The organism is Heyndrickxia coagulans 36D1 (assembly GCF_000169195.2).
Classification (GTDB): Bacteria; Bacillota; Bacilli; order Bacillales; family Bacillaceae_C; genus Weizmannia; species Weizmannia faecalis.
In genome coordinates this window covers 2,076,171-2,133,841 of the sequence record NC_016023.1, presented here as the reverse complement: position 1 = coordinate 2,133,841, position 57,671 = coordinate 2,076,171, and the positions used below count along the sequence as shown (strand labels likewise).

Here is a 57,671-nt window from a genome sequence, read left to right as displayed (position 1 = left end):
AAAAACAGAAGGTACGACACAACAAGAAAGGTGTTTGAAGATGGGCACACAATTGCAGTCATTCCCGTGTCTTCATAGAATTCAAACGATGTACAGCGAATTTAGCGCAAAAGAACGGAAAATTGCAGACTACATCCTTGAGAACCCGCAGCGTTTGGTCCACAGCACGATCAACCAGGTGGCGGATCAGTTGCTTGTTGCCGATGCGACGGTATTCCGGTTTTGCAAGCGCATCGGTTTCAGCGGATTTCAGGCGTTGAAGATTGCGCTCGCTGCGGAAGCCGCCCGCCCCGGGAAAAATATGGACGAAGCAGTGAAAGATACCGACAATGAAAAAGCAGTTGCCATAAAAGTGTTTGAATCCAATATCGAGACCTTGCAGGATACGATCCATACATTGAACCAAAAACATTTGCATGAGGCCGTTGAATGGATTTGCCGTGCGAAGCATATTGTGTTTTACGGCTGCGGAAGTGCGTCCGTTATTGCCCTTGACGCCCTCGAAAAATTTTTGCAGACGGATTTGGCTGTCACGGCTTATACGGACCCCCATCTGCAGCTGTTGAGCGCGGCAAGATGCACCAAAGAAGATGTGGCGGTTTTCATTTCTCACGCGGGCGCGGACAAAGAGATGCTGAAGTTGCTCCAGGCCGTTCAGAAAACCGGGGCGAAAACGATCGCGATCACGCAATTTGCAAAATCGCCGCTAAGCCAGAAAGCCGATGTCCCTTTATTTACAGTTTCACAAGAAGCAGATTTCCGCTTTTCTTCCTTTTCCGCGCGGATCGTACAGCTTAGCCTCATCGACACCCTGTATGTCAATGTCATGCTGAGATATAAAGATACGAACGAAGAAATTTTACAAAAAGGAAAAGAAACGTACACCGTATGACAGCGCCCCGTTTCCCGGCAAACGGAGCCTGCACGCCCGTTATAATTTTCGCCGCAAATTGTAGAACGCCACGGCTGGAACCCGGTGATGTTAAAATTTGCCCCCTTTTTCCTTCACTTAAATACCCATGCCGCAACAATGGCGGCATGGGCAAATTAGTTTCGGCTATATAAAGTAAACTTGGATCCCAGTACGTTTTTTTGCAGTTCGGCGGTCATCCGGACAATATCCGGATCCGGCCTGACAATGGATTTTGCCTGCTGATTGTGGGTGGCATATACCGGTTTCGCCTCGGATTGCGCCTCCGTCATTTCCCACTTCTCTCCCTTTTTTTCCAAAGTGAGACTGATCACACCGAGATGGCTCCCCCACTTGCCGGGCATCACCGCAGGCACGCCATTGATCGTCCCTTTCCGGATATCGACACCGGGAACGCCTGCAAAAAATTCGCTTGGGAACACCCTGTGCTGATGCCCGAACAGAATGGCATCAATCCCTTTTACCTCGCTTAATAAATATACGGCATCCCCTGTATAAAACGGTTGTTTTGCAGCCGGATCCACACCGCAATGGGCGAGCGCGATGATCAGGTCGGCTCCTTCCGCCTTCATTCTCGGGACAAACCAGGCAGCCGTATGCAGGATGTCCTTTGCTTTGACTTTGCCGCCAAGGCTCGGTTTTTCCCATTCAATGACAGAAGGCGTGACAAACCCGATGACCCCGATTTTCAAATGATGAGAATGCCCGTGCCGGTCTTCCACTTTTTTATTCAAAATCACATAGGGTTTAAAAAAATTTTGGTCATCTGTATCATTTTTTTCGAAATTATAGTATATATTGGCATTCACAAACGGAAACTTTGCTCCGCTGATCGTCTGTTTCAAAAAATCAAGTCCGTAATGAAAATCATGGTTGCCCACGGTCGCCGCATCGTAATTTAAATGGTTCATCACACGAATAAACGGGTGAATTTCCCCCTTTTTTAACGGGCGCCGGGCAGCATAAGCAGCCATTTCACTCCCTTCGAGCAAGTCCCCGTCATCAAACAGCATCGTATTTTTTGCCGCTTTCCTCTCCGCCGCAATGAGTGAAGCCGTGAGGGCAAGCCCGTAAGTCTCCGCCTCAGTGCGCGCGGCATAATCGTAATTCAGCATATAGCCGTGCAAATCCGATGTCTCCAGCAAACGCAAATCGACAGTGGCCCGTTTCGGCTGAAACCAAAAAGCCGCATCCGCATGTTCCGTCCGGGGAAAAAGAGCGAGGGACAGTACCGCTGCCCACAGCAGCATTTTTTTGCCCATCTTTATCCCTCCAAAAATCAATACATGCTGTGAATAGTTTGTGCCCCGGGGTGCTCATTATTGCAGCCCGGCCGGTAACAATCCTTGGAAACAGAGGCACAATTTTTTCCGGGCACATGTAAAAAGGGCACACTGCCGGTGTTCTTTCAACGGGCAGAACGTTCGAAAACAAAAAAGGCGCGCTGCCTTGTTCCGGCAACGCACCTTCTTTAACTTTATGCTCATCTTAAGATTCCGTTACATATTTGTGATCTTTGGAATCGTGCCCGCCGCCGCTGATTTCGGCAAGGTACGCTTCTCCTTTTTCTTTATCATATTTTCCTTCCCATTTTGACACAATAATGGTTGCAAGCGTATTGCCAACGACATTGCAGACTGTTCTTGCCATATCTAGAATACGGTCAATCCCCGCAATAAATGCCAGGCCTTCAATCGGAATGCCGACCGTTCCCAGCGTCGCCAAAAGCACGACGAATGAAACTCCCGGAACACCGGCGATGCCTTTTGACGTGACCATCAGCACGAGCACCAGGGAAATTTGCGCACCGATGGACATATGAATCCCGTACATTTGCGCGATAAACAGCGCCGCCAGCGACTGGTACAAGGTCGAGCCGTCCAGGTTGAAGGAGTACCCGGTCGGAATAACCAGTGTGGTGATCGATTTCGGGCAACCGAATTTTTCCATTTTTTCCATGAGCCTTGGCAGCACCGCTTCTGAGCTTGCAGTGGAATAGGCAAGGATCAATTCGTCTTTCAGGATCTTGAAGAGTTTGAAAATATTTACACGGAAAAGCCAGCCAATCAGGCCAAGCACGACAACCACAAAGAAAATAATCGTGCCGTAAACCGTGAAAACAAGCTTGCTCAGCGGGATCAATGACTTGAGGCCGAATTGCGCAACCGTTACGCCAATAAGGCCGAATACACCGATCGGGGCCACTTTCATGACCAAATTGGTGACATAAAACATCGCTTCACTGACACCCTGGAAAAAGCGGAGCACCGGTTTTCCTTTTTCCCCGATGGCTGCCACCCCGATCCCGAACATGACAGAGAAGAAAATGATTGGAAGCATGTTCCCTTGTGAAAGGGATTCAAACAAGTTCGTCGGCACAATATTTAAGATCGTATCGACTATGCCATTGTGCTGCGTCTCTTTCGTTGTTTCCACATAACTGCTGATCGATGTTTTTGCCAGCGAACCCATATCCACCCCTGTACCCGGATGGAACAAGTTTCCGGCCAGCAACCCGACTACAATTGCAATGGTCGTGACAATTTCAAAATAGATTAATGCTTTCAGGCCGAGCTTTCCAACCTGCTTCATATCTCCTGCACCGGCAACACCGACAATCAGGCTTGAAACGACAATCGGGATCACAATCATTTTAATCAAGCGCAAAAAGAAATCGCCAAACGGCTGGAGAATATGGGCCACGGTGTCATTTCCGTGAAAAATGCCGCCGATCGCAATACCGAGAATCAGGCCGATAAAAATCTGCCAGGCTAAACTCACTCTTTTCATGTAGGTCCCTCCCAGATGCCAATATTTTTTCAAAAAGCGCAGTACGCAAGCTGCATACCGGATTGTTTGTAAAACTCAAATTGCAGATACCACCGGTTTCCGGATTTCCATGTGGAAACCGAATTTGCGGATGAAAAAAAAACCACGAAAGAGAGAAATTCCTTCGCAGCATTTTTGCTTAAAAGGCGTGTCCAAAAAACACACGCAGTTCTCTCCAGACGCTTACGAGGTTAGCTGACGGATTAGGGAATAAAGAGTTTCCCTACCTTTCAATGAAAGGTTTCACCCCTGGTGCCCAAAGCACCCGTTGGTTCCCCCGTTTACATAAACATGTAATTGAGCGATGATATGAAGTTTTTAAAAAATAAAAAACAACTCATCCTTCTCCAATGTTTTAGCGTCCTTTGCCATTATATAATATTTTAATATAATATAGCAAATAAATTTTTTATAGCGAAGGGCGGGACGCATTCGCGTTGCATAGCCGGCATCAATTTGCTGGTCATCCGCGGGAGATAGCATTCCACGCTTCAATTTGCTAAAATAAAACCAGTTGATACTTTGTGAAAAGAGGTACATTATGACACTTTTTTATTTTGTGCGCCATGGCCAGACAGAATGGAACGCCGACCGGAACAGATATTGCGGGAGAAGCGATATCGGTTTGTCTGAGACCGGCGTGCGGCAGGCGAAACTGGCGGCAGGATTTTTAAAGGACATTCCGTTTGATGCGGTTTACGCATCAACATTGGGCCGTGCTGTCCGTACGGCAGAAATTCTCGTGAAGGGGCGGAATTTGGAAATACACCAGGATCCGCGTCTTGTCGAAACGGACTTCGGTGCCTGGGAAGGAGAACGGCAGGAAGACTTTTCCGTAAACTATGCGGATAATTGGGAGGCATGGCTACAAGATCCGGGCGCGACACATGCGGGTTATACGGGGGAAACGGCCGTCCAGGTCTATAACCGTGTCCGTGCCTGTATCAATGAGCTGGTGGAAAAACATCCGGAGGAAACCGTCCTTGTTGTGGCCCACAGCATGGCAATCCGCTTTTTCGTCGCCGGAACACTGGAAGTCCCGTTTAAAAATTACCGGATGATCCCGCAAGACAACACGGGCATTACAATTTACAAAGAGGCACCGGAAAACGCCGGATTTCTGGCCATTAATCTAAATACGCATTTATATGCAATAAAATGAGGGTTAGACATTTTCAGAATAACGATTGCCCATTGCTACAGGAACCCAGCCCATGCCGATTGAATAACGGAACCGGCATGGGCTGGGTTATTTGAAAATGAACGTAAGCCATGATGCGTTTTTATAATTTGTTTCATCAAAAATCCCTGACAAAGTTGGTGCATGAACCCGTAGGAAATGGAAATTTTACAAAGGCATGCAGCTGCCCTGCCTGCTTGAGGGGTTGCGATCTCTGGTCTCGGCAAGAAGACTGTCCCCTTTGCCCGGACTCCTCTTTGCACGCAAAAGCTGGTTCATTGGCAAGCCAGAAGCGGATTTGTTCATCAACAATGTGGATTTGAATGGCGGGGATTCTACAAAGGCATGCAGCTGCCCTGCCTGCTTGAGGGGTTGCTGTGCCTGGATTTGGCAAGGAAACTGGCCGCTTTGCCCGGACTCCTCTTTGCACGCGAAAGCTGGTTCATGGCAAGCCAGAAACGGATTTGTTCATCAACAATGTGGATTAATGAAGATGGAATGGCAGGGATCATTGGCCCGCCATTTTTATATGAAATCGTTTATAATTTGAAAAAGGGTTAAAACCGCACCGTTTTCATGCTAAACTGGAAGGGAGACTGTAAAAATAGAGCCTGGAGACCGTATTACTCTTACTTTGAATTTGGGAACTGCAAGTAAGAATCATGAGAAAATAGGGGGGTATTTTTTGCTGAAGCTCTATTTTCTTCGTGTCTCCGGCTCTTTGTCAACTTTGTACAGACACTCATCAACAAAATAATTTCTATACACTTATATTATACACAATTATTTTGGAAGTCAACCATTTTTTTTGATTTTTTTTTAAGGAGCAGTAGCGATGGCCGATCACGGGAATGAAAACATGGATAACGTTAAAGCAATATTCGCAGCCCGTTTGAAAAAAGTGCGGGCAGCTCAAGGCTACAGCCAGCCTGAACTTGCGAAAAGGGTCGGGGTAAGCGACCGGAACATTTCGAACTACGAAACTGGATACAGTTTTCCTTCTATTAAGGTGTTATACCGGATTTCGCAAGTGTTAAAAGTATCCATTGATTATCTTTTAGGCCTTACCAACCATGTGGGCCTGAAGACAAATGAAGCGGTCAGTAATCCGGAAAAGAAACTGCTTGAGACGTTGAGCCATGAACCGGATTTATATCAAATGATGCTGAAAGATCCTGAGAAAATGGCAAACCGGATTTATCAGACTTGGAATTTGATCAGGGAACTGGACGATGAGGATGACAAAAATACATAATCGGGGGCTGCTGAATAAGCAAAAGCCCTGGACCCGGTTCTGGGGACTATAAAAAGCAAGGGCAATTTCACAAAGAGGGTTTGTCACTGGTGCCTGCACGATCTGCGCCTCTTTTTGGATTTAAAGAAAAAAGAAGGCGGCATCAACCAGTTTTGCGGCTGAGCGAACCAGAGATAAAGCTTTGTCTGGTTCGCTCAGCAAGCCTTCAATGGGAAAAACTTTAAAATCTTTTTTGGGCAGGGCTGCTTGCTTCTGTTTTATTATTCCTGCAGGCGGGACTTGGGCTCTTTTCTTTCTGGCCAGGCAGCTGCATGCAAGGCTGCATGGAACAGTAGGAACCGGAATTATTACCGGCAGCACTTCTGGCAGCAAAAAGAGTACGATGCGGTACACCAAACGATGTTTCCCAAAAAAGTGGAAAACGCGGGTCCTCTCCGATTCGCATGCATCAGATACACCCGGTTTAATCATTTATCTTGTGTTTTTGCTCGCTTCCCTTTCCGATTTTTTCTTAACATGGAGAGAGCACAGCAGCCGATTGAAAACAGAACAATAACCAACATCCCCGCCAGTCGTAGCTGTTACCGGCGGAGATGTCGGCTTAGGTGTTGCCGGCAATATAAACCCGCGGGATTACAGGTTTTAATTCCTCATAGGTAAAGTACAAACAAGGCAGACCGGTATTTCTCCGAACTTTGCCCGGAATGGTTTCAATTCCTTATAGGTAAAGTACAAACAATGAAAATCTGCCTAAATTATTTCAGTCATGCCGACTGTTTCAATTCCTTATAGGTAAAATACAAACAAGAAAACGCTGAAAGTAATAGCTGAAGAATACGGCGGTTTCAATTCCTCATAGGTAAAATACAAACCGGAGCTGGACGGAAGCAGCGCGGCTGAGAAATATCTGTTTCAATTCCTCATAGGTAAAATACAAACGAAGGCAGAGGATTATTTGGAGCTGCCGGATGTAACGTAGTTTCAATTCCTCATAGGTAAAATACAAACTAATATGCAAACGGGCGGTGGATGGGATATGAAACGTTTCAATTCCTCATAGGTAAAATACAAACTTTGGACCGCTTATGCGCCGACGATACGGACGACACGCGGTTTCAATTCCTCATAGGTAAAATACAAACATATAGTGACCGAATCAGTAAAATTTCAACTTTATTGTTTCAATTCCTCATAGGTAAAATACAAACGCGAAATGGATTTTTCACGCCACATCTCCGGCATACTTGTTTCAATTCCTCATTGGTAAAATACAAACTTTTGCAATTCTTCTATACCAGCCTTGACATTATCGAGTTTCAATTCCTCATAGGTAAAATACAAACGGATACATGCCTGAATAGATTAACCGGGTTGGAATAGTTTCAATTCCTCATAGGTAAAATACAAACAATTGCAGCCAGGATAACAAAAACGGATGCAGATGCGTTTCAATTCCTCATAGGTAAAATACAAACCCGATGTCTAAGGTGGACCCCATCGTCAAGACACAAATTTAAAATTTTTAAGGTGGGTCAGAATCTGAAAAACAGATACTGACTAATAGAGCGTGAGGATGCTCATTGGAGGCAGTTAGTGGACAGTTCACATTTTTTGGAGTGATTCATCCTGCTTTATTTTTCCTTCTCCGGGGGTGTTGTGTCAAGGGCGAGTGTAGCGAGGGCTTTGCCGAACCCTTGACACAACACCCCCGGAGAAGTATCCTCTACCCGAAGGATGAATCACTCAAAGGCCATAAACGGAGGCAGGAGTCTTATAGCCCAGGGCCTGATGGAGTCTTTCGTGATTATAGAATTGTATAAAGTTACCAATCTCTTTCCTTGCTTCTCTAGGGGAATTGTATTCTTTTAAATATACTTCCTCATACTTGATGGTTCGCCAAAGCCTTTCGGTAATGATATTGTCAAGGGCTCTTTTTTTGCCGTCCATGCTGATTTTAATCGTGTTCTCAAGCACCAGATCCGTGTATTTGGGACTGGTAAAATGGCTGCCCTGATCACTGTTTAAGATCTCTGGCCTGGCGACTAAGAATGCCCGTTTCACTGCTTCCAGCACAAAGTCGATCTCAAGGGTTTGGTCTATCTCCCAGCTAACGACATAGCGGGAATACCAGTCAATGAGCGCCACCAGGTACATCCAACTTTTTTGAAGCCGGATATAAGTAATGTCAATACCCCACACGTGATTAGGGTGTGTAATCTTCAAGTTTCTAAGAAGGTACGGGTATATTCGGTGTTCAAGACTGCGCTTACTCAGGTTTGGACCAGGTGTGATCCCGGCGATTCCCATTTCCCTCATGTGGCGCTGTACAGCCTTTCGGTTGATGACCAAACCTTCGGCATTCAGTAAAGCAGCAATGCGCCTGGAGCCGTAATAGGGATGTTTGGTGTAGATTTCATCAATCCGATGTTTGATAAACAATTCTTCAGGAGACGGCCCGACTGGCTTGTAGTACAGGCTTGAACGGTTCAGGCTCAAAAGATCGGCCTGGATGGAAATTGGCAGTTTTGCTTCGTCATCCCAGTCGACCATTTCAACTCGTTCTGCTCTACTCCTTAATTCCAGATTTTTTTTTAAGCCACGACAACTGCGTGGTTAGGCGGCCGACTTCCGCATAGAGACTTTCAATGGTCTGTTCATACTCGGCTTTCATTTTTTCAACTTTTTTGTTGCCTTTTTCAAAGACTTTTGGCATCTGTTCAAGAAAAGCATTTCTCCATTGGCGAATTTGATTCACATGGATTCCATGAGCAGAAGCAATTTCGTTCATCGTTTTTTCTTCTTTTAAGACCTCTAGCACGACTTGAGTTTTAAATTCAGGCGTATAACTTTTTCTCATAAACCTACTTTAACAGCTCCTCATTTTGTGTCTAGTTTTATGGGTCCATTATAGTCGGCGTCGTTGATCAGCTCCACACTCAACAGGTTTCAATTCCTCATAGGTAAAATACAAACGGGCGTACCAAAGGGGGATACCAGGGTGATGGCCTTTGTTTCAATTCCTCATAGGTAAAATACAAACTTAGATGAGTTTTTGACCGAGGGGCGCTCCCGCCTGTTTCAATTCCTCATAGGTAAAATACAAACGTCGCTACCCCTTTATTTTATATGGGGTGGTATAATGGTTTCAATTCCTCATAGGTAAAATACAAACAAAGCACCAATGACCACATCGAGGCTGGAGTATTCCTGTTTCAATTCCTCATAGGTAAAATACAAACGGTACATTTGACATGCCAGACATCCCAAAAACCAAGACGTTTCAATTCCTCATAGGTAAAATACAAACATCCAGCACCAAAACGACGGCCGAACTTCGCGAACTCGGTTTCAATTCCTCATAGGTAAAATACAAACTGGGATTATGTATGTGATCCTAGGAATATACAGGCTGGTTTCAATTCCTCATAGGTAAAATACAAACACATACTAATCAATATGGCACACATTATACATTTATGTTTCAATTCCTCATAGGTAAAATACAAACGCTTGACGGCGTGACAATGCCCGTCGTCACTTATTATGAGTTTCAATTCCTCATAGGTAAAATACAAACTCGCTTTATGTTCAGCGTGTGTTCCAGCAGCTTATTGTTTCAATTCCTCATAGGTAAAATACAAACACGCTTCTCAATTTTCTTTACTGTTTTTGTTTTATGTTTCAATTCCTCATAGGTAAAATACAAACGCAGCTGCCCCGTTTCGACCGCCTGCATTTTGTTGGTGTTTCAATTCCTCATAGGTAAGAGCCCTTGCCAAAATGCTATATCCCCTGAAACTGTAAGCAGTCAGACAATTAAAGGTCGTTGATTTATTCCACTAAAGAAAAAAGACGTTTGTAGGAACATTATGACAAATGTAAAAAGAAATTGTGAGTTTTTGATTTTAATGGGGTAAATTTATTTATTATAAGTGTCTAAATTTTTCCACTTTGGTCGGTTTTAGGCGGGTTTCAATAGATTAAGCTACTCATTCCTGTGGTAAATATTGTAAAACGGAAAAGGATGATTTTTTTTGAAAAAAAAGAGCCATGAAAGTCACTCCTTTGTTAAGATATAAGTACGACCAAATATCCAGGGAGTGATTTCATGACTATTTCTATTCTAACACAAACCAGAGACTTTTCAATACAACAAAATTTGATTCCCCACAATTGGCAAGACTATGCCGATATACCATTTGTCATTCCAGCCATGTGTTTCCCATGGGAGATTTTTAAGCCGATTGAACGAGAATACTACACCCTTTTATATTTGCACCTAAAAAATGAAAGAGCACATGATCCTTCTAATGAAATACAACCGGCACTATTTTCAATAACGGAGGAAGAAGACAAGTCTGCGTCTTCATTATTTCATCTCCCTTCCACTGGGAGAAAACCGCATCCTTTCATGCCCTTTTTTCGTGCTTTTGAACTGGCCTCTTTACAGTATATTGAAGTGATGGTGGAGAGTGTCTATTTGCAAGTGAAATCAAACCCGCTATTTGCCACCATGTGTGGATTTACGGAGAAAATTCCGAGCTACCGTTCCTTTGCTCGTTTTGATCAAATCATGACAACAAATGGTCTTTGGGAAAAAGCCCGGCTATTGGTTGTTGAATATAATAAAGGGGAAGGCGTGGTTGAAACGAATGAGGAAGCAGCCGCCGTGGATACATCGCATATAGAGGCAGAAGCAACCTTGAATAAAACAAGGAAGACGTGTTCTTGTGAGGGTGATTGCGATTGCCCCAAAGTCCTTACGGACGACAATGTAGGGGTAATGCGTAAAAGTAATGCAGTCTCCTATATTGCGCATAAATTATCAATGGTATGCGGGGTGAGATCCGGTTTGCCTTTGACGCGGGAAGTATTTAAAGGAAATACACCCGATGGGAAAACATTAGAACCGACATTGGAAACGTTTAAGGCAGAGCACCCCGAAATGGCTGAGCAGTTGAGCTTTATCCTGGCAGATGGAATCTACCAAACGCCGGAAAATCAAAAAGTGACAAAGGATGTATTACAGGCGAAATTGGTGGCACCGATCAATCCACGGAACCGTAAAGATAAACCAACTACCGCCCGAGGGATTGAAAAAATCAACCGGTACGGCACTCCCATCTGTATCAGTGGACATAAAATGGAACTTAGAGGATCTGATCGGGAAAAGGGGCAATATATTTACACTTGTCCTGTATTTCATCCAAATGCCAAGCAAGAAGGTCTCACTTGCCCGCTAGCGAATCACGCGGAATGTTGTAATGGGGCAGCACAAGGAAGAGTATTTAGGATGGACTTTGATCAAACGCCTCAAGTAGATGTCGAGTTGCCGCAACATGGGCGCACATTTGAAGTGTTATATAGTGCCAGAACGATCATCGAACGAATCTTTGGCATTCTAAAAGACGGATACAGTCTCCGTCGTGTTCACAAGCGTGGGAAACAGGCAGTTGAAGCTCATGTAGATCGATGCATGATATCTATGCATATCATGGCAAATATGGCGTACCATCAGACAGGAAAGGCCAATTGTGGATGGACACGCAATCGGCTGCAAAGAGCAAATTAAGTTATTCACAGGTGGATATGTGAATAAGTAAAATGAGCGTTTCCTTTCCACAAAGGGTAGTGAAAAAAACCCATTTTGTGAAGGCGGGATACGTATGCCCTTTTTTTGAAGGAAAATGACCGTTTTACTTCTATATGAATTGAAAATCTGGATGAAAAGGCAAAAAAATCGGGATAATTAATTTTCCAGAGCCTCGCTCAAGGGTATATTTTTATTTTGGCAGAGGCTCTAAAATACAAACGCCAAAGATTACAGCCAGTTATTCCATGATTCCACCGAGTTTCAATTCCTCATAGGTAAAATACAAACGGAAACCCCAATAGGTTTGGATGCGTACCGGGCGTACGTTTCAATTCCTCATAGGTAAAATACAAACCTTGACACCCGGATTTCTTGTAGGCCCATACCCCTTTGTTTCAATTCCTCATAGGTAAAATACAAACATAATTGTGGTTATATGCTCCAATGGACCAGTCCCGGTTTCAATTCCTCATAGGTAAAATACAAACGACTGGGAACTTCCCTTTAGGCATGCCCATGTATTGGTTTCAATTCCTCATAGGTAAAATACAAACCCTGCGTCACTTGGCGGAGTACGTATATTTAAGCGGTTTCAATTCCTCATAGGTAAAATACAAACGCGATGGAAAACGCAGTACATGCGAAGTCGTATTCGTTTCAATTCCTCATAGGTAAAATACAAACGGACTGGTCGGCATTAACGCTTGGCACAATGCCCGGTTTCAATTCCTCATAGGTAAAATACAAACTACAAGCGATCTAAGGAATTATGTCCCTGTCAAAGCCGTTTCAATTCCTCATAGGTAAAATACAAACACGGAGGAGGAAGCGGAAAGAGAAGCCATAGCTAACGTTTCAATTCCTCATAGGTAAAATACAAACTCCTTATGCTTCTATTATACCATAGATAGCATAGATGGTTTCAATTCCTCATAGGTAAAATACAAACTTATCTTGATTTCATTATAGCATGAATGTATTTACGTGGTTTCAATTCCTCATAGGTAAAATACAAACGCGCATGCCACACGTAGAGGGCGTACACATTACCGGTTTCAATTCCTCATAGGTAAAATACAAACATAGCCGCGGGAGCTACAAAAGCATGGGGCGTTGCAGTTTCAATTCCTCATAGGTAAAATACAAACTGGACTGGTCGGCATTAACGCTTGGCACAATGCCCGGTTTCAATTCCTCATAGGTAAAATACAAACGCTACAGCTGCAGATGCAGCACAAGCAGCACAGACAGGTTTCAATTCCTCATAGGTAAAATACAAACGCAATCTCATGTGGGTTACTAGAAAGCAGAATGTAAGGTTTCAATTCCTCATAGGTAAAATACAAACTCGCCAGCTTTTCCTGCTTCGTACGCCATACGCATGTTTCAATTCCTCATAGGTAAAATACAAACTTCTGACTGCTCCCCTTCGCCGCCGTCGCGCCCCTTGTGTTTCAATTCCTCATAGGTAAAATACAAACGTACACGATCATTAAATAATATTTTGATTTACGCTGTTTCAATTCCTCATAGGTAAAATACAAACATGACATCATGCACGCCCTGCGCTTGCTTTTTCGAGTTTCAATTCCTCATAGGTAAAATACAAACAGTGTACGAAGAAATGGAAAGCCGGTTTACAGAAATAAGTTTCAATTCCTCATAGGTAAAATACAAACCTTTTCAGCTCCTTCTTTTTTTTTGTTTACACTGCTGTTTCAATTCCTCATAGGTAAAATACAAAATAGGTAAAATACAAACGGACGACAGCTATGAATTATATGCGGACATCAGCTATAGTTTCAATTCCTCATAGGTAAAATACAAACTCGGCCATCTCGCCATGTACTGCGATGCTTATTTTTTTTCAATTCCTCATAGGTAAAATACAAACCAAAGCCAGCGCGGTTTAATGTCGAGGTGAAATACGAGTTTCAATTCCTCATAGGTAAAATACAAACCGTCTCTGACAGCGTGATAACTTTTACCACTACCGAGTTTCAATTCCTCATAGGTAAAATACAAACGCGCCTTGTTGAGCGCCAGCTGCGCGATATTTACGTTGTTTCAATTCCTCATAGGTAAAATACAAACTAGTTCGAGATCAATACCAAACGGCTCAATTGTTAGTTTCAATTCCTCATAGGTAAAATACAAACCACTGGCAAGGGAGTATCAATTTTATCACGGCTCGGATGTTTCAATTCCTCATAGGTAAAATACAAACTGTATACTTGCCATATTCATTTACCTCCATTTTGTAGTTTCAATTCCTCATAGGTAAAATACAAACAGAAGTGGTCAAAATGAAGATTGCTTTCGGGCCAGAGTTTCAATTCCTCATAGGTAAAATACAAACGTTGCATATCCGGTGCGATCAAACGAAATACCGGCGTTTCAATTCCTCATAGGTAAAATACAAACAAAGCATGGCCAATATATACAGAGTCCAAAAGAACAGGTTTCAATTCCTCATAGGTAAAATACAAACGTGGCGGCACAGTTTGCAGAATTTTAACGGCTTTCCGGTTTCAATTCCTCATAGGTAAAATACAAACACCTTTACCAACGGTACATCCGGTACACCATAATCTATGTTTCAATTCCTCATAGGTAAAATACAAACAATACACGGCGCCGAAGCTGAAAGTCGGGGATTACGGTTTCAATTCCTCATAGGTAAAATACAAACATTGCGGTCGCCTTTTTTGTTACCCTATCCGTATTTGTTTCAATTCCTCATAGGTAAAATACAAACTCAAAGGAAACGTTCACCATATCAGCCCCCTCCTCAGTTTCAATTCCTCATAGGTAAAATACAAACGTTATGATATGTGTGTTCATCCTTTACAATATCCGGTTTCAATTCCTCATAGGTAAAATACAAACTGGGATGGACCAGCTAAGGGAGGACATCGAAGAATGTTTCAATTCCTCATAGGTAAAATACAACCCGTTCTGTATTCAGTTGTGGATTTTTAAATACTTGGTTTCAATTCCTCATAGGTAAAATACAAACGGGGACACATTCAAATCAAAAGCAAGCTGTTCCTGGTGTTTCAATTCCTCATAGGTAAAATACAAACACGAAAAAAGGCGGATCCATTGCGACGAGTCCGTCAAAGTTTCAATTCCTCATAGGTAAAATACAAACAGCTCCGAGGGTCGGCTTGCTCCATCCATCATACCGCGTTTCAATTCCTCATAGGTAAAATACAAACGCCCCCACACCCCCAGCCAGCCTCACACCCCAAAAGTTTCAATTCCTCATAGGTAAAATACAAACCGCGAATATGGTGGAATGGAAACGAAAGCAAGACGCGTTTCAATTCCTCATAGGTAAAATACAAACTTATACATTGGTACATATGTAGATACTGAAGCAGAAGTTTCAATTCCTCATAGGTAAAATACAAACAAGCAGGTCACGGGGATAGCAGATCTGTTTAAAAATGTTTCAATTCCTCATAGGTAAAATACAAACGGATATGATACAGACTTATTGTGTTCGTTGTCGCTGTTTCAATTCCTCATAGGTAAAATACAAACGCTCTTTGATCGCTTGCGAATTGATAGCTGTCATGCTGTGTTTCAATTCCTCATAGGTAAAATACAAACGGTTCATCCGCAAAACTTTTGGTCATGAAAGCATGGTGGTTTCAATTCCTCATAGGTAAAATACAAACACTGTACTGGTGGTAGACGTGCTAACCGGTTTAGTGTGTTTCAATTCCTCATAGGTAAAATACAAACCCCGTTACATCATCGCCGTCACGCATACCAACAACTTGTTTCAATTCCTCATAGGTAAAATACAAACGACATCCAATTCATTTATTTTATCATATTCAATGAGTTTCAATTCCTCATAGGTAAAATACAAACAGGCGAAACTATTTGGTATACAGCGCCAGTATCAGGGTTTCAATTCCTCATAGGTAAAATACAAACGGGCTACATTGAGGGAAAACGCGGTTCTGGAAGACAATCGTTTCAATTCCTCATAGGTAAAATACAAACGGGGAAATATGCAAAAGCGGTTTCGTGAAATTTTTGCCCGTTTCAATTCCTCATAGGTAAAATACAAACACTTTGTGCCGTTGGGCAGCCCTCGGACCGTCAGAGTTTCAATTCCTCATAGGTAAAATACAAACAGCAGACGGAAGTACTGTCTACACTGTTTACACTCGGTTTCAATTCCTCATAGGTAAAATACAAACCAGCGATCGAGAAAAAGGGATTTGAATCCGGGAGGTAGTTTCAATTCCTCATAGGTAAAATACAAACGCAAAATTTTTAGCGCTGGACGTGGAAGGCGACACCGGTTTCAATTCCTCATAGGTAAAATACAAACCCGTTTAGCATTGCAAGTACTTCCCATCTTCTCATTGTTTCAATTCCTCATAGGTAAAATACAAACTATGATCGGCATCTGGATGTGTCGCGATCATCACTTGTTTCAATTCCTCATAGGTAAAATACAAACGAACCCGGCATACTGGGGCAAACTCACGGACGCGATGTTTCAATTCCTCATAGGTAAAATACAAACGCTTGTCTCCGGATCCGGTTTGTGACAGCGGGTAACCTAGTTTCAATTCCTCATAGGTAAAATACAAACCCCATAAAATGATTGATATTATAACATTTCTCCATGACTGTGGGATTTTCCTGCTTTCTCAAAAAAATCTCTTTAACATCCAATGGAATACAGCCGTACCAATAGTGTCAAAGGCTTATCCGTTTTTAACAATTTGTCGTCGATCCCCCGGGTTTTCTACGCTAATGAGGGTCGACGACATTTTTGACGAGTATCTTATTAGGGCTTACTGAACGAATCGGATTTTGGGTTGTATCCGATTTGCCAGTAAACGCTACCTCAATATTATAGAAGGAGGCTTCGTCCTGTTGCAATTGTAACGCTGCCTCCATATTATAGAAAAATGCATCTGCGAAAATGCCAGATTCCGCCGTCTTTTACGATGAATCAGCTTTCAGGTGTAATACTTTTCCTGCATTTTTCAAAAAACCCTTGCATTTAAAGCTTAGCAAAAGCTGACAGAACCCTTACAACTCTAGGATTTTTGCTTATTCAGCAAGCCCTATTTAATAACGGCCAAAATTCAGAAACAATCCTTAAAAGTAAAACCTCTAATGCATTACGGCAAAGGCCCTATCCTGAAAATTTGCGATGGCTGGCTTTCATTCCTCTGTTGGTGCCGCTGATCTTGTGCCGAGGCCCGGCAGTCCACACAATAGACTAAAGAAATGTTCCACACTCCTTCAAGACTTCAAACATCCTCAGCTTTCGCCACCCATAGAACTATATTTATATAATATTTTCATCCCCGCCTTTTTTCAGTCCAAATTCTTCACGTTTGCTATATCGTTTTGTCCGGAAAGTATAGAATATTACAGAGTCTTCCTCCGGATTCATCAATGCTTGTAACTCTTTTTTTAATTTTACATAATTCGCATTTGAAATTTCACCCTCAAATACGGAATTTTGCACCCAATTTAAGTATTTCCTTGTCGTTTTCAATGCTTTCGCCACCCGTTTCACGCCAAAATCATACACCACAATGATAAACATCTCGCTCACCTACCATAAAGAATGATATGGCACATAATTTCCTTCCTCCATTACATGCTTTTGAATTTTGTATAGTTCCAGTCTTATCAGTCTTCTGTATGATACTGTCCTGCCAAGATGACGATGATTAACAGTCGTTTTCATCCGCTTGTCAAGTTCAGCAACAAACTTTCTTCGCCCTGCTTCTGATAGCGTAATCCCTTCTGTATGCTTATCAAAATCCTTCTTTGTCAGCATTTTTTTATTAATCATGGTAAAAATTAGCCTGTCCACCATGATAGGCTTAAAAATTTCAGCCACATCCAAATTTAAAGAGAATCTTCTGAAATTCGTTGTATGCAAATAGCCAATCCGGGGATCTAAATACGTTTTGTAAATTTCACTTAATACGGTTGTATAGCAAATTGAATTTCCAAAACTGATCAAAGCGTTCAGCCGGTTCAGCGGCGGGCGCCTGCTCCGTTTCTCGAAAACAAAGTCGGGATTACTGGTGATAAAATCAAACATTTTATAGTATTCTTCCCTGCTGTGCCCTTCCACCGCCATCAATTCTTCAACCGTATTCCCTTTTTCCAGCTCTTTTATATTGCCATTAAATTGTTCAAGCAAGTTCTCAATCTCTTCTTTTCCTTTTGCGACCCGTGTCCGATAGTATTTTAAAACTTGCCCCATTTGCGCAATAGAGCCGGAAATAAATGTTTTCGCAAGCAACAGCCGCTTTCCATTGTCCAAATAATGCTCTGCCTGCTTTAAGATGATATGTCCGGCATTTTGATGCTCACGCGGATAAAAAGTCCCGACATAATAGCCATAATGATTAAAATAGTGAATCAATTTCATAATTGCTCTTTTTAAAAAGACAGAGACCTGCAGAATTCTCAACTTGTAAAAATTTTTAATGCTTATGCAGCTTGTTGTGTTTGTTTTATCATGGCATTTATGCGGTCTGCGGCTAACTTTGATGCGTTATAAATTAGAGTTACAAGATCGAAATGTACTTTTGCCCGTTTGCCGGTCCTGTATCGAACATTGTTAAGCTGAAAGAATTCCTTCAAATAGGCGTTTACTCGTTCTACTGCAGTCCGGCGTTTGAAAATGTTCTTCCATGCCTTAGATCCCCGGGCAGGAGCTGTATATTTACGAAGATCTGTCGTAATCTTTACTTTATACACTTTTTGACAGATGCCTTCATTGGCCAGTGGGCAGTCTGCACATTCTTTTGGCCGGGTGTACTTCAATGTTTCATACTTGGCGTCGTAGCTGTCATAACGATAAGAATACTCTCTGAAACAGGTGAGAGCGAAATGTTTGTCAAAGCCCTCTAGTTCCGGTTCATTCCGTTTATTGTACGCAATCACGGATTGGCATCCCATACGGTAAACCTGTTGATAGATCGGTTCATAATCGTAACCGGCATCCATTGTTGTATAATGCAAAGCCGGCAAGTTTAATCGTTGCTGAATCCCTTTAAGCAATGGGATTGCCGCCTTTCCGTCATTCAAGTTCCCCGAGGAGAACAAAGTCTGTAAGATATATTGGCTGGAGGCTCCAACTGCCAAATGGCCCTTATAGCCAAACCAAAACACATTCTTGCCTTCACTGTTCTTTTTAATGCCCCATTTCGGATCTATCGGAACTTGAGATCGCAGTTCATCCAAAGGGGCATCCAGTTGGGCTTCAATTTTCTTTTCATAAATGGGCAGATTTGCTTCTTTTTCAGCTTGTTCAGCCAGCCATTTTTCCCGTTCTTCTTTGGGCTTTCTGCCACGTTTTTTTGGCTCTTTGTCCGGTTTTTCTTTTTTGGGTGGTGCCTGGTCCCGGGCTTCAAAATGCGTGGCATCGATGGCGACTGTATCATCCATGATAAATCCTTCGGAAATGGCCTGTGTAATCACTTCTTTCAGTGATACTTCCAAAATATTGGTCTCTTCTAGTTTGGTAATGAGCCGGGAATAAGAAGCCTCAGAAGGTATATGGTCTGATACAAGAAAGCCACAGTTTAGTTTAAAAGCAATATCTTCATTAAGCCGTTTTACAAGGTCTTTGATCGTTGGGATTCGTTCAACAATCCGAATGAAAACAGAGATCACCATGGCTGCATAGTTTAATGCTTCAGGTGCGCCAAGATTGGATTTCTTAGAGATGGCATGGCAGATTTTATCCAAATTTATAGCTGAAATAATGGCATCATAACGGTGGGTAGGCTCCATTTCATATAATTCTTGGATGCCAAAAAAACTTATTTGTCGTATAATGGTCAAAGGGAAGTCCCTCCTGTCTTTTTGGTTTTCTTGGCAATTACCATTATACAAGACTTGGGGAGGTACTTCCTTTTTTGTGCTCTGAAACCCTTGGGGCGCAGGGACTATGAAATATGAAATTCATTCTAGTGTATAGCAATTTCTTTTTGGGAAGCAAACTCCAAAAATTTTTTTGTTACATCTACTTCTCCAAACAGATAAATGTCATTTGTATCTTCAACCGGAATATACTTCTTCCCTTCTTCGCTTTCAAAATACAGGCTGTTGTCCTTCCGCCGCAATTCTCCGCTTTTAAAAATATATAGCGTCTTTTTCACGTTATTCACCCGCCCAGCAAAATTCTTTATAAGCACATTTACCGCAAAACTTAATCTTGTTAGGCTTCGGCGGTACCGGCATCTTCGCAATTTTCCGGATCTCCTCCACAGCTTGATCCAAAACTGATTTTTCTTCCGGCGTCCATTCAACCATTTCTTTTTTTCTTTCTTCCGGAAAAAGCAGTTCGCCCGTAGCTTCAATTCCCATTTGTTTTAAAGTGTCCAGGTAATAAAGAAGCTGGTAACGGGCACTCGTTTCAAAGCGGGACGATTTTTTTATTTCTTGCACTACAAGCTTGCCGTTTACCTTTTTTATACGATCCAATTTAATCGTATCAATGGCAGTCTCCTGCTTTTCACGCTTGTAGCGGTATTCGTGAATAAAGCGCCCGATTTCAATATTCTCATCTTCCTCATCCGGCGTAATTTTATGTGACATTAACCACGACTCCCGTTTGCAGATGAAATAGTACCAGATGTCAGTTCCTGTGACCGGCATTTCATAGCCCATTTTGGCTTCCCCCTAAATAAAATTATCCAGCTCATCAAAATGGCCAACCAAACCGAGATTCTGATCATAGGCACCCTCGCTGTATAAAAGAGGGACTCTGTTGGATTGCAAATATTCTTCCTGGCTGACAAATCTGAGTGCCGTTTTCACCGGTACATTGAGAACAAAATGATGGAATAATATCATAAATTGTTTGCGTTCTTCGAAAGATAAACCATTCATGAAATTTACGTTTGAATACCGTTCATAAATAGAAGCTGCATCCGTTACCCCAAATTTCTTGCGCAACCATAAAAACTGCTCTGGTAGCCATTTCTCATCTTCCTCTGGTACTTCCCACGGTACAAACAGCGGCAGCTTTAAGTAGTCCTGCCCGAACGGTTCATACTTTGAAAGCTGGGGCCAGTCCCCCTCGTAGGCTTCCCGGATTGCCTGCTTAGCCGTCTCATACGTGTTTTCCCGGAACATTTCTTCATAATATCTACGCACAAGCGGTTCCATTTCTGATTCCAGCCATATGTCTTTTTCAAAAAGAAGCCTGTCCGTAATACGCTGCAATGGCCTGGCATATATGCTGTTGCGCGTATTTTTTTCTCCATTCCGGAAAAACGGAGCAATTGTCAAAATACCATTATCCGTCTCAAAATGGCGGTTCACCCTCCCTGCAGCCTGTACAATAGAGGGCAATATTGGCAAGGCCCGGATGACGTGGTGGAAGCTGACATCTACGCCAGCTTCGATAATTTGTGTGGCGATTACTATAAGCCGTTTTTCTTTTTCTTTCTCTAGATGATCCTGTATTTTTGCAATCTCCAATTTTTTATGGACGGGCACCATCAATCCGTGCAACAAACGAACATCCTCTTCGCCATTTATCTGTTTATACACACGGTAAGCATCTTCGATCGTGTTTAAAATGGCGGCCTGCTTGATATCCTCCCGGTCGTTTAAAAAAGCAGCCATTTTTTCTTCGTCCATTTTTTCTTCCAATCGCACCTGGTAACGCTCCACCTGGCTGCCGGAAGCCGCTAACCGAATGGGCTTTCTTGATAGCCCGTATTCAAATGGCGGCATCGTGGCAGATAAAAACAAAACACACAAATGTTGCTGCTTCGCAATCGCCTCCAGCCCTGTCAGAAACAAATTCCAGCCGTCCGGATTAAATATTTGCGGCTCGTCAATTATTATGATGCTGTCTTTTAAAAATGAACGTCTTAGCACGTCCTGGGCGCGGCCTGGAAAAATGGCTTTTGACCATTGCTGAAAACTTGTACAAATGACGGAGTGCGCCCACGATTCCATTGCGAGTTCATCATTTGGAGCCCTTTGTTCTCCTTGCGTGCCGGACTTGTTGCTTTGATCCAAGATTGCAAGAGAGTGGTGCTCCAGCGCGCCGATATCCATTGCTTCCCCGATGACGCGGCTGGTTTGTTCCAAAATAGACAAATACGGCGCAACATACACGATTTTTCTGTAATGCCGCTGTTTCCCAAGCCATAGGGACAATTTGAGTGCGGTAATGGTTTTTCCGTAACCGGTCGGCAATTCCAGTGTATAAAACCAGCTTGCCGGCTGTTCGGCCATTTGCTTTATAATATTTTTCTGCGCCTGGCTTCTTGCTTGTGCCAGCGGGCTCCCAGCCTTCGCTGTGCAATAGCGGCCAAGAGCTGCTTCGCATTTCTCTATCGTTTTCTCATCAAACCAGCTTGTGCCCGTATCTTTTACATCAAAACGGTCACCGGCGATCAATGCTGTCGTAAGCGCCCGCCATGCCTGAAGATGCACCATCAAGTCAAAATCTTTCTTTTGCCCGAATCCGGTATCAAGATCATCCATTGCCTCTTCGATCTGCTCATCTGCCACATCCAGCCAGTCATCCATGCTGTCTATTGTTAGCTCAAGACCGGAGAATTCCGGATAATGATCTTTTAAAAAACTGGAAATCCCCTCAAAATCCATCTTTTCCCAATCATACCGTTGCAGCCAGTTATCATCCTGAAGTTTTTTCAACTTGCCATGATGATCTGCAATATCCCGGACCAGCCACAGCCAAACCACACGATACGCTTCCCACTGTCTTGTTATTTCGAGCCAATGATAGCCGAGAAAAGAAAACAGAAAGGCCCCCTGAGGAGCATGTGTGGGGCCTTTCTTTATTTCCGGGTCGAGAATATAGCGCTGCCAGTCTGCATGTGATTTAGCAATATCATGGCATATGGCAGCCAAACCGATTAGTTCTTTAACGGGTTCACCGGTATCCGAAATCCAGTTTTCTGCAAATTCTTTCACACGAAGCAAATGGTTTTTCAATAAATGCTTCTTTCCTTCTTCATCCGGTCGTGCAATGCATTTATCAAAAGGAACTAAAACAGGCATACGGTTTCATCCCCTATTTGAACAATCTGCAATTCATCAGAAATCTGGCGCTTATCCGGCAAAAAGGTAATGGCATCTCCATTTCTTTCATATACAAAATCAATTGATTTTTCGAATTCACGGCTGCCTTTATATACCAGCATAAACCCGCCTGCCCTGCTATAATAACGTTCCGGTTCAAACTTCATCTCTTTGACCAGCCGTGTTGGGACAACACACCGTGTCCGTAAAGGCTCACTCCATTCACGCAAGGGTTCCACCTGTTCGTAATATGCCTGCAATACGGGTTTTGTTAAGGCATAGGCAGACCCTAAATAAGTCGGATAAACCGCCCTTCCTTTAGAAAGGAACCGGTACAGATCCCGTACATATTCATCACCGGCATAATAGATACGATAAAAAGGTTTTACAACCAGTTCAACCGTTGTCGGGCGGTTAAACGTGCTGCCGGAATCCTTGCCAAGCATGGACATTTGCTGCGAGACTGTTTTGACAGGGTGCAAGAGTTGAATACCGATTTTGTCGCGCGTTGTAAAGTCTTCAATACCAAGAATGGCTCCGGCAATCCCCTTCACAGCAGTCGGTGAAATAAAGGGATATGTGAGCTGGGTCGATGTCGTATCCGGACGCCGGAAATGGGCTAGATCTGACTTCAAATCAAAAACGACAGCTTCCATAATATCCCTTCCTTACCATAATGGGCTCTGATATTTCGAAATTTCTCCTTCTATTTGGGCGGAAGGGTGCAGCCATATCCGGCAGCGGGCAATTTTATCCTGCTGTTCTTCGATTGTTTTTAGAAGTTCAGTTAAATCAAGCGTAATATCTTTTAGTGAAGACGGACGGCGGCCTTCATTCCGCCATGTTTCTTCACCAGGTTTTAAGGACACCAGGTCTTCCAGATAACCGATCCGGTAGAATGGATCCTTATACTCGATGTGGGCCAGCAGTAAAGGCTGCTGCTGCCCCCTGCCGCGTGCTTGGCGGTGTTGTGTGCCCTGCCAGAGTGCGCGGAGCAATAATTCCTGGTCTTCTTCTGTCATTTGTGAATGCTCGGCATTTTTTGCATTGATGATCCCGGGCATCGCAAAAACAGCAAACGGGACAGTATAGCTTGTCCAAATCGTCCCTTGTGTTTTTCCTTCCTCATCGCCTTTGGAGTCAGTACTCGGCATGACAACCGTTCCCTGTACATACTGGCTGTCCACAGGATGCATGGAATGTGCCCATCCGAACTGCACCGGCCCGGTTAAGTTGAATTTTGGCTTAACCGAATAAACGACGCCAAATGTACGGACATCAAAACTATGTTCCAACAGCACACTTTTCATATCCGTTTTGCTCTCTTTTTCTTTTCCGACTGCTTTGGCAATTCCTTCTGCGAGGCTTCCTCTGCCCAGAAGCTTGCCTTTTTCATTAAATTTCTCCTGGACGAATATGTAATTCTTCTGCTGTGACCCTCCGTCAGCCTGGTAGTCTATCACAAAATCGCGAACGTCCCGTTTAATGCTCACATCACTTAATGAAATCCGCCCGTCTTCTTCCGGGAAAATCCGCCTTGCATCACTGTCGTTTAACGGATCCCGGTTTGGTATTCCGTCCTTTACTGACTTAATAAACAATAATTCTCCATTACGCACCGGCATTGATTTCTTCCCCCTCTTGTTTTTTATTGGATTTATAGCTTAAATAGCCCGACCAAAACGCTGTCATAAAAGCATCTTTTTGTGAGATTAATAGATTCTCTTTATCTGCTTCAATAAATCCAAGCAGGACTTGGGCCAATACTGCATGAAAATTTTTGGAAATATTAAGATCCCATTGTTGCGCCAGTTCTTCACAACGGAGTGTGCCGTATTTCCAAATCATTTCCGGTGTAAGTTTGCTGCCGAATTTCATGACACGGTGTTTTACGTAATCCTTGCCGGTTTTCTTATAATAAGAATTTGAAAATTGTTTCAAAAGCAGTCCCGATACAAAACCGAGCGTCTCGGCATTGTGCAAATCTTCAAGTTCGACCGAACCGGCATGGTACTTTTCAATCATAGCTTTCCAGTCCGCCAATTCTTTCACATCCTTTCCTTTCGCTAAAATTTTCTCATTGTAACGGTTTAAAAAGAAGACAAAACTGTAGAAGAAAACAAGTTCCTGCTTCATTTCCCAATAAGATTCTTTATTTGCCAGTTCATTCAGCCGCTTTGCTGTTGCAGAAACAGCCCGCTCCAGCGTCAGCGGTTCCCGGTGCAATACAGCCTGCATCGTGCTCCACACATAACCCGGGCCGTAAGCGTTGGCAAGAATTGACGGCAATGATTCCACCCGGAAAAACGGCCGTTGTTCCAATTCAAATACTGCTTGTATTTGCCCGAGATGTCTGCGCCGCAGTTGTTTAATAATATTTTGGACTTCGTAAGCCACACTCGGGATGACATCTTCAATGACTGCGCGGATATGCATGCTCCCGCGTGACAAATCGCCCGAGTAATATAAAATCGTCAGCCGGTACTGATCACTGCTGCGTGGAACAATACTCTGCTTCATGCCAGCGAGAAGTTCCAGATGCAAATCTTCTTCTTTTAAATCCTGATTCGTCCGCAATATGCGCAAAAACTTTTGGTAGTACTGTTCCGAGTCTTCATCCAGCAGCGGCAGCACCATTGGTATGCCAAAAATCTGTTCAAAGCTTCCCGCGCGCATATGCTTTTTCGCTTCAACGCTCGAAATGGGTGAAAACATTTCTTTTAAAACTGTATTTGATAAAGGAACCTGGATCTTTTTTAAGAACTGGGTACCATACAGGTAAGATTCATAGCTTTTTTTATCAACCTTAATTCCCTTTGTCCATTCATCTTTGCCCCAGTAAATCGACTTTGGCATCTCCCATGTCGGTGATAACCAGAGCCACGATTTGTTATAAACCGATACCACTTCTTCTGTTTTTTGGTTTGTGAAGGTGGAAACCGCGTTATGTTCTTTTCCAAGCGTGCTTGCTTCATCGAACTTTGCATCAATAATCCCTTGTAACGCTTCCCGGCCGTTCAAATATAATTGTTTTCCCGGTTCCAGCCTGCTCTCACGGATCCATAATTCATCCGGATTGTCCGATTTTCCAGATAATTTCAGATAAACCGGCAGTCTCTCGTCATAAATCATCAGAATTCCAAGCTGCTTTTCTTCTGTTAAAAAATCCGTATGATGGGCTTCTAAAATTTCTGAAACCCTGCCAGCAACAGCTTCAATTTCTTCGATTCCTAATTTCATATAGCCGACTGTTTTTTTTAATCTGGGAAGAAGTGCCTGATAGAACTGCTCTTTCTCTGCCATCGCCTTCATATGTGGTTCGTACATAAGATAACACGGTACCGGATAAACGCCTTGGGCTTTAAGCGGGTTTCCTCCATTCGGGTAGAGAATTGGGAAAGAAGTGCTTTGGTTTGCGTCAACAATAAAAGATTTCTTCCCTTCTCCCGCTTTCCCTACTGTCACATAACTGAGCGCGTCCCCGACATTGCCTAATTCCACAATCAATACATTTTGAAAAAAATTCTTGCAGTTTTCACTTTCAACATCCGTCAGCCATCGAATCCGTTCTTTTACCGGAAGATCTGGACTGTTCGCAATGGGCCGCCCGATCCGGATAATTGATTCTGCTAGCATTTTTTCACCTCCGGAAAAATAAGATGCCGTAATGCTGATGAACCACCCCCTTTAAAGTTGTTGATGAATCACTTCGAACATCCCAAAGCCTTGAGAATTTTTGCTCCCCAAACCGGTTGATTCAGCAAACGACAGTAGATTGGGTGACCCTTCAATAACGTATATGCCGCCCCAACCATTGATAATAAAGCCTTTATAACGAGTAATACGTTTATCTTTTTCTGTTACACGGACAGGCTGAATTTTAAAAAATAAATCCTGCGTATCTTTTTGGTAAAATGCCGCATATTTCTTTTTTATATTTTCTTCGACCAGATATGTGAAAGCAGGATCTTTCGGATCAAAATATTGAGTGATTTTTTTCCCATTTTGATTCTGGTATGTACTGTAAACCGTAATTGGCGAGAGCATTCGTATCCTGCATTTTTCACTTTCCGGGGTATCTTGCCGGTACGTTACTTCCTCCACTTTCATTTCTTGCCCGTTAAGTTCAAGGTGTCCGGATGTAAGCAAACTCCGGCCAAAACCCTTTATAAATTCTGGAACAACAGATCCTACATGCCAGGTAACCGGGCCTTTAAACACAATTTCTTTTGTTTCCTTCAATAAAGAATACTTGCCAAACAGCTGGCTGAATACAAAAAGCTTAAAAATTCGTTTCCCATTTAAAAAACCGTGGTTATGGAGAAACCTGGAAAAATCCGGATCCAATAAGTTTCGATAGATAAATCCTTGCAGCATTTGCTGGTAATTTAATGGTAATTTTAAAGCGTTATCATTTGCAGAAAAAGTAACGATTAGTTTCATATGGCCTTCTCCTCTTTTAAACCTGAACCTATCACGATCTTAAGTGTTTTGGTGGGTAAAGTAACATCTCCATTTTAATAAATTTTGAAGGTTGAATATTAAAAGAACACTATAGGTAAAGTAAGTATACTTCCTTTATTTTCTAATTTCAATAGACTTCAATTTAAAAAGTTTTAATTTTTTTTGACACCCTTTCTTTTTCCCAACTTCCCAAAAACGATACAGTACCTAGGTATAAAACCCCCGCAGCCAACTAGCTGCGGGGGCTTTCCTTACATATCTCTTTCACACCCCCGGCCATCCCTTGTTTCAAAACAGGAAAAGCTGCGCAATCGGGAGGGCCGTGAAACATCCTTGCAGAAAGTGCCGGAGCTTCAATCCCGGGCCAGCTGCTTGGATTTTTAGAAACGCCGATCCTTGAACGTTCAAAGCCTCCTTATGCCAATCGCCACCCGGCCGTAAATGCAAATGCCTCCACATTCCCTTTACATGCCCAGCAATTCTTTAATTTCCTCTTCATTCAGGCTGTTCAGCATGGTTTCGCCCGGCTGGATGACTTTTTCGATCAGTTCTTTCTTTTTCTGCTGGAGTTCGTATATTTTTTCCTCGATGGTGCCGCGGGCGATCAGGCGGATGACCTGGACGACGTTTTTCTGGCCGATGCGGTGGGCGCGGCCGGCTGCCTGTTCTTCAACAGCCGGATTCCACCACAAATCATACAGCACAACGGTATCGGCGCCGGTCAGGTTCAAGCCGGTGCCGCCCGCCTTGAGCGAAATCAGAAAGACATTTTTCTCGCCGCTGTTAAACCGGTCTGCCATTTCGACCCGTTCGCGTGACGGTGTCTGGCCGTCAAGATAAAAGGAATCGATGCCCTCGTCGGAAAGCCGTGTCCGGATCAGCTGGAGCATGCTCGAAAACTGCGAGAAAATGAGCAGCCGCTTCCCGTTTTCAATCGCTGTATGCGCCAGTTCAACGAGCTGCTCGAGTTTTCCGGACTCGCCCCGGTAATTCTCCACAAACAGGGCCGGATGGCAGCACAATTGCCGCAGACGGGTAAGACCCGCGAGAATCTTAATCCGGTTCCGGTTAAAATCCCCTTCAGCCAATGTTTGGGCGGTTTCATGCCGGATTCTGTCCAAATACGCCAAATAAAGTTCTTTTTGCGGTTTCGTCAGCTCGGACAATTGATTCGTTTCGATTTTATCCGGCAGCTCTTTCAACACATCTTTTTTGACGCGCCGCAGAATGAACGGCCGCACCATCCGCGAAATTTTTTCCTGCTCCATTTTCCGGAATTCGGATAGCGGCGGGAAAAAGCCCGGGAGAACCGCCTGAAAAATCGACCATAATTCATCAATGGAATTTTCAATCGGCGTGCCGCTTAACGCAAATCTTCTCCCCGCCTGCACATTCCGGACGGCGGCGGCTGTTTTTGTCGCATAGTTTTTAATCGCCTGGGCCTCATCCAAAATGAGGGTATCGAATTCAATTTTTTCATACTCCCCGATATCCTGGCGCAGCGTCGGGTACGAGGTGATCAGCACATCCGGCAGCTCGCCCGCTTCAAAAAAGGCTTTCCGCTCGGAAGGGGTGCCGGCAATAACCATTGACGACAGCCCCGGTGCAAATTTTTCAATCTCGCTTTTCCAGTTGTAGATCAAGGATGCCGGCGCTACAACCAAGAACGGCTTAATATCCGAATTTGCTTCTTTTTCCGATAACATGTAAGAGATGCTCTGCAATGTTTTCCCAAGCCCCATGTCATCAGCCAGAATCCCGCCAAGACGGTAAAAGGCGAGCGACTTGAACCATTGGAACCCGGTCACCTGATAATCACGCATCTTCGCCTGAAGCCCTTTTGGCAGTTCAAAATCCGTATCTTCCGGATTTTTCAGCTGCTGGACGAGCTTCCGGAACGCTTTGCCGAATTTAACGGCGTATTTATCACGCGTTTTCATCAGCTCTTCCACCTGGAGCCCGCGGTAAACCGGGACTTTCAGGCGGTTGTCTTCAAGCTCTTTCTTCGGGACATGCAGTTCTTCGAGAAGCTGCCCGATATGTTCGAATGCATCGCTTTCAAGGGAGACAAAAGCCCCGTCCGGCAGCCGGTAATACCGTTTTTTCTCGATCACGGACCGGAGCACATTGCGGATTTCTTCTTCATCAATGCCGTCCATGTCAAAATTGACTTCCAGAAAACTTCCGCTCGTATCCATATCCACCGATGTAACCGGCGTGTAGCGGCTTGTCTGAAAATACGATTTTATGCCGCCTGCAATATACACTTCCGCTTCTTCTTCAAGCTGCGGTAGAATAGTAAAAATAAATTCGTACAGCGCTTCTTCATCGTCTTCCAAATACAGCTGTTTGCCGTTATATTTGAGCGGGGACTGTTCAATCATCGTCATGATTTTCTGTTCTTTTTCCACATCGCGCAGCAAAATTTTATCATCATCGGCGGTCTCTTCGTCCGTAAACGGATCAATGACACGGGAGCCGTAATGATGTTCAATCCGGAGCGTAATTTTTTCGTCTTCGTTGTCCATGAAAATTTTCGTTTGCAGTTTTGGCTGGACGATTTTCCCTTTGATTTCATTTGTAAGCTTTACTTTTCCGATCCGCTTCAGGCCTGGCAGCACATTGGAAAGGAACGGGCTTATCTGCTCTTGCCGGATCTCTACTTCATCGCCGCTGTTTTTGTTAAAATCTTCGAGCGCCTTTAAGAGAACAAGTTGCTCATCGGGCGTTTCATAAAAAACCCCTTTGTAAAATGCAAGCCCGTATTGTTCAAACAAAAGCAGGTCCCTTAAGCTCTTCAGCTGCAGTGAAAAGCCCGGGCCGCCCTGTCTGTTGCCGTCAAGCCGGAAAGAAAGCGGCAGTTCTTCTCCCGGTTGCACCGTAATCGAGTCTGAGGCATAACGCCCATATTCAAATTTGCACTTGCGGTTTGCCAGCTTTTCTATGAGCGGCCTTGCGATAAACGGAGGAATAACCAGTTCCCGCTCAAATGTATATCTGTACCAATTATCGATAGAAGCCTCGTACAGTTGCTGGGTGGAAAGCATAAAAAGCAGCATCTCCACAATTTCATGATCTTCTTTTTCAAACTCATATTCATCCGGATCATAAGTGAAGTTTTTCGTAAATTCATGCGGGTTCCCGTGGCTGACATGGCCAAGGAATTCTTTTATGTTGCGCACCACATATGTCCGGCCAGGCCCAATTTTAAATTCAATGGTTAAAAAGTGGTCAGAGCCAAAGCCGGAAATGTTCGTAGCTTTTAAAAAATATTCAAGACGAAGCGGCTTTCTCGCGGCATGGTGTTTGGTTTCCATCATGCTTTGCTGAAGGCCGGAAAAAATATTCATCAATTGTAAAGTTTTCATATTCTGGTGCATCTCCGGAACATCGCCAATATCCGGTTCCGCCACCTCTTCCTCCCTATTTGCAATCGCAAGCATGGCCGCCACTTCATGCTTGCACTCGCCGTATTGTGCAAATGCCGGGCACGTGCATTCGTTTGCAAATCCCCCGAATTCTTCGTCATACCGAACGGTGACGTAATAGGTTTTGGATCCTTTTACGATTGCCGTCCAGGTAAATTCCATAGTAGAATCAGGTATCAATTTTTTTACCCGTCCTTCAAGGTAATACCTCATTCCTCTGCGGAAAATAGCGGGGGAATACATATCTTCAACATCTTCTTCAAAAAGCAAAAGCTCAACCAATTCAGATCATCCTGTTCGTATTTTCTCCTGAGTACCATTATACAATAACAGGCACATAAATACATTTTTCGCCCAAGTTAAATCGTTTGTAGTTCGGATTGAATTATTTTAATATAAAAAAGATACGACATCAATAAGGAGGAGTCCCCATGGTAAAAACATTATCGCCGCGGGAAGCGCAATATGATATCGATCCCGTCTATTTGGAGAGATGGTCACCGCGTTCTTTTTTGGAAAAAGAAGTACCGGAAGAGGTGCTTTTGAGCTTGTTTGAAGCAGCGCGCTGGGCGCCGTCCGCTTATAACCACCAGCCCTGGCGCTTTATTCTCGCCCGTACACAGGAAGACAGGGAAAAAGTTCTGTCTTTTCTTGGGGAGTACAACCGGATCTGGTGCAAGAACGTTCCCGCCTTTGCGCTCATTCTCTCGAAAACGGAAAGTGAAACCGGCCCGATCGGTTCACATGCTTTTGATGCGGGCGCAGCATGGGGATATCTTTCCCTTGAAGCCGTCAGAAAAGGGCTCGCTACGCATCCGATGACAGGCTTTGATTTTGAAAAAGCACGTGAAGTATTGAACATCCCGGCTGATTATGCAATTGACGCCCTTATTGCCATTGGGTACCGCGGTGAAAAAGAGGCACTGCCTGCTTCCCTGCAGGAAAGAGAGACGCCTTCTGCACGCAGGCCTGTGAAAGAATCGGTTTTCGAGGGAAGTTTCGGAAATCCGGTAAAATAAGGAACCGGAGCATGATCAAAACGGCAACGGACCTTGGGTAAGCGGTTTGCGAATGGAAAGGGAAGGAAACGAATCAAAGCGGTAAGCATGGCTTGCCGCTTTTTTAATGTTTTGTTCACAAATGTGAAATATATCACAAATTCTTGACAACTGTCCGGAATCCATTGTAATTCCGTTGCAAACGCTGTATTCTAAAAATATAAGATATGTGAAGAAATTCACATGTTATCATCATTTATCCTAAGGGAGATGTTAAAAATGAAATGGTATCATGATTCCAAAGTCAGCATTATCTGGGCAATCATCCGCATTTGGCTCGGCATTCAATGGCTTGAAGCAGGTTTGCATAAATTGACGGGTGGGTTTGATGCTGCTGGATTTTTAAAGGGGGCACTGGCAAAAACGGCTGGCGAAAATGCCGAAGTTCAAGGCTGGTACGCAGCGTTCCTCACCCATTTTGCAATACCGAATGTCCATGTTTTTAATGTGCTGATCCCTTATGGGGAAGTACTGGTTGGCCTCGGCCTGATCGTCGGGCTGGCAACCATCCCGGCTTTAATTGCAGGCGCGTTTATGAACCTGAACTTTATGCTTGCCGGCACAACGAGCACCAACCCGGTCCTTTACACCGTCGCCATCATTCTGCTGTTTACAGGCAGTGCATCTTACTACTGGGGACTTGACCGTATCGCCATCCCGGCAATAAAAAATTATTTCCAAAACCGGGCCCATAAACCACGTCCTGCCCATTAACCGGTTCATATTAAAGCAAACCTTTTGCGGGTTTGCTTTTTCATTTTGGCTTTAAACTGTTTAATTCCGCATGCAAGGGGAAAAGTACAAACATACGAAAAAAGAAGGGATGTGGTGGATCATGAAAAAATCAATGGCCATGACAGCAGTCGCTTTAGGTGCTGCCTACTTGTTGCGGAATAAAAGATCACGCAGCAAACTGATGGACCAACTGTCAAACTTTGCAGGCGCGAAAAAATAAAAAATCCCGGCCTCCCCAAAACGGGAGCCGGGGTTTTTTATGCAGCCGGTTCACATTCCTGGCCGGGACATTTATACTCGTGTCTCCACAGGTCTAAAACATACAACGTTTACATCTGCCAAAGACGGTTAAAATTTCCAAACGCGGGTGAAATTCTCGTCTCCCGCCAGCTTAAAATATCCGGCGTTTACATCTACAAAGCTGGTTCGAGTTTCCAAACAAATAATTTTATGATCATTTCACCGCGGTAAAATTTCCGGACCGTGTTTTTTATACTCATGTCTCCACAGGTCTAAAATATCTGGCGTTTTCACCTGGAAAAGACAGGTAAAATTTCTAATCAAATTATTTTTATGGCCATTTTACCCGGGTGAATTCTCGTCTCCAGCCGGCGCATACATTTGTCAAAATCGATTAGAATTTCCAAACAAATATTTTTATGATCATTTCACCGCGACCCCCGGCTTAAATAACCGGCGTTTACACTTGACGAAAACGGTTAGAATTTCTAAACAAATATTTTCAGCCCATTCATCCGCCCGAAACTTCCGGGCCAGCCGGCTTCAAATTTCTAAGCAGCGGGGTGGTCTTGATAGATTTTTCCAGTCCATCTATTTGTTTCGTCAAGCTTATCAATCCAAACCGGCACGCGTCCAAACCAGGCCACAATTTACATTTTTTTCAAAAGCGGCGTTTGTTTCAAAGCGGACAAGTCTTTTGCCCCGATTCCGAACATTGCAATCTTCAGCTCAAGCTCTGTTTGTTCATAAGTAGAAAGCAGTGCATCCACTGAATGGACGGCATCATGCAACAGCTTTCTTCCGAATCCCGCCAAGTCGGCTCCGAGGGCGATAGCTTTAGCGGCATCCACTCCGTTTTTCAAGCCGCCGCTTGCGACCAAAGTACCTTGAAGGCCAAGGTTGCGGGCTTGGGTGATGCACTCCGCCGTCGGGTTTCCCCAGCCGGAAAATGCCTCTGCTGCCGCTTTTTTCAACGGATCGGACGTTAAATATTTTTCCACCTGGCTCCACGATGTCCCACCTGAGCCGGCAACATCAACAAAAGAAACGCCAACGGAATAAAGCTTTTCGGCAAGGCGGCCGTTGATGCCCCACCCGACTTCCTTGCAGCCGACCGGAACTTCCAGGCGGCTGCAAAGGTCTTCAATTTTCACAAGCAGATCTTTAAAATTCGTATTGCCGCCTTTTTGAAAGACTTCCTGTAAGGAGTTGAAATGCAGGATTAAAGCATCCGCCCCGGTCAGTTCCACGATCCGGCGGCACTCGTCAATTCCGTAGCCATAATTCAACTGGACGGCACCGAGGTTGGCCAAAACCGGAATATGCGGCGCGACATCCCGCACTTGAAACGTATACGCCTGTTCCGGGCTTTCCAACGCAGCCCGTGTTGACCCTAACGCAAACGCCCAGCCTCTTTTCTCCGCCGCCTGCGCCAGGTTCCGGTTAATGGTGCGGGCCTGAGCAGTGCCACCGGTCATGGAGCTGATCAAAAACGGGGCTTTCAACGGCTTACCGAGAAAAGTCGTTTCCGTCGAGATTTCTTCAAAATCTAGTTCAGGCAGCGCCTGATGCTCAAAACGATATTTTTCAAAGCCGGTTGTGGTGTCTTTCCCGGCAACATTTTCCTCAAGCACAACGCGGATATGTTCCGCTTTCCGCTTTGATATAGATGAATCTTCCATTTTTCACTTCACCTTTCGTATGAGAGCCATATCTTCCTGTATCGGTTTACATTCCTTATAGAAGCCGCTTCTGCTGCTTACCCAGCATTTTCATTAAGCTTTTTATGACCTCATCGCCTCTGCGAATTTTTTTGTAATCAGCTGCGGCCTTGTAATGGCTGAACCCACCACAACTGCAAACGCCCCGAATTCGAGCGCTTTTTTCACTTCAGCCGGCGTATCAAAATGCCCTTCTGCAAAAACGGGAATCGTTAAAGCGTCCACAAGCTTCTTGAGCAACGCAAAATCGGGCTCTCCCTGTTTCGGAGAATAGGAGGTGTAGCCGGAAAGCGTCGTGGAAACGCAATCCGCACCGAGCCTTGCTGCCTGCAATCCTTCTTCCTCTGTGGAAATATCGGCCATCACCGGGAGACCGGCTTCATGGATATATCCGATTAAACCGGAAAGCGTTTCGCCGCCCGGGCGTTTCCGGCCGGTCGCGTCAAGCGCGATCATATCCGGTTTTACGGCAAGCAGTTCGTCAATTTCTTTTTTTGTTGGAGTAATATACACTTCCGAACCTTCATAATCCCTTTTGACAATGCCGATAACAGGCAGCCCTGTTTCCGCTTTGATGGCCCGGATATCTTCAGCGCTGTTTGCCCGAATGCCGGCCGCTCCGCCTTCTTTTGCTGCGAGCGCCATTTTCGACATGATGAACGGACTGTGCAAAGGTTCATCCTCCAGCGCCTGGCATGACACAATCAGCTTTCCTTTTACCTTATCAAACATTCCAAATCCTCCAATATCCGTTTAGTCCTCGTCTTTGATGTCCGGATCTTCAGGAAGCGGTTCATTCAGCCATTCTTCCACAAGTTGCCTGTATTTTTCGAGCTGTTGCAAATAGATATCAAACTGATCCCGGTTAATCAAATACTGTTCTCCATCATGCACGGCGCGTATGCGTCTTTGCAAGATCAATTTTTCAATCACCGGTTCCGGCAAAGACAGATATTCCGCTGTTTCCTGAATGGTTAAATACATTGCAGGCACCCCGATTCATCTTTTTTTGAAATACGGAAAATACAACGAGGCTTTCAATCCCGGATCATGTTCACTATACAAAATGACGCCGGGGTAACAATAGAAGCGGCCAGATTACGCCATTTTATACCAGCCCGTGTGCGGAAAAAGCGGCACAAAGGTCAGTCCTGAAAGGCTCCCGGATGCCGCAATCGTTCCGGCACAGGCTTCTAAGATGATTATATCATGCATGGAGTTGATGTTCTTCCATCCAATACACTTCCCGGATATTGATTTGCCTGCGGAGTTTGCGGGCCGTCTCCCTTGAAATTTTCCCCCGTTCAAACAGCGCCTGTACAGCGTTTCGTTCGGCCTGAAAAGCCTTTTCCTGCAGCTCCCTTTCCATCTTGGTATACTTCAGAGATGCCTCCATATTTTTCGGCTTGTTCAAAATCCTGATAAACTTCCGGTATTCGCTAATGACAAGAAACGAAATTTCCCTGTTTTCCTCTGTCATCCCAGATTTAATGGCCCGGATCGCTGCTTCCGCCATTTCAATTTTAATTTGTCTGATTTTCGCATAGCGGTTAATCCGCTGTTTGCGGCGTTTTTCCTTATTCGGGTAAAAGAGGAAAAGAAACCTGGTAGCGCCTTTCCGGAAAAGGGTCCATAAATTCAAAAACCTGAACTTCATTTTATCGGTAACGGCAATTTCCATCCGGTGAATATATTCAAGGAACAAAAAAGCCATCTCCTGGTCAATGCGTTTTGATTTCATCAAAGCATTAATATATTCCGTTTCCGCCTCCAGCGCCTTCATCCTGGTCTCCGTTTCAATCCGTTTGAATTCAAGTGAATCTATTTCACTTTCTTCCGCTTTCAATTGATGCAGCATATTTTGATAGTTGTCAATCACAGCCGCTGCCGCTTCCCGGTTCTCGTCATTCACTTCCTCGCGCACAGACTGGATTGCCGCTTCCCTGATAAAGATTGAAGCATTTTTTTCCGCTCTCCGCTCTGAACGGTCTGTCTCATTTCCTGCCCGTCTCGCCAAAAGTGGCAGGAACACACTTGCGATCACAAGCGTCAGCAGGATGACACCGGCCGCAATAAAAATCAGCAAAGAACGTTCTGGAAAAGGCGCTCCGCTTGCAATGGTGTACGGAATAGAGAATGCGCCGGCCAGCGTGACCGCCCCCCGGACGCCGGATATCGTAGTAATCGCCGTATGCTTTAGGGAAGGCTTTGCAAGGCGCTGTTTTTTTGATTTCCATCCGGCCCACCACACGGCGTACACCCAGAGAAATCGGAGCAGCAAAAGGGCCGCCGTGACCACAATGATATACAAAATCACCGTGCCGTTATTAAAAGCCGGGCTTGTCCAAATTTCGCCGAGTACTGCCGGCATTTGCTGGCCCAAAAGGACGAAGACAAGGCCGTTTAAAATATAGGCTAAAACCGTCCACGTGCTGCGCGAAACGATCTGGTAGGAAAAGTTCGGCGACTGTTCCCGTTCACGCTCAACAGCATGGACCATTCCGCCGGCGACAACCGCTAAAATGCCGGATAAATGAAAATGTTCCGCAATAAGGTAAATGAAAAACGGAGTTAAAATTTGGATGAGCATATGGACCGTGACATCTTCCATCCCGAGGCGGCGAATCAGCACTCTGAAGCGGATAATGAAAAATGCCAGCAATGCCCCGCCTAAAAAGCCGCCGAGCGAGATGAGCAAAAAACTGCCACTGGCTTCAGCTAGCGAAAACGACCCGGTGACCGCTGCCGCAATCGCAAATTTAAATGCAACAAGGCTGGATGCATCATTTAACAGCCCTTCTCCCTGCAGCAGGTTCATGATCACGCGCGAAATTTTAACCCGTTCGGAAATGGCGCTGACCGCTACAACATCGGTCGGGGATAGAATGGCGGCCAGGGCAAATGCTGCTGCAAGCGGGAGTGAGGGAATCATCAGATGGGTAATATACCCGACTGCAAACACCGTCACAAAAACAAGCCCGAGCGCAAGCAGCAAAATCGGATTCCGCAGCCTCCACATTGCTTCGCGGGATACGTTTCTTCCATCATGAAACAATAGTGGTGCGATAAATAACACGAAAAACAATTCCGGTTCAAGCGGGACATGCGCCCCAACCGGCACGGCTGCAAACGCAAGGCCGAGGGCAATTTGAATAAGCGGCACCGGAATAAATGGGATAAAATGATTTAAAATGTCGGAGATGCCAACAAGCAAAAGTAAGATCAATAAAATCAGAAACATGTTCATATGGAATATTTTCCCCTTATTCTCTTTGTCTTATGTCTTAAATCCACTAATACAACTATACCCAAATATCCGTAAAAAGCGTGTAAAAAAACGAGCTGTACCGAAATTTTTTGGCGAAGATGGCAATATCTTGATGATTTTATGTTAACGCGGACCGTCCGTTGCTTCAATCTTTTACCTGCTGAATTGGAAAATGGGCAAACACTGGGCGAACCTGTTTTCGCAACAGAAGTCGGCACCAGTACAAGCGGTTTGGCTGGACCTGTTAAAAAATGTCGGAAATTGAAAAAAGACCGGTCAGCAATACCGGTCTTTTTTCGCTTTCCCATTAACTTTATATCCAAAATATCTTTCACTGCATTAACTGTTTTTCTGTGCAACAGGCCGTTTCCATAACCCGAGAATCAGGCCGGAAACAATGGCACCAATAATAATGGAGACAAGGAACAAGATCGCATGGTTGGCAAGGAATACAACGAAAATCCCGCCGTGCGGAGCCGGTATGTTAATATGCCAGAATTGCGTCAGCCCGCCGGCTATCGCCGAACCAACAATACTTGAACCAAGGACACGGAGCGGATCGGATGCCGCAAACGGGATCGCTCCTTCCGTAATAAAGGACAGCCCGAGCACATAGTTTGTAATGCCTGCTTCTTTTTCCTGATCCGTAAATTTATTTCTGAAAAACGTGGTGGCAAGCGCAATCGCAAGCGGTGGAACCATCCCACCGGCCATTACGGCAGCCATCATCAGGCCGTTCGTGTTGCCGCTCGAAGTAAATACCCCGATCGCAAACGTGTAAGCAGCTTTGTTGAACGGGCCGCCCATATCGATCGCCATCATGCCGCCCAGAACAATACCAAGCAGAACGGCATTGCCCGTGCCAAGGTTATTCAAACCACCGATTAAACCGGTGTTAATCCATTTGAAAATCGGGTCAAAAATATAGTACATCAATCCGCCGGTAATCAGGAGGCCTAAAACCGGGAAAATCAAAATCGGCTTTAATCCATTCAGCGCCTGTGGCAGCCCTGCAAATACTTTTTTCAAAAAGACGATAATATACCCAGCAAGGAAACCAGCTGCGAGACCACCGAGGAAACCGGCATTCGAGCTAGACGCAAGATAGCCGCCGACCATACCAGGCATGAGTGCTGGGCGGTCACCAATGCTCGATGCGATAAACCCGGCAAGAATCGCAATCAAGAAGTGGAATGCCCCTGTATCGCCGCCTGCAATCGCACTCAGCATTTTAAAAATCGTGTTATGTTCACCAGCTGTTCTTTCAATCAGGAACGAAATTGCAAGCAAAATCCCGCCGCCGACAACGAATGGCAGCATGTGCGAAATCCCATTCATCAAATCTTTGTAAATGGTTCCCCATACCGACTTTTTCTCCGCCGGCTCATCGTCATTAGTGCGCTCCGTGCTGTCTGCATGGTAAACAGGCGCATGCTGTTCCAGTACCCGGTTGATCAAATCTTCCGGCTGGCGGATGGCATCGCTGACAGGCGTTTGCAGCACGCGTTTGCCGTCAAAACGCGCCATTTCAACTTTCTTATCGGCTGCGACAATGACCCCGACAGCGCGGTTGATTTCATCTTTTGTCAGTTCGTGTTTAACACCTTCCGAGCCGTTTGTCTCCACCCGGATCGGAATGCCCATTTCTTCCGCTTTTTTCTTCAACGAATCTTCTGCCATATACGTATGGGCGATCCCGGTCGGACAGGCGGTAACAGCAACGATCAATTTGTCATCCGAACCATTGCCGGCACCCGTTTCCGCTGCTTCTTTTCCTTCCTTTTCCGCTTGTTTTTCATCAAACAGCCTCGACACTTCAGCCGGCGTTTCGGCTTGTTTTAATTGCTGTACAAACTCCTGGTCAATCAAAAGCCTCGACAATGCCGCCAACGTTTGCAAATGCGTATCTGCTGCGTCTTCAGGCGCTGCGATCATAAAGAATAAGTATGACGGCTGGCCATCCAGCGCCTCGTAATCAACGCCTTTTTTACTGCGCCCGAATACGACAGTTGCTTTATTGACCGCTTTTGTTTTTGCGTGCGGCATTGCGATTCCGTCGCCGATTCCTGTACTCGACTCCTGCTCGCGTTTTAAAATCATTTCTTTAAAAAGAACCGGGTCATTGATGCGGCCGCTTTTTGACAGGCTTGCAATCAATTCATCAATCGCTTCTTCTTTTTTCGTCGCCTGCATATCCATAACCATGGTCTCCTGGACCAATAAATCGGTTATTTTCATTTTATTTCACTCCTTTTTCCAGTACAGAAAAACAATACCTCTTATCATGACATCCAAACCGGATGCCTGAGACAGCCATTTGTTATTTTGTTTCAACTGCGGGCTTTTATCATGGCGGAGGAAAAACTTTTTTATGCGCCGCTTTGCTCACATATCACCTTTGTTTTACTTAAAATGGAAGATTTTAAGGAATCCGGTAATTCATCCGTGATAATAGAAGCCTCCGAAATGTCAAACATCTTGCAAAAAGCTACTTCCTGAAATTTGCTACTGTCTGCAAGCACATAACACTGTTCGGAAAGTTCTTTTGCCCGCCGCTTGATCAATGCTTCTTCCGGGTCCGGCGTGGTAAAGCCCATTTCAGGGTCAACGCCGTTTGCGCCAAGAAACGCTTTGTCAAACCGGAAGCTGTTTAATGTCTGCATGGCAACGCTGCCGATCACCGCCCTTGTCGTCCGTTTCATCATCCCGCCGAGAAGGTAAGACTTGATTTTTTTCTCGACAAGTGCTTCCACATGCGGGAGCCCGTTCGTGACAACGATTACATTATTTCCCTCTATATAAGGGATCATTTCAAGCGTGGTCGTTCCGGCGTCCAGGTAAATGCAGTCATTGTCATTGATCATTTTTGCCGCTAATTGGGCGATGATTCTTTTCTGTTGAACGTTTTTGAGCGTTTTCGTATCCATATCCGGTTCTTCACTTCTGCGTTGCAAAAGCGATGCGCCGCCGTGGATGCGCCTGAGCAAATTCATTGCTTCCAGGTCCTGGAGATCACGCCTGACCGTCGATTCTGAAGCATTAAGCAGGTTAACCAGCTCCTGCACTTTTACGATATGTTTTTCTTGCAAATGCCGCAAAATGATTTGATAGCGTTCTTCTGCTAACATCCTTCATTCCTCCGTCTGATGATATTTTATCACATAGTTATTCATAATCAACCGTTTTCAATCAAAAAATATCATTTTTATTCAAAACACATCATATTTCTGTCACATTTTGTCGATACAGCTCTATTTTACTTGTTATTCCCCGAAAATTGAACGTTTTTGAAAAAGTATGGATGATAGGATGAAAAGGTTTTCTTATCTGCAAAAATAAGTTATGATGGAATTGTGCTTGTTATATTTTTCACAAAAAGAGGAGGCATTTTTATGACGAAAATCATTACCTCTCCAAGCAAGTTTATACAAGGCCCCGATGAATTGTCCAGGCTTTCGGCGTATACGGAAAGGCTTGGCAAAAAAGCATTTATTATTGCGGATGATTTTGTCACCGGCCTTGTCGGCAAAACGGTTGAAGAAAGCTATGCCGGCAAAGAAACGGGGTATCAAATGGCATTATTCGGTGGTGAGTGTTCTAAACCGGAAATCGAACGGCTTTGTGAAATGAGCAAATCCGAGGAAGCCGATGTCGTTGTCGGAATCGGCGGCGGAAAAACATTGGATACCGCAAAAGCAGTCGGGTATTACAATAACATTCCGGTGATTGTCGCGCCGACCATCGCTTCCACCGATGCCCCGACAAGCGCCCTGTCTGTTATTTACAAAGAGAACGGCGAGTTTGAAGAATACTTGATGCTGCCGCTGAACCCGACTTTTGTCATTATGGATACGAAAGTGATTGCCTCTGCCCCTGCCCGCCTGCTCGTTTCCGGCATGGGAGATGCGCTTGCAACGTATTTTGAAGCGCGCGCCACTAAGCGGGCAAATAAAACGACGATGGCAGGCGGGCGTGTTACGGAAGCGGCGATCGCGCTTGCAAAACTTTGTTATGACACGCAAATTTCGGAAGGTTTAAAAGCAAAACTGGCAGCGGAAAAACATCTTGTTACGGAAGCAGTGGAAAAAATCATTGAAGCGAATACGTATCTGAGCGGAATCGGTTTTGAAAGCGGCGGCCTTGCTGCGGCACATGCGATCCATAATGGGCTTACCGTGCTCGAAGAAACCCATCATATGTACCACGGCGAAAAAGTGGCATTCGGTACCCTCGCCCAGCTGATTTTGGAAGATGCGCCGAAAGCGGAAATTGAAGAGGTGGTCTCCTTCTGCCTGAGTGTCGGACTTCCCGTCACGCTCGGGGATTTGGGCGTGAAAGAACTGAATGAGGAAAAGCTCCGAAAAGTGGCTGAACTTTCCTGTGCGGAAGGCGAAACGATTTATAACATGCCGTTTGAAGTCACGCCTGACCTTGTGTACGCAGCAATCGTTACCGCTGATTCCGTCGGGCGGTATTATAAGGAAAAATGGGCATGACAGTAAAAAGGGGCTGCTCCCGGTTCCGGGGACAGCCCTTTTTGCCCATTTTCACTGTAATCCAGTTGTACAGATTTTTTCTTCCAGTTCGTCTTTTTCGGCCGCTGATAGCAGGTTTTCAGCCATTGGAAACAGGACGTTTTCTTCTTTGAAAAAATGGTTTGTGAGCAACTCATACATTTGTACGATATAGGAAGCGAGCACTTCGGCTTGGTCTTCATCCATTATTTTCGTGCCATTTAAGAAAATCTCAATATATTTTTCTGCTTCATCATGCTCGTATTCCATCATGGCGATCGGCCCGTTTTCGCGTCCAATGTAACGGGCCATCATGGTAAATAGCACGTTTTCTTCCCGTTCGGCATGATGTTTCAGCTGCTCGGAAAAGGATTCAGTCCCTTTCCGGAGCGCGTCAAGGGCTTCTCGCTTATTTTCGAGTTCACCGTTTATCAACTGCCCTGCCGTTTCATACAATGCGCGTTTTCGTTCATTCAAGTGCCCATGCTCATTTTTCAACTGGTTGAGGCCTGCGCACAATGCAACATCACTCGCGCCGCCGACCATGGCACAATGCGGCATTTCCATGTGGATTCCCTCTTTCTTTGTCATATCCTTTATTTTAAACAAGACGGCGTAAAAATGGCGTGATGCAGATCATAGTTTGCAAATTTGTCTTATTTGGAAGAAACTGAGTTTATGACGGCCCCATTCTGTTCACACTAAGAATATAGATGCGTTGAATTTAATATCGTATGGAAATATATTCGTTATTGAGGGGATGAAAGATGGATAAGTCCATAAAACTGTTAGAAAAAGAGAACATTTACTTAAAACAATTGCTGGCAAATATGATGCATCATGGCCATTCAGATATCCACCCGGGAAAAATTTTAACAAAGTTTTCTCCACCTCATGAAAAGATATTCTTATATAAAAGTTTGTTTAAAGGTCGAAATGATACATATGCAGTCCGATGGGAATCAGAAAGCGGAAAATCCGGTTACGCTCCTGCATGCCAGTACGAATCGCAGCGTTTAAAGACTGACGTGACCCGCAGCGGTTGCAAACACCGAAAACTGCTACCTCTAACAGATAGTGTTTTTTACGAGCATCTCAGCGGTAAAAAAACAATTGGATTATACCCCGTTCAAAAAGATCAAACTTGTTATTTTCTGGCATTCGACTTCGACAAAAAAAGTTGGCAGGAAGATGTCAAGGCATTTATAAATATTTGTTCAAAATTGCATATCCCGGCAAATATAGAACGCTCCCGTTCAGGAAACGGCGCCCATATTTGGCTGTTTTTCAGTGAAAAAGTCCCAGCTGTTTTGGCAAGAAAACTTGGAAAAGCACTTCTTTCTCTTGCTCACAGAAAATATCCTGAAAAAGACTTTCATTCCTTCGATCGGATGTTTCCTAATCAAGACATGATTGCGGAAAACGCCTTTGGAAACTTAATTGCTTTGCCATTGCAATTACAGGCAAAAAAAGCAGGAAATAGCGTTTTTGTTGACCGGAATCTAATCCCTTATCCTGATCAATGGCTGTATTTATCAACTGTACGCAAACTGTCGAAAAATAATATTTTATCAATTTTAAATACAATATCATCCTCTATTCCAGAGGAGATGACGGTCCAGTTCAGAAACGGGATTTTCCTCAAGAAAACAGAATTACCAGAGGAAATATTAGAGAAAGTAAAACGGCTCGCTTCCTTTCATAATCCCGAATACTATAAGGCAAAGGCAAATAGAAAATCAACTTATGGAATCCAACAGATCATTTCCTGTTATGATGAAAATGATGAGTTTCTTATCCTTCCCAGAGGATGCAAGGAACAATTGAAAACACTATTGGATGAACAACAATTAAAGTCCATGTGGATAGATGAAACGTATCCGGGCGAAACAATCAATGTACAGTTTCATGGCTCATTGACACCATTGCAGGAAGAAGCACTTCAACAAATCATCCTTTTTGACGACGGAGTAGTGTCTGCTCCCACAGGATTTGGAAAAACCGTACTGGCAGCTGCTATGATTGCTAAACGCCAAACCAACACTCTAATCATTGTTGATAAAATTCAGCTTCAACAGCAGTGGATAAATAAGCTATCTATTTTTCTCGGGCTTTCACCAAATGAGATCGGACAATACGGGGGCGGCCAGAACAAAACTACAAATATAATTGATGTTGCTACCATTCAAAGCCTTACTTCAAAAGGCGGGGTTAAATCTGTTATTACACAGTATGGCCAGGTTATTGTGGATGAATGCCATCACATTTCTGCATTTACTTTTGAAAAGGTGTTAAAAAATGTGCGTGCACGGTATATTTTTGGGCTATCGGCAACGCCGGTCCGAAAAGACGGGCTGCATCCAATTATTTTTATGCAGTGTGGACAGATTCGATTTAAAATAAGCCCGAAAGACCAGGCAAAAATCAAACCCTTCAAGCAAAAATTTATTGTAAGAAAAACAGATTTTACTTCACAAACTGAAGACATCCGGAAATTATACAAAGAACTCGCCGAAGATAAAAAAAGAAACGATTTGATCTTCCAGGATGTTTTACAGGAACTCGAAGCCGGCCGTTCTCCGATCATAATAACGGAACGTGTTAGCCACATTGAAAAACTAACTAAAGCATTTCATGGATTTGTAAAAAATATCGTTGTTCTGACAGGAAAAATGTCTAGAAAAGAAAAACAGCAACAATTCCAATATCTTTCAGCCATACCGGACGATGAAGAACGGTTAATTATTGCCACTGGGAAATTTATTGGAGAAGGGTTTGATGATGCGCGGTTAGATACTTTGTTTTTGGCCATGCCTGTCTCCTGGAAAAGTACGCTGCAGCAGTATGTTGGCAGGCTGAGCCGTGATCATGCGGGAAAAGAGGAGATCAGGGTCTACGATTATGTTGACATAAAAGTACCGTTGTTAAAAAACATGTTTGCAAAGCGAATCACCGGCTACAAGTCGTTGGGTTTTGTCTCGAAAGACGAAAAACCAAAAGCCGAGCAGTTAAAACTTTTTTAGAATGGGGTTTGATCCAATTGAAAAAAAGAAGCAAGAAAGAGAACATGAAGATTTTGGGCGTGTGATGTTTTACTGTAAGCATTGCAACAAGACTTTCGATATGGAATGGGAAACGATTTGGGATATGCAGGAGTTGACGCACGGCTATGTCGGGTATCATTTGTATGACACCTATATTTGTTGCCCGGATTGTGGTGAACTCGCTGAAGCACTGGAGCAGCCCGGCCCGAATCCATTTTAAAGAAAGGTGCCTGCCTCGCCGGCGGGCACCTTTCTTTTTTACGACAACACCAGCTTCTCAATTGCATATGCGACGCCGTGTTCGTTGTTCGTGCGCGTTTCGAAATCGGCAATCGCCTTAACTTTCGGGACAGCATTGCCCATCGCCACCCCGCAGCCGGCATATTCAATCATAGTCAGGTCATTTTCATTATCACCGATACAAACCACTTCCTCGCGGTGAATGCCGAGATGGCCGGCAAGGAGTTTCACAGCATTGCCTTTGCTCGCCTCTTTATGCAAAATTTCATAATAAAATGGCATGCTTCTGACCATCGTGTACTTCTCCTGCACCCAGTCCGGAATCGCTTCAATCGTCCGGCTCAGCTTCTCCGGCTCGTCAATAAACATCACTTTCGGAATCACCATATCCCGCGGCAGCTCTTCCAACGTCCGGTAATGCACCGGCATCTGCGTCAAATAAGATTCCACAACCGTATAAGGACTGAGATCCCGGTTCGGCGTATACAAATGTTCCGGGTCAAAAAAATGCATCGGCGTTTTCAGTTCGAGGCTGAGCCCGTACAGCCGCACCAAATCGCCGTAACCAATCGACCGTTCCGCGACAACCCCGTTCGTATGCGTATTTTGCACGAGCGCGCCGTTATAGGCAATGACATAATCATCTTCTTCATTCAGCAATAAATCTTCAAGAAAGCGGCGGACGCCCCCGATCGGCCGCCCTGTGCACAGCACGATTTTGACGCCTTTCTTTTTCGCTTTATGTAAAGCTTCCCGGACTTCCGGAGTGACTTCATGCTGGTCGTTTAAAAGCGTTCCGTCCATATCAATGGCAATCAATTTATACATATTTTTCTGCTCCTTGGTGATGAAAAAATTTCATACGGTTTTATCATAATATACTCAGCCGGATAAATCCATTTATGTAAAATCATTTACAAATCATGCATCGCCCAAACTTATTTTTTTAATAAATGCCGGATGGAAAAAACGGGATGGTACAAAAGCATCCACGGGCCGGAAAAACGCATGACCGCCCTGATTTTTTCACGATAATCTTTCCGGTAGCAATGAACCTTGCAGTTGGAACACGCGCTTTTTTCCTCGCCAAAGCGGCAATAGGAAAGCCTTTTTAAGCAGTAATTTTGTAAATCGAGGCATTCTTCGCAAAGCGTCTTGCGGTGGTGTTTTTTCCGGCAATAAATGGCAATCATTTGTGACACGGTTTCCTTTTCTTTTTGGATGACCGGCCCGTTGTTTAATTCCCTTTTTGGCATGGCGATCGACCTCCTGTTTTCACCATACCACAGCCACGGAAAAGCAATTTTAACGATTTTTCTACAATGCACACAAAAATGCCGTAAAGAACAAAAGCCTTTACGGCATTTCTATGTCCCTTTTAACAAACGGTAAAAAATGGGAGCCACCTTCTTTACAAAGGATTATTCACGGTTCCCTGATTTCATTTTTACCCGCATCACCCAGTCATCGAGGCCGATTGTCTGAGCCGGCGGGACTTCCATGCTTTCGACTTGATCCATATTGGCAACGGAGACAGAGGAGTAAAGATTTTCTGTTTTGGCATCTGTCAATTGAAAGGAAAATTCCATGAGCGGAGTTCCGACGGTAATGTGATCGCCTTCTTTGACCATGATCACAAATTCTTCACTTTCCATAGCGGCTTCTTCTGTATTGAGGCGAATTGTAATTTCAAGCCCCTGGTCTGTCAATATACTGATGGCGTTATCTTCCGGAGAAATATGCGTAATTCTTCCTGCTGCGGGCGAATGCACCCTTCCTTCAAGCGGCTGGATGGCAATGCCCTTACCTGGCTGGCCCGTATCTTTGCACGGAATCATATTGCCGGCTATCGGGGAGACAAGTGTAACCACTTTCGAATTTTTTCTTTTCAGCCAGTTGAACATCTCGCAACACCTCCTTTAGTCAGTAAAATCTGTATTTTTCACTTCTATTATACACCTATTTTCGAACACTGTCTTGTTCGGCGTCAGGAAACTTTACATCTTTTTGGAAAAACTTCTTATTCTATTATATGTTCGGACAAGCGAAAAGGGCCCGCGCCGGACCCTTTTCGAAAAATTTTTTACCGGTCCATGCCGCTGTGATGTAAATGCTGCGGCCGGTTGCTCCGGTTAAAGGTTGATTTTCTTCTGCGTGCAAAGTAACGCTCCTTCCGCGCATGGAAACTTTGCTCAATTTCTTCAAGCGACCGACCTTTCGTTTCTGGTACGAATTTTTTTACAAACAGGATGGAGAGGATGCCAAACCCGGTAAAAATGAAGAATGTTGCCGACAGGCCGATTGCGTTTAACAAAACCGGAAACAACAGACCGACAAGGAAATTCGTCATAAATAGACAGAAAATCGAAATCCCCATCGCAAGTCCTCTTAAATGGATCGGGTAAATTTCCGACTGCATGAGCCATGTTACCGGAGACACGCCGCCTTGCTGGGAAGCGAGAAACAGGACGGTCAGGCTTAAAATGATAAACGGCAGGGCCGGACTGTTTTTTAACGTGATGGAAAAAATTCCGATCAAAAGCAACGCGGTGCTTGTCCCTGCAAGCCCTGTGATCAGCATTTTTCTTCTGCCGACTCTGTCCAAAAGTGCAATACCTGCAAAAGTTGCAAGAACGGAAATCAAACCGTTGGCAATATTTCCAATCAGGGCTGCGCCTGTCGAAAACCCGGATTTCTTTAAAATTTCCGTCCCGTAATACATAATGGAGTTCACGCCAGTCAGCTGCTGGATCATTGCGATGCCGACACCGATCAAAATGATGCGGCGGACAAATGGAAGTTTTAAATCTTTCAAAGTTGCCTTTTTCATTTTGGCATCTTCTTCGACCGTTTGGCGGATCTCATTCAACTCCATTTGCGCCCGTTTTTCCTTGCGTATTTTCCGCAAAACATCAAGCGCGATCGCAAATTTGCCTTTTGCCGCGAGCCAGCGTGGGCTTTCCGGCACAATTAGCATGCCGAGCCATAAAACGACAGCCGGCAATGTTGCGATTGCCAACATGTATCTCCAAATGTTTCCGGCTTCCCCGAACGTGTTGGCCAGTATTGCATTAAAAATATAAGCAAATAATTGTCCGGTGACAATCATCAGTTCATTTTGTGTAACGATCCGTCCGCGGTGTTCAGCAGGTGACAATTCTGCCAAAAAGGCCGGGACTGTGACGGATGTCGCGCCAACGGCAAGGCCCAAAATCATCCGGAAAGTAACCATAGTGGCCACATTCGGCGCCATCGAACAGCCAAGCGTGGCGATGACGAAAATAAAAGCGACGCTTAAGATCGTTTTCCGGCGCCCTTTCCGGTCAGAAAGTCTTCCGCCGAACACGGCGCCGAATGCTGCCCCTAAAAGCAAAGTACTTGTGACAAGCCCTTGTGTAAACGGCGTTAAATCAAGTTGATCGGCCCTTGACATGAATGGCAGTGCCCCGTTGACAACGCCAGTATCATAGCCGTATAGTAAACCGCCAAACGTAGAGATAATTGTAATCAGACGTAGAAAAGTTTTTTTGGTAAATGATTTTTTTCTTGTTCCCGCTTCTTCGGTACGGACTGAAACACGCCTGCCCTCGTCTCCATCATCTTTTCCTCTCATTACGCTCATTCCTTTCCTATCTTGTGATCTTCATATATTGTTAAAATACTTTTTCAGCATATAATTGCTGTACCCTATACCTACCCTGTTTGTTCGTTTTTTTAAACGTAAAAAAACCCGCTCCGCTTTGGATAAAATCCAAAATACGGGCGAGCTCGCTGTTACGCCGTTCTGTTTGCTTTTTTGATCTGTTTACTGCGGAGCTGGCCGCATGCAGCATCGATGTCTGTGCCGTGTTCCTGGCGCACAACGCAGTTGATGCCATTTTTTTTGAGCGTATCGTAAAATGTCATAATCGATTCTTTTTCGCTTCTTTGATAACCGTGCTCATTAACAGGGTTGTACGGAATGAGATTGACATAGGCAAGATGACGCTTGTCCTGCAGCAGTTTTGCAAGCTGCAGCGCTTCTTCCTTATGGTCGTTGACATCTTTCAGTAAAATATATTCGAACGTGATTCTGCGATTTGTTTTTTCTAAATAATAATCGATGGCAGGCATTAACTTTTCAAGCGGGTACGCGCGGTTGATTTTCATAATGCGCGACCGCAGTTCATTATTCGGCGCATGCAAAGAAATAGCCAAGTTCACCTGCAGGTCAAGGTCTGCGAATGCATAAATTTTCGGTGCAAGGCCGCTTGTGGAAACGGTGATATGGCGCGCACCGATCGCCAGTCCCTTTGGCGCATTGATAATTTTAAGGAAGTTCACCACATTCTCAAAGTTATCGAACGGTTCTCCGATCCCCATGACAACAACATGGCTGACCCGTTCGCCCTTTCCGGCTTCATCAAAATGTTTTTGAACGTACATAATCTGCTCGACAATTTCCCCGCTTTCAAGATCGCGGTTTTTGCGGAGCAGGCCGCTCGCACAGAAGGAACAGCCGATATTGCAGCCAACCTGGGTCGTCACGCAAACCGACAAACCATAATGCTGGCGCATCAAAACCGTTTCAATTAAATTGCCGTCCTTCAGCTGGAACAAAAATTTTACCGTGCCGTCCTTTGATTCCTGTTTCACCACTTGTTTTAACGTGTGAATATGGAAATGTTCTTCGAGTAACGCAAGGCAGTCTTTATTGACATTCGTCATCTCTGCAAAGCTTTTCACTCTTTTTTGGTACAACCATTCCCACACTTGTTGGGCGCGGAATTTTTTCTGTCCGTGTTCAAGCATCCAGCCGGTCAATTGATCTATCGTCAATCCAAAAATGGATTTCTTTTCCATTCTACCCCTCTTTTCTGGCGTTTTTCGCATAATTCCTATTGTAATCGAATTTGCCGCCGATTTCCACAGGCAGATGTTGCAAAATGGGCCGCAGCGAAAGCAGGAATTCTGGCGGCAGGGAACGAATATAGTTTAGATAACTACATTTTTTCAGGGAGAGACAGACATGGGCACAAAAACATTATTCCTGCCATACCGATGGACCGTTGTCATTCACGAATCATACCATTTGTACACAAATCAGGAAGACCAGTATGCCTTTGCCGTGCTGGATGGCGAACTGGATACGGTGGTTGCTTTCTCTGTTCGTGATGCATCCGTTCAGGTGTCAAACTGCGGATACGATGTGAATTTGGACATCAACGTGGAGACGCGCTTAATCACAATCGGGCACGAACCGGAAAGAGAATAGCTTTTTTAGGGTGCTTTTAAAAATTTGAAAGCGCTAATGTATAAAAAAGGGGCAGCCCGCTATATTGTTAGCAGCATGCAAAGTGTTTCGGTTTCGCCCGTTTTCCGGCTATTCTCACCAAGAAGCCGCATGGCGAGAAAAACTTGCATGGAAACGCCCGGCCTATCGAGCGGGCAAAAATCCCCACGCATCCAGACAAACGAGCGTAAAAATGCCGCAGGAGTGTTGGATTTTCCCATCCGTCCATAAAAATTCAAAGAATCCGCACGCCATCAACGGGCCGTGCGGATTTTACCAAAGCTCTTTTTTTCTGTTTTGCTCTTCTTCCAAAAAGTGGATAAAATGGAGGAAAATATTCGTCGGTTCTTTTTCAATTAGTGCCGCATAGCGTTTTTTCACCGAGTCCGGGACAATACTGCTTTTTTCAATCCGTTTTTTCATATAGGAAAAACTGAGTTTCGTAATTTCTTTTCTCAAAACGCGCGCTTCCTGCGACAGCGCCATGCCGAACGCCCCAGCAACCGCACAGAAAAGGAGGAGCGGAATCGAGCGGTCCTCCGCCGGCATCACGAGAAGCAACAAAAACAAATTGAGCGCTGCCACAAAGATCAGCGGTTTGGACCAAAATGCATACTGGTTGGCTTTTTTCAGTTTCGGGGCGATCATTTCCCCTAATTTCTCCATTTCAAACCGGACAAATCCCGGCATTTCGTTCAAATTAATGATCAAATGGATCCCTTCCCATCCGTTTCATTTAAGGCCGCTTTTAAAAAATCTTCAGGGATTCGAAGCTTTTCAGTATCTACAATCAGTTGGTGCACGCTGTTTTCACTGTTTCGTTTTTTGACTTCCTTCATTTCTTTTTGGATATTCTCCATTTTTACATCGAGTTGTGCTGCCTGCAGTGCTGCTTCTTTCAGTTCTTCCTTCAAATGTTGCGGCACATCCTCATCGTATTTATAGTATATTTTATGCTCCAGGCTTGCCCAAAAGTCCATGGCGATTGTCCGGATCTGAATCTCAACATACACTTCTTCCGACCTGTCCGACATGAAAACCGGAATTTTGATGATCATATGGAGGCTTTGGTAGCCGTTCGGTTTCGGATTTTGAATGTAATCCTTGCACTCAATTAACTTTACATCTTTTTGTTGCTGGATCATTTTGCTGATCTCATATATGTCTGAAATAAACGAACATGTAATCCGAATGCCGGCAATATCGCGGATGTTTTCACGGATTGAATCAAGCGATAACGCACAGCCTTTCCGGTACGCTTTATTCAGAATACTTTCCGGTGACTTTAGGCGTGATTTTACATGCTCAATCGGATTGTAGTCATGGACGTACTGAAATTCTTCTTTTAAAATATCAATTTTTGTCATCACTTCATGGAGCGCGAATTTATACGACATCATAAACCGCGTCAACTCTGTTTTGACTTCTTTCATCTGCTCAAAATCTATCGGGATGGCAACTTCCATTTTTGTCTCTCCTTCAAATTTGCAATGCAAATCCGTTATCCCCATCTTAAATGCAGGAGGGGGTTTTGTCAAAGAATCGCATTGCCCGCCTTATGCATATCAGGAGGGATCATGGCGGTTTTATTCGCTGTTTACCCGCTATCCAAAAGATAAATCAAAAAACGATAAATTTTCCTTAAAATGCGTTTGTTTTTTTGCAATATTTGTAATATCATAATCTTGTAAAAGGACCATAATGACAGATCGGTTACATCCATATCATCAACTAATAAAAAGGAAGCGTTAAAATGACAAATGCAAATGTATACTCTTCTCTGCCGGGACCGCTTTCGAAAGAACTGCTGGAAAGAAGGGAAAAAGCCGTTCCCCGCGGTGTCAGCAACGGCATTCCGGTTTTTGCAAAAGAAGCAAAAGGCGCGCTTGTTACAGATGTGGACGGCAATACGTATATTGATTTTGCCGGCGCAATCGGCACGCTGAATGTCGGGCATAACCACCCGAAAGTTGTCGCAGCTGTCAAAGAACAGCTTGAACGTTTTATCCATACCGGCTTTAACGTCATGATGTATGAACCTTATATTGAACTGGCTGAAAAATTGGCAGCGCTCGCTCCGGGGAATGCGGAGAAAAAGGTCATCCTTTTAAACAGCGGGGCAGAAGCCGTCGAAAATGCCGTTAAAATTGCCCGCAAATATACGAAGCGGCCGGCCATTATCAGCTTTACCCGCGGCTTTCACGGCAGAACGTTAATGACGATGTCGATGACAAGCAAAGTGAAGCCGTATAAATACGAATTCGGCCCGTTCGCTTCTGAAGTTTATAAGGCGCCTTACCCTTATGCTTACCGGAAACCCGGCAATTTGACCGATGAAGAATATGAAGACTATATGATCCAAGAGTTCCGGAATTTCTTTCAAAACGATGTTGCCGCTGAAACGGTTGCGGCTGTGGTCATGGAACCAGTACAGGGAGAAGGCGGATTCATTGTGCCAGGCAAAAAATTTGTAAAAGCGGTTTATGACTTCTGCCAGGAAAACGGCATTTTGTTCGTATCGGACGAAATACAGGCAGGATTCAGTCGGACCGGGCGCTATTTTGCCATTGAGCATTTTGATGTTGTGCCGGATTTGATGACCATTTCGAAATCTCTTGCAGCAGGCGTCCCGTTAAGCGGGGTAATCGGACGGAGCGACATAATGGATGCGGCAAATCCGGGTGAACTTGGCGGGACTTATGCCGGAAGCCCGCTTGGATGCGCAGCCGCCCTTGCCGTACTGGACATCATTGAATCTGAAAAATTAAACGAACGGGCGGAAAAAATCGGGAGACATGTGCTTGATACGTTCCGCAGCTGGCAGAAGGAGTTTACCTTTATCGGGGATGTGCGCGGACTTGGCGCCATGTGTGCATTTGAAGTCGTAAAAGACAAAACGACAAAAGAACCGGATAAAGCATTGACAAAGCGGATTGTGAAAGAAGCCAACAAGCGGGGGCTGCTTCTTTTGGATGCCGGGATTTTCGGCAATGTCATCCGCATTCTGATGCCCATTGTCATTACAGACGACCAGCTGCAGGAAGGCCTGGATATTTTAAAACAGTCCATTGCCGCTGCCGCAAACGTAAAGGAAGAAATATCTTTATTATGATATTAAAGGCCGTGCCCGTGGAAAGCGAAGTATTTTGACGGAGCGCTTCGTTGCTTTCTTATGAATAAATAAAAATCCGAATCATTCAGATAGAATGTCTGAATGAGTTCGGATTTTTCTATGAGTAAAATACTTCTGTCCCAGCCTCCTCTTATTAATCCTCCGGCGGGGCCATGAATTCAGGGCCAACGGGGTCTTTTACATTTTTATTTATGATATCATCGATTGTTTTCAAGTCTTCTTGTGTTAGTTTCCAACTGAAAACTTCCTTGACAGGGTTTAATTGATCGGGGCGGCGCGCACCCCATAAAGCGATGCTTGAACCCGGTTGATCAAGAAGCCAGCGAACAGCTAAATGAATAACTTGTTTGCCGTAAGCTTCTTGGACCCATTGATTTAATTCGTTAACGGCCGATAAATATTGTGGCAGGCGGTCCGGTTGAAATTTTGGATCTGTTTTGCGCAAATCATCGCCTTCGAATTTTCTGTCCGGTGTCATCTTACCGCTCAAAAGTCCCCGGCACAGGCTTCCATAAAATAAAGAAGTCATGCCTTTATCCACAGCATATGGCAAAACATCTTTTTCAATGTTTCGTTCAAACAAATTATAAGGGGGCTGTACCGTGTGCAGAGGTGCCACAGTACGGAATGCCTCCATTTGTTCCGGAGAAAAGTTGCTGACGCCTATGGCGCGAATCTTCCCGGAATCATAAAGTGTCTTCATGGCCTCTGCGGTTTCTTCAATCGGTACTTTCGGATCCGGCCAATGCACCTGATAAATATCTATGTAATCGGTTTGAAGCCTTTTTAATGAATCATCAATTTCTGCTAAAATCCGTTCTTTTGATCCATTTCTGAAAACTTCACCATTTTTCCATTCCAATGCAACTTTTGTCGAAATCACCACTTTGTCACGTTGTCCGACTTCAGCAAGGGCTTTGCCGACTATTTCTTCAGACCGGCCAAAACCGTATGCGGGAGCCGTATCAATCACGTTAATCCCTAAATCGATCGCAGCTTGAATCGTTTTGATGGATTCCCTTTCATCGGTTCCACCCCACATCCAGCCGCCAATGGCCCATGTTCCGAGGGCAACCCTTGATGCTTCTTGAATATCGGTATTTTTTATTTTCGTATATTCCACTTCATTTTCCTCCTTCTGAATAGAATAGAAAATGCTTGGTGCAAAACTATTTTATTCTTATTCATTTATGAGTGTAAAGTAATGTGCATTGCTAATCTTTTTAAGCTTACATGAACTCTGAAAATAAAAAGCCCCGAGAATGTTCGGGTCTTCTTGTAATAAAAAATTAATGCTTTGACTGGTATCATAAAAAAAGTTAATCTTAAAATTCCTTCTCATTTTTCGTGAATCTCTAACATGCATACAGCACCGGCGTCCTCTCGAATATAATAAAAAGGAGAACCGATTGAGTGAATCTCTAACATGCATACAGCACCGGCCCCGTTTTTCCTAAGGGCCTTTCGAACGCCATACAGCGCGGGCGGGCAAAAAAGGCTTTAAAATGGCCATGCAGGGCGCCCGTGCGTTTTGCGTGAAAACCTGATGAAGGATGCCACACGTTTCATTTTGGCGAGGCCCTTAATCCTATGTTTTTCCACAAAAAAGTAATGCCCGGACCGTTCATACTGGCCCGGGCTATTTTTTATTTTACCTTTAACGGTTCCAGCTGTTTTAAAATCTCTTCCAGTTCTGCATCTGCCTGGATCAGCGCGGCAGCCGTATAAGCACTTTCGACAAAGGCGGTGTCCATTAGGCGGATGTACTTATCCGACATCTCCATTGCCATTTCCAAATTCATTTTGGCGCTGCCAAGGTCATAAAAAGCAAACAGATCATCCGCTTCATTTTCGGCTATGGCGGCATTCATTTTGTCAAAACTGGTGCCAACCCCGCCGTCATCGGTGCCACCCGCATACGTAATGGAAACGTCTTTGGCCGCTTCCTTTAACAATGTGGCAAGGCCGGCCGCGATTTCAGGAATATGGGAAACAATGACAATGCCTACTGGTTTTTTACTCATCCAGAATCCCGCCTTCCAACAAAGCTTCAAACAAATAGCCGCTTGAAACCGCCCCAGGATCAAGATGGCCGATGGAACGCTCGCCAAGATAAGATGCGCGCCCTTTTGTCGCTTTCATCTCTTTTGTCGCCTCCACGGCAGATTGAATGGTTTCTTTTGTCAGCGATCCGGACGCGAGTGCTTCACAGGCTGGCATCCAGACATCGACCATCGTTTTCTCACCTTTTTCCGCTTTCCCGCGTTTTTGGATGCCTTCAAGCCCGGCTTTTACAATTGCCGCAACATCTTGTTCATTTTCCCCTGCCTGTTTTGCCATCGCAATCAGCGCCGATCCATACAGCGGCCCCGAGGCACCCCCGACTTTTCCAAGCAACGCCATCGCCGCTGTTTTCAGGACGTCCTGGACCGTAGCAAAACCGCCAGCTGCTAGTTTTTCTTCCATAGCCGCCACACCGCGCGCCATGTTCGAACCGTGGTCGCCATCACCGATCGCACTGTCCAGTTCGCTCAAATAGGCTTTGTTTTCATTGATTTTTTCTGCAAAACGATGCAGCCAGTCTGTTGCTGTTTCTGCTGTTAACATGTTTCCTCCTCCTTTACACCCATGCCGGGACGGACACCGGCCGTTTTAAAAATTTAAGCCATGCCTCATCTTCCAGTTTTACAAGCGTGAGGGAAAGGCCGGCCATATCAATGGACGTCATCAAATTGCCCACTTTTCTAAACGGAACGGTAAGGCCTTCCCGGTCAAGCAGGGCATGCACATCCTTGGTAAAAATATACTGTTCCATAAGCGGCGTAGCCCCAAGCCCGTTGACAAGGAGCGCAAACTGGTCCCCTTCTTTCCAGTTGAACGCATTTTTCAGCCGGGTAACGAGTTCTTCCGCGATCGCTTTTGACGACTTGATTTTTTCCCGCCGGTAACCCGGTTCCCCGTGAATGCCGACACCGTATTCCATTTCATCTTCTTGAAGGACAAAACCCGGCTTTCCGACTTCTGGAACCGTTGCCGGCGAAATCGCGACGCCGATTGTCTTCACATTGGGTACAAGCCGTTCAGCCAACGCCTTGATTTCCTGAAGCGTCTGCCCTTCTGCTGCCGCGCCCAGAATTTTATGGACAAGGACGGTGCCGGCAACACCGCGCTTTTCTGCTGTATACGTGCTATCTTCTACCGCGATGTCATCGTCAACCACGATCTTATCCACCTGAATATCTTCCATTTCAGCTAATTCCTGGGCCATGTCAAAATTCATAACATCCCCTGTATAATTTTTCACAATCATGAACACACCGGCTCCCTGGTCGGCTTTTTTAATCGCTTCAAAAATCTGATCCGGCGTCGGCGAGGTAAACACTTCACCGCAAACCGCCGCAGACAGCATCCCTTCCCCGACAAAACCGGCATGGCTCGGTTCATGCCCGCTGCCGCCGCCGCTAATGAGCGCTACTTTTCCTTCATCCCGGAAAGTACGATAAATGACGCCTGTCCCTTCCAATCGTTTTACTGTTCCTTCATGGGCATACACAAATCCATCCAGCATCTCATCGACGACTTTTCCAGGGTCGTTTATAATTTTCTTCATGGCGTATCCCTCCGCATCCTTATGTTCTTTTTTGCCCGGCATAACACCTTCTAAAACACCACTTTTATTATACCGCT

General features: G+C 44.6%; 43 protein-coding genes, 1 pseudogene, 3 CRISPR repeat arrays and 1 riboswitch. Of the genes and pseudogenes, 11 read left to right on the top strand and 33 right to left on the bottom strand.

The annotated features are described in order from the left end of the window. Positions 1-40: 40 nt before the first annotated feature. Positions 41-892 (top strand): MurR/RpiR family transcriptional regulator, encoded by an 852-nt coding sequence (locus BCOA_RS27180; RefSeq protein WP_014097212.1) that lies wholly within the window; start codon positions 41-43, stop codon positions 890-892. Between the two features lie 155 nt (positions 893-1,047). Here BCOA_RS27180 and BCOA_RS27175 read toward each other — a convergent pair whose 3' ends face one another. Both BCOA_RS27175 and BCOA_RS27170 read right to left on the bottom strand, forming a co-directional pair. Further along, positions 1,048-2,193, bottom strand: a complete 1,146-nt coding sequence (locus tag BCOA_RS27175; RefSeq protein WP_014097211.1) for a metallophosphoesterase — start codon at positions 2,191-2,193, stop codon at positions 1,048-1,050. Positions 2,194-2,419: 226 nt separating this feature from the next. Next, on the bottom strand, positions 2,420-3,721 hold the full coding sequence (locus BCOA_RS27170; protein ID WP_013860389.1) for a cation:dicarboxylate symporter family transporter: 1,302 nt from the start codon (positions 3,719-3,721) through the stop codon (positions 2,420-2,422). A 205-nt stretch (positions 3,722-3,926) separates the two neighbouring features. Continuing rightward, a riboswitch (cyclic di-AMP (ydaO/yuaA leader) is annotated at positions 3,927-4,074 on the bottom strand. Positions 4,075-4,301: 227 nt separating this feature from the next. On the opposite strand from BCOA_RS27170, the gene BCOA_RS27165 reads away from it, so the two are divergent. Both BCOA_RS27165 and BCOA_RS27155 read left to right on the top strand, forming a co-directional pair. Beyond that, entirely contained in the window at positions 4,302-4,922 is a 621-nt protein-coding gene (locus BCOA_RS27165; protein ID WP_013860391.1) for a histidine phosphatase family protein, read from the top strand. Between the two features lie 853 nt (positions 4,923-5,775). Then, positions 5,776-6,195 (top strand): helix-turn-helix domain-containing protein, encoded by a 420-nt coding sequence (locus BCOA_RS27155; protein ID WP_014097209.1) that lies wholly within the window; start codon positions 5,776-5,778, stop codon positions 6,193-6,195. Positions 6,196-6,315: 120 nt separating this feature from the next. Here the strand turns inward: BCOA_RS27155 and BCOA_RS35360 are convergent, their stop codons facing one another. Together BCOA_RS35360 and BCOA_RS27145 are read right to left on the bottom strand one after the other, a co-directional pair. After that, positions 6,316-6,591, bottom strand: coding sequence for a hypothetical protein (locus BCOA_RS35360; RefSeq protein WP_181980972.1), 276 nt, complete (start codon positions 6,589-6,591; stop codon positions 6,316-6,318). A 243-nt stretch (positions 6,592-6,834) separates the two neighbouring features. Beyond that, positions 6,835-7,670: a CRISPR direct-repeat array (repeat unit 30 nt; unit sequence GTTTCAATTCCTCATAGGTAAAATACAAAC). Positions 7,671-7,938: 268 nt separating this feature from the next. Beyond that, positions 7,939-9,052, bottom strand: a protein-coding gene (locus tag BCOA_RS27145; RefSeq protein WP_179234616.1) for an IS3 family transposase whose coding sequence is annotated in 2 segments (ribosomal slippage) — positions 7,939-8,788 and positions 8,787-9,052 — 1,116 coding nt in all. Because the reading frame shifts where the segments join, the coding sequence is not laid out codon by codon here. A gap of 86 nt (positions 9,053-9,138) precedes the next feature. Beyond that, a CRISPR array of direct repeats spans positions 9,139-9,903; the repeat unit is 30 nt; unit sequence GTTTCAATTCCTCATAGGTAAAATACAAAC. Positions 9,904-10,303: 400 nt separating this feature from the next. Here BCOA_RS27145 and BCOA_RS27135 point away from each other — a divergent pair. Next, positions 10,304-11,767: a transposase gene (locus BCOA_RS27135; protein ID WP_014097205.1), complete on the top strand. Its 1,464-nt coding sequence runs from the start codon at positions 10,304-10,306 to the stop codon at positions 11,765-11,767. A 279-nt stretch (positions 11,768-12,046) separates the two neighbouring features. After that, positions 12,047-16,409: direct repeats of the CRISPR family, unit length 30 nt; unit sequence GTTTCAATTCCTCATAGGTAAAATACAAAC. A gap of 708 nt (positions 16,410-17,117) precedes the next feature. Here BCOA_RS27135 and cas2 read toward each other — a convergent pair. The 11 genes and pseudogenes from cas2 to BCOA_RS27075 form a co-directional block, all read right to left on the bottom strand. After that, a complete protein-coding gene (gene cas2 / locus BCOA_RS27125; protein ID WP_014097204.1) occupies positions 17,118-17,381 on the bottom strand; it encodes a CRISPR-associated endonuclease Cas2 in 264 nt (87 codons plus the stop codon). A gap of 9 nt (positions 17,382-17,390) precedes the next feature. Continuing rightward, the gene (gene cas1b, locus BCOA_RS27120) at positions 17,391-18,221 is read right to left on the bottom strand and encodes a type I-B CRISPR-associated endonuclease Cas1b (RefSeq protein ID WP_014097203.1); all 831 of its coding nucleotides are present in this window, start codon (positions 18,219-18,221) and stop codon (positions 17,391-17,393) included. Between the two features lie 62 nt (positions 18,222-18,283). Next, entirely contained in the window at positions 18,284-19,642 is a 1,359-nt protein-coding gene (locus BCOA_RS27115) for an IS1182-like element ISBco4 family transposase (protein ID WP_014097202.1), read from the bottom strand. A gap of 128 nt (positions 19,643-19,770) precedes the next feature. After that, a pseudogene (locus BCOA_RS27110) lies at positions 19,771-19,959 on the bottom strand (CRISPR-associated endonuclease Cas1); the annotation flags it as partial. Between the two features lies 1 nt (position 19,960). Further along, entirely contained in the window at positions 19,961-20,470 is a 510-nt protein-coding gene (cas4, locus tag BCOA_RS27105) for a CRISPR-associated protein Cas4 (RefSeq protein ID WP_014097200.1), read from the bottom strand. Between the two features lie 12 nt (positions 20,471-20,482). Further along, positions 20,483-22,846, bottom strand: coding sequence for a CRISPR-associated helicase/endonuclease Cas3 (locus tag BCOA_RS27100; protein ID WP_014097199.1), 2,364 nt, complete (start codon positions 22,844-22,846; stop codon positions 20,483-20,485). Further along, entirely contained in the window at positions 22,834-23,523 is a 690-nt protein-coding gene (gene cas5 / locus BCOA_RS27095; protein WP_014097198.1) for a CRISPR-associated protein Cas5, read from the bottom strand. The genes BCOA_RS27100 and cas5 overlap by 13 nt, the downstream gene beginning before the upstream one ends. 12 nt (positions 23,524-23,535) lie before the next feature. Further along, on the bottom strand, positions 23,536-24,492 hold the full coding sequence (locus BCOA_RS27090) for a CRISPR-associated protein (protein WP_014097197.1): 957 nt from the start codon (positions 24,490-24,492) through the stop codon (positions 23,536-23,538). After that, entirely contained in the window at positions 24,479-26,503 is a 2,025-nt protein-coding gene (locus BCOA_RS27085; RefSeq protein ID WP_014097196.1) for a hypothetical protein, read from the bottom strand. Before BCOA_RS27085 ends, BCOA_RS27090 begins: the two co-directional genes overlap by 14 nt. Before the next feature lie 51 nt (positions 26,504-26,554). After that, positions 26,555-27,310 (bottom strand): CRISPR-associated endoribonuclease Cas6, encoded by a 756-nt coding sequence (cas6, locus tag BCOA_RS27080; RefSeq protein WP_014097195.1) that lies wholly within the window; start codon positions 27,308-27,310, stop codon positions 26,555-26,557. Positions 27,311-27,795: 485 nt separating this feature from the next. Then, positions 27,796-31,041, bottom strand: a complete 3,246-nt coding sequence (locus BCOA_RS27075) for a DEAD/DEAH box helicase (protein ID WP_014097194.1) — start codon at positions 31,039-31,041, stop codon at positions 27,796-27,798. Positions 31,042-31,190: 149 nt separating this feature from the next. Between BCOA_RS27075 and BCOA_RS27070 the strand changes: the two genes are divergently transcribed. Both BCOA_RS27070 and BCOA_RS27065 read left to right on the top strand, forming a co-directional pair. After that, positions 31,191-31,778, top strand: a complete 588-nt coding sequence (locus BCOA_RS27070; protein WP_014097193.1) for a nitroreductase family protein — start codon at positions 31,191-31,193, stop codon at positions 31,776-31,778. A gap of 258 nt (positions 31,779-32,036) precedes the next feature. Further along, positions 32,037-32,531 carry a DoxX family protein gene (locus BCOA_RS27065; RefSeq protein WP_014097192.1) on the top strand — a complete coding sequence of 165 codons (495 nt, stop codon included), beginning with the start codon at positions 32,037-32,039 and terminating at the stop codon, positions 32,529-32,531. Positions 32,532-33,442: 911 nt separating this feature from the next. On the opposite strand, the gene fni is transcribed toward BCOA_RS27065, so the two are convergent. The 6 genes from fni to BCOA_RS27035 form a co-directional block, all read right to left on the bottom strand. Further along, positions 33,443-34,474, bottom strand: coding sequence for a type 2 isopentenyl-diphosphate Delta-isomerase (gene fni / locus BCOA_RS27060; RefSeq protein WP_014097191.1), 1,032 nt, complete (start codon positions 34,472-34,474; stop codon positions 33,443-33,445). A 102-nt stretch (positions 34,475-34,576) separates the two neighbouring features. Then, entirely contained in the window at positions 34,577-35,245 is a 669-nt protein-coding gene (locus BCOA_RS27055) for an N-acetylmannosamine-6-phosphate 2-epimerase (RefSeq protein ID WP_014097190.1), read from the bottom strand. A 21-nt stretch (positions 35,246-35,266) separates the two neighbouring features. Next, the gene (locus BCOA_RS27050) at positions 35,267-35,497 is read right to left on the bottom strand and encodes an excisionase family DNA-binding protein (RefSeq protein ID WP_013860408.1); all 231 of its coding nucleotides are present in this window, start codon (positions 35,495-35,497) and stop codon (positions 35,267-35,269) included. Between the two features lie 223 nt (positions 35,498-35,720). Next, positions 35,721-37,760 carry a Na+/H+ antiporter gene (locus BCOA_RS27045; RefSeq protein WP_014097189.1) on the bottom strand — a complete coding sequence of 680 codons (2,040 nt, stop codon included), beginning with the start codon at positions 37,758-37,760 and terminating at the stop codon, positions 35,721-35,723. Between the two features lie 360 nt (positions 37,761-38,120). Next, positions 38,121-40,019 carry a PTS fructose transporter subunit IIABC gene (locus BCOA_RS27040; RefSeq protein WP_014097188.1) on the bottom strand — a complete coding sequence of 633 codons (1,899 nt, stop codon included), beginning with the start codon at positions 40,017-40,019 and terminating at the stop codon, positions 38,121-38,123. 131 nt (positions 40,020-40,150) lie between these two features. Further along, a complete protein-coding gene (locus BCOA_RS27035; RefSeq protein ID WP_014097187.1) occupies positions 40,151-40,909 on the bottom strand; it encodes a DeoR/GlpR family DNA-binding transcription regulator in 759 nt (252 codons plus the stop codon). A 264-nt stretch (positions 40,910-41,173) separates the two neighbouring features. Here BCOA_RS27035 and BCOA_RS27030 point away from each other — a divergent pair, with 264 nt between their 5' ends. Continuing rightward, positions 41,174-42,277, top strand: coding sequence for a glycerol dehydrogenase (locus BCOA_RS27030; RefSeq protein WP_014097186.1), 1,104 nt, complete (start codon positions 41,174-41,176; stop codon positions 42,275-42,277). Between the two features lie 51 nt (positions 42,278-42,328). Here the strand turns inward: BCOA_RS27030 and BCOA_RS27025 are convergent, their stop codons facing one another. Continuing rightward, positions 42,329-42,862 (bottom strand): hemerythrin domain-containing protein, encoded by a 534-nt coding sequence (locus BCOA_RS27025; RefSeq protein ID WP_014097185.1) that lies wholly within the window; start codon positions 42,860-42,862, stop codon positions 42,329-42,331. Positions 42,863-43,062: 200 nt separating this feature from the next. On the opposite strand from BCOA_RS27025, the gene BCOA_RS27020 reads away from it, so the two are divergent. Then, a complete protein-coding gene (locus tag BCOA_RS27020) occupies positions 43,063-45,318 on the top strand; it encodes a TOTE conflict system archaeo-eukaryotic primase domain-containing protein (RefSeq protein WP_014097184.1) in 2,256 nt (751 codons plus the stop codon). 100 nt (positions 45,319-45,418) lie between these two features. Further along, the gene (locus BCOA_RS35585) at positions 45,419-45,559 is read left to right on the top strand and encodes a hypothetical protein (protein ID WP_258434538.1); all 141 of its coding nucleotides are present in this window, start codon (positions 45,419-45,421) and stop codon (positions 45,557-45,559) included. A gap of 38 nt (positions 45,560-45,597) precedes the next feature. Here BCOA_RS35585 and yidA read toward each other — a convergent pair whose 3' ends face one another. The 5 genes from yidA to rlmN form a co-directional block, all read right to left on the bottom strand. Continuing rightward, entirely contained in the window at positions 45,598-46,407 is an 810-nt protein-coding gene (yidA, locus tag BCOA_RS27010) for a sugar-phosphatase (protein WP_014097182.1), read from the bottom strand. A 110-nt stretch (positions 46,408-46,517) separates the two neighbouring features. Continuing rightward, positions 46,518-46,835, bottom strand: a complete 318-nt coding sequence (locus BCOA_RS27005) for a nitrous oxide-stimulated promoter family protein (RefSeq protein WP_013860417.1) — start codon at positions 46,833-46,835, stop codon at positions 46,518-46,520. Positions 46,836-47,000: 165 nt separating this feature from the next. Next, a complete protein-coding gene (locus tag BCOA_RS27000; RefSeq protein WP_014097181.1) occupies positions 47,001-47,483 on the bottom strand; it encodes a PTS glucose transporter subunit IIA in 483 nt (160 codons plus the stop codon). Positions 47,484-47,662: 179 nt separating this feature from the next. Beyond that, complete coding sequence (locus BCOA_RS26995) at positions 47,663-49,192, bottom strand: sugar porter family MFS transporter (protein WP_014097180.1); 1,530 nt, start codon at positions 49,190-49,192, stop codon at positions 47,663-47,665. 161 nt (positions 49,193-49,353) lie between these two features. Further along, positions 49,354-50,421 (bottom strand): 23S rRNA (adenine(2503)-C(2))-methyltransferase RlmN, encoded by a 1,068-nt coding sequence (gene rlmN / locus BCOA_RS26990; RefSeq protein ID WP_014097179.1) that lies wholly within the window; start codon positions 50,419-50,421, stop codon positions 49,354-49,356. Positions 50,422-50,587: 166 nt separating this feature from the next. Between rlmN and BCOA_RS26985 the strand changes: the two genes are divergently transcribed. Next, positions 50,588-50,833 carry a hypothetical protein gene (locus tag BCOA_RS26985; protein ID WP_014097178.1) on the top strand — a complete coding sequence of 82 codons (246 nt, stop codon included), beginning with the start codon at positions 50,588-50,590 and terminating at the stop codon, positions 50,831-50,833. A gap of 291 nt (positions 50,834-51,124) precedes the next feature. Here the strand turns inward: BCOA_RS26985 and BCOA_RS26980 are convergent, their stop codons facing one another. Together BCOA_RS26980 and BCOA_RS26975 are read right to left on the bottom strand one after the other, a co-directional pair. Next, complete coding sequence (locus BCOA_RS26980) at positions 51,125-51,562, bottom strand: YwnF family protein (protein WP_014097177.1); 438 nt, start codon at positions 51,560-51,562, stop codon at positions 51,125-51,127. Continuing rightward, positions 51,559-52,317 carry a GTP pyrophosphokinase gene (locus tag BCOA_RS26975; RefSeq protein ID WP_014097176.1) on the bottom strand — a complete coding sequence of 253 codons (759 nt, stop codon included), beginning with the start codon at positions 52,315-52,317 and terminating at the stop codon, positions 51,559-51,561. Before BCOA_RS26975 ends, BCOA_RS26980 begins: the two co-directional genes overlap by 4 nt. Positions 52,318-52,604: 287 nt before the next feature. Between BCOA_RS26975 and gabT the strand changes: the two genes are divergently transcribed. Beyond that, positions 52,605-53,963, top strand: coding sequence for a 4-aminobutyrate--2-oxoglutarate transaminase (gabT, locus tag BCOA_RS26970; protein WP_014097175.1), 1,359 nt, complete (start codon positions 52,605-52,607; stop codon positions 53,961-53,963). Between the two features lie 154 nt (positions 53,964-54,117). Here the strand turns inward: gabT and BCOA_RS26965 are convergent, their stop codons facing one another. From BCOA_RS26965 to dhaK, 4 genes are all read right to left on the bottom strand, one after another. Beyond that, positions 54,118-55,107 carry an aldo/keto reductase gene (locus BCOA_RS26965; protein WP_014097174.1) on the bottom strand — a complete coding sequence of 330 codons (990 nt, stop codon included), beginning with the start codon at positions 55,105-55,107 and terminating at the stop codon, positions 54,118-54,120. Positions 55,108-55,630: 523 nt separating this feature from the next. Further along, the gene (gene dhaM, locus BCOA_RS26960) at positions 55,631-56,008 is read right to left on the bottom strand and encodes a dihydroxyacetone kinase phosphoryl donor subunit DhaM (RefSeq protein ID WP_014097172.1); all 378 of its coding nucleotides are present in this window, start codon (positions 56,006-56,008) and stop codon (positions 55,631-55,633) included. Next, positions 56,001-56,591 (bottom strand): dihydroxyacetone kinase subunit DhaL, encoded by a 591-nt coding sequence (dhaL, locus tag BCOA_RS26955; protein ID WP_014097171.1) that lies wholly within the window; start codon positions 56,589-56,591, stop codon positions 56,001-56,003. The genes dhaM and dhaL overlap by 8 nt, the downstream gene beginning before the upstream one ends. A gap of 13 nt (positions 56,592-56,604) precedes the next feature. After that, complete coding sequence (dhaK, locus tag BCOA_RS26950) at positions 56,605-57,594, bottom strand: dihydroxyacetone kinase subunit DhaK (protein WP_041818312.1); 990 nt, start codon at positions 57,592-57,594, stop codon at positions 56,605-56,607. Positions 57,595-57,671: the final 77 nt, after the last annotated feature.

Bases quoted from the DNA above. Each gene is read 5' to 3' on its own strand.
- BCOA_RS27180 (WP_014097212.1), top strand. From the start codon at position 41: ATGGGCACACAATTGCAGTCATTCCCGTGTCTTCATAGAATTCAAACG.
- BCOA_RS27175 (WP_014097211.1), bottom strand. From the start codon at position 2,193: ATGGGCAAAAAAATGCTGCTGTGGGCAGCGGTACTGTCCCTCGCTCTT.
- BCOA_RS27170 (WP_013860389.1), bottom strand. From the start codon at position 3,721: ATGAAAAGAGTGAGTTTAGCCTGGCAGATTTTTATCGGCCTGATTCTC.
- BCOA_RS27165 (WP_013860391.1), top strand. From the start codon at position 4,302: ATGACACTTTTTTATTTTGTGCGCCATGGCCAGACAGAATGGAACGCC.
- BCOA_RS27155 (WP_014097209.1), top strand. From the start codon at position 5,776: ATGGCCGATCACGGGAATGAAAACATGGATAACGTTAAAGCAATATTC.
- BCOA_RS27135 (WP_014097205.1), top strand. From the start codon at position 10,304: ATGACTATTTCTATTCTAACACAAACCAGAGACTTTTCAATACAACAA.
- cas2 (WP_014097204.1), bottom strand. From the start codon at position 17,381: ATGTTTATCATTGTGGTGTATGATTTTGGCGTGAAACGGGTGGCGAAA.
- cas1b (WP_014097203.1), bottom strand. From the start codon at position 18,221: ATGAAATTGATTCACTATTTTAATCATTATGGCTATTATGTCGGGACT.
- cas4 (WP_014097200.1), bottom strand. From the start codon at position 20,470: ATGGGCTATGAAATGCCGGTCACAGGAACTGACATCTGGTACTATTTC.
- BCOA_RS27100 (WP_014097199.1), bottom strand. From the start codon at position 22,846: ATGCCTGTTTTAGTTCCTTTTGATAAATGCATTGCACGACCGGATGAA.
- cas5 (WP_014097198.1), bottom strand. From the start codon at position 23,523: ATGGAAGCTGTCGTTTTTGATTTGAAGTCAGATCTAGCCCATTTCCGG.
- BCOA_RS27090 (WP_014097197.1), bottom strand. From the start codon at position 24,492: ATGCCGGTGCGTAATGGAGAATTATTGTTTATTAAGTCAGTAAAGGAC.
- BCOA_RS27085 (WP_014097196.1), bottom strand. From the start codon at position 26,503: ATGCTAGCAGAATCAATTATCCGGATCGGGCGGCCCATTGCGAACAGT.
- cas6 (WP_014097195.1), bottom strand. From the start codon at position 27,310: ATGAAACTAATCGTTACTTTTTCTGCAAATGATAACGCTTTAAAATTA.
- BCOA_RS27070 (WP_014097193.1), top strand. From the start codon at position 31,191: ATGGTAAAAACATTATCGCCGCGGGAAGCGCAATATGATATCGATCCC.
- BCOA_RS27065 (WP_014097192.1), top strand. From the start codon at position 32,037: ATGAAATGGTATCATGATTCCAAAGTCAGCATTATCTGGGCAATCATC.
- fni (WP_014097191.1), bottom strand. From the start codon at position 34,474: ATGGAAGATTCATCTATATCAAAGCGGAAAGCGGAACATATCCGCGTT.
- BCOA_RS27055 (WP_014097190.1), bottom strand. From the start codon at position 35,245: ATGTTTGATAAGGTAAAAGGAAAGCTGATTGTGTCATGCCAGGCGCTG.
- BCOA_RS27050 (WP_013860408.1), bottom strand. From the start codon at position 35,497: ATGTATTTAACCATTCAGGAAACAGCGGAATATCTGTCTTTGCCGGAA.
- BCOA_RS27045 (WP_014097189.1), bottom strand. From the start codon at position 37,760: ATGAACATGTTTCTGATTTTATTGATCTTACTTTTGCTTGTTGGCATC.
- BCOA_RS27040 (WP_014097188.1), bottom strand. From the start codon at position 40,019: ATGAAAATAACCGATTTATTGGTCCAGGAGACCATGGTTATGGATATG.
- BCOA_RS27035 (WP_014097187.1), bottom strand. From the start codon at position 40,909: ATGTTAGCAGAAGAACGCTATCAAATCATTTTGCGGCATTTGCAAGAA.
- BCOA_RS27030 (WP_014097186.1), top strand. From the start codon at position 41,174: ATGACGAAAATCATTACCTCTCCAAGCAAGTTTATACAAGGCCCCGAT.
- BCOA_RS27025 (WP_014097185.1), bottom strand. From the start codon at position 42,862: ATGGAAATGCCGCATTGTGCCATGGTCGGCGGCGCGAGTGATGTTGCA.
- BCOA_RS27020 (WP_014097184.1), top strand. From the start codon at position 43,063: ATGGATAAGTCCATAAAACTGTTAGAAAAAGAGAACATTTACTTAAAA.
- BCOA_RS35585 (WP_258434538.1), top strand. From the start codon at position 45,419: ATGGAATGGGAAACGATTTGGGATATGCAGGAGTTGACGCACGGCTAT.
- yidA (WP_014097182.1), bottom strand. From the start codon at position 46,407: ATGTATAAATTGATTGCCATTGATATGGACGGAACGCTTTTAAACGAC.
- BCOA_RS27005 (WP_013860417.1), bottom strand. From the start codon at position 46,835: ATGCCAAAAAGGGAATTAAACAACGGGCCGGTCATCCAAAAAGAAAAG.
- BCOA_RS27000 (WP_014097181.1), bottom strand. From the start codon at position 47,483: ATGTTCAACTGGCTGAAAAGAAAAAATTCGAAAGTGGTTACACTTGTC.
- BCOA_RS26995 (WP_014097180.1), bottom strand. From the start codon at position 49,192: ATGAGAGGAAAAGATGATGGAGACGAGGGCAGGCGTGTTTCAGTCCGT.
- rlmN (WP_014097179.1), bottom strand. From the start codon at position 50,421: ATGGAAAAGAAATCCATTTTTGGATTGACGATAGATCAATTGACCGGC.
- BCOA_RS26985 (WP_014097178.1), top strand. From the start codon at position 50,588: ATGGGCACAAAAACATTATTCCTGCCATACCGATGGACCGTTGTCATT.
- BCOA_RS26975 (WP_014097176.1), bottom strand. From the start codon at position 52,317: ATGGAAGTTGCCATCCCGATAGATTTTGAGCAGATGAAAGAAGTCAAA.
- gabT (WP_014097175.1), top strand. From the start codon at position 52,605: ATGACAAATGCAAATGTATACTCTTCTCTGCCGGGACCGCTTTCGAAA.
- dhaM (WP_014097172.1), bottom strand. From the start codon at position 56,008: ATGAGTAAAAAACCAGTAGGCATTGTCATTGTTTCCCATATTCCTGAA.
- dhaL (WP_014097171.1), bottom strand. From the start codon at position 56,591: ATGTTAACAGCAGAAACAGCAACAGACTGGCTGCATCGTTTTGCAGAA.
- dhaK (WP_041818312.1), bottom strand. From the start codon at position 57,594: ATGAAGAAAATTATAAACGACCCTGGAAAAGTCGTCGATGAGATGCTG.